Annotated in this window: 61 protein-coding genes (2 of these 61 cut by a window edge); 28 read left to right on the top strand and 33 right to left on the bottom strand. The window is 41.6% G+C overall.

What is annotated here, in order from left to right; all coding sequences use genetic code 11:
- The 5 genes in view from yfcE to IUZ65_RS04175 are tightly spaced (at most 17 nt apart) and all read right to left on the bottom strand, a layout consistent with a single transcriptional unit that may run on beyond the window.
- Positions 1-358 carry the 5' portion of a phosphodiesterase gene (gene yfcE, locus IUZ65_RS04195; protein ID WP_195702544.1) on the bottom strand. 188 nt of this gene lie to the left of the window's left edge, so only the first 358 of its 546 coding nucleotides appear in the window; its start codon is at positions 356-358; its stop codon lies off the left edge, out of view.
- A gap of 17 nt (positions 359-375) precedes the next feature.
- Complete coding sequence (locus IUZ65_RS04190) at positions 376-780, bottom strand: CBS domain-containing protein (protein ID WP_195702543.1); 405 nt, start codon at positions 778-780, stop codon at positions 376-378.
- Positions 777-1,127 carry a P-II family nitrogen regulator gene (locus IUZ65_RS04185; RefSeq protein ID WP_195702542.1) on the bottom strand — a complete coding sequence of 117 codons (351 nt, stop codon included), beginning with the start codon at positions 1,125-1,127 and terminating at the stop codon, positions 777-779. The genes IUZ65_RS04190 and IUZ65_RS04185 overlap by 4 nt, the downstream gene beginning before the upstream one ends.
- Entirely contained in the window at positions 1,117-1,911 is a 795-nt protein-coding gene (locus tag IUZ65_RS04180) for a DUF1538 domain-containing protein (RefSeq protein WP_195702541.1), read from the bottom strand. Before IUZ65_RS04180 ends, IUZ65_RS04185 begins: the two co-directional genes overlap by 11 nt.
- Positions 1,908-2,642, bottom strand: coding sequence for a DUF1538 domain-containing protein (locus tag IUZ65_RS04175; protein WP_195702540.1), 735 nt, complete (start codon positions 2,640-2,642; stop codon positions 1,908-1,910). The genes IUZ65_RS04180 and IUZ65_RS04175 overlap by 4 nt, the downstream gene beginning before the upstream one ends.
- Positions 2,643-2,870: 228 nt before the next feature.
- On the opposite strand from IUZ65_RS04175, the gene IUZ65_RS04170 reads away from it, so the two are divergent.
- The 5 genes from IUZ65_RS04170 (at position 2,871) to IUZ65_RS04150 (ending at position 7,523) form a co-directional block, all read left to right on the top strand.
- Positions 2,871-3,779, top strand: a complete 909-nt coding sequence (locus IUZ65_RS04170; protein WP_195702539.1) for a TIGR01777 family oxidoreductase — start codon at positions 2,871-2,873, stop codon at positions 3,777-3,779.
- Positions 3,780-3,829: 50 nt separating this feature from the next.
- Positions 3,830-4,657, top strand: coding sequence for an SDR family oxidoreductase (locus IUZ65_RS04165; protein ID WP_195702538.1), 828 nt, complete (start codon positions 3,830-3,832; stop codon positions 4,655-4,657).
- Between the two features lie 355 nt (positions 4,658-5,012).
- Positions 5,013-5,867: a co-chaperone YbbN gene (locus IUZ65_RS04160; protein WP_195702537.1), complete on the top strand. Its 855-nt coding sequence runs from the start codon at positions 5,013-5,015 to the stop codon at positions 5,865-5,867.
- Between the two features lie 276 nt (positions 5,868-6,143).
- Complete coding sequence (locus tag IUZ65_RS04155; protein ID WP_195702536.1) at positions 6,144-7,064, top strand: SPFH domain-containing protein; 921 nt, start codon at positions 6,144-6,146, stop codon at positions 7,062-7,064.
- A gap of 9 nt (positions 7,065-7,073) precedes the next feature.
- The gene (locus IUZ65_RS04150; protein WP_195704991.1) at positions 7,074-7,523 is read left to right on the top strand and encodes an NfeD family protein; all 450 of its coding nucleotides are present in this window, start codon (positions 7,074-7,076) and stop codon (positions 7,521-7,523) included.
- A gap of 96 nt (positions 7,524-7,619) precedes the next feature.
- On the opposite strand, the gene cueR is transcribed toward IUZ65_RS04150, so the two are convergent.
- From cueR to zipA, 4 genes are all read right to left on the bottom strand, one after another.
- On the bottom strand, positions 7,620-8,006 hold the full coding sequence (gene cueR / locus IUZ65_RS04145; protein ID WP_195704990.1) for a Cu(I)-responsive transcriptional regulator: 387 nt from the start codon (positions 8,004-8,006) through the stop codon (positions 7,620-7,622).
- A gap of 123 nt (positions 8,007-8,129) precedes the next feature.
- Positions 8,130-9,518, bottom strand: a complete 1,389-nt coding sequence (locus IUZ65_RS04140) for a multidrug transporter (protein WP_195702535.1) — start codon at positions 9,516-9,518, stop codon at positions 8,130-8,132.
- A gap of 451 nt (positions 9,519-9,969) precedes the next feature.
- The gene (gene ligA, locus IUZ65_RS04135) at positions 9,970-11,985 is read right to left on the bottom strand and encodes an NAD-dependent DNA ligase LigA (protein ID WP_195702534.1); all 2,016 of its coding nucleotides are present in this window, start codon (positions 11,983-11,985) and stop codon (positions 9,970-9,972) included.
- A gap of 70 nt (positions 11,986-12,055) precedes the next feature.
- Complete coding sequence (gene zipA, locus IUZ65_RS04130) at positions 12,056-12,988, bottom strand: cell division protein ZipA (protein WP_195702533.1); 933 nt, start codon at positions 12,986-12,988, stop codon at positions 12,056-12,058.
- 215 nt (positions 12,989-13,203) lie between these two features.
- On the opposite strand from zipA, the gene cysZ reads away from it, so the two are divergent.
- The 5 genes from cysZ to crr all read left to right on the top strand — a co-directional run bounded on the left by cysZ (position 13,204) and on the right by crr (position 18,011).
- A complete protein-coding gene (cysZ, locus tag IUZ65_RS04125; RefSeq protein WP_195702532.1) occupies positions 13,204-13,932 on the top strand; it encodes a sulfate transporter CysZ in 729 nt (242 codons plus the stop codon).
- 132 nt (positions 13,933-14,064) lie between these two features.
- Positions 14,065-15,030, top strand: a complete 966-nt coding sequence (gene cysK, locus IUZ65_RS04120; RefSeq protein ID WP_195702531.1) for a cysteine synthase A — start codon at positions 14,065-14,067, stop codon at positions 15,028-15,030.
- 302 nt (positions 15,031-15,332) lie between these two features.
- Positions 15,333-15,590 (top strand): HPr family phosphocarrier protein, encoded by a 258-nt coding sequence (locus tag IUZ65_RS04115; RefSeq protein WP_195702530.1) that lies wholly within the window; start codon positions 15,333-15,335, stop codon positions 15,588-15,590.
- A 137-nt stretch (positions 15,591-15,727) separates the two neighbouring features.
- Positions 15,728-17,455: a phosphoenolpyruvate-protein phosphotransferase PtsI gene (ptsI, locus tag IUZ65_RS04110; RefSeq protein ID WP_195702529.1), complete on the top strand. Its 1,728-nt coding sequence runs from the start codon at positions 15,728-15,730 to the stop codon at positions 17,453-17,455.
- Positions 17,456-17,501: 46 nt separating this feature from the next.
- Positions 17,502-18,011, top strand: a complete 510-nt coding sequence (gene crr, locus IUZ65_RS04105; protein ID WP_195702528.1) for a PTS glucose transporter subunit IIA — start codon at positions 17,502-17,504, stop codon at positions 18,009-18,011.
- A 232-nt stretch (positions 18,012-18,243) separates the two neighbouring features.
- Here crr and IUZ65_RS04100 read toward each other — a convergent pair whose 3' ends face one another.
- The 4 genes from IUZ65_RS04100 to IUZ65_RS04085 all read right to left on the bottom strand — a co-directional run bounded on the left by IUZ65_RS04100 (position 18,244) and on the right by IUZ65_RS04085 (position 22,298).
- Positions 18,244-19,374 carry a flagellin gene (locus tag IUZ65_RS04100; RefSeq protein WP_195702527.1) on the bottom strand — a complete coding sequence of 377 codons (1,131 nt, stop codon included), beginning with the start codon at positions 19,372-19,374 and terminating at the stop codon, positions 18,244-18,246.
- Between the two features lie 236 nt (positions 19,375-19,610).
- Positions 19,611-20,744 (bottom strand): flagellin, encoded by a 1,134-nt coding sequence (locus IUZ65_RS04095; RefSeq protein ID WP_195702526.1) that lies wholly within the window; start codon positions 20,742-20,744, stop codon positions 19,611-19,613.
- A 109-nt stretch (positions 20,745-20,853) separates the two neighbouring features.
- A complete protein-coding gene (locus IUZ65_RS04090) occupies positions 20,854-21,753 on the bottom strand; it encodes a Dyp-type peroxidase (protein ID WP_195702525.1) in 900 nt (299 codons plus the stop codon).
- An 86-nt stretch (positions 21,754-21,839) separates the two neighbouring features.
- Complete coding sequence (locus IUZ65_RS04085) at positions 21,840-22,298, bottom strand: DUF2919 domain-containing protein (protein ID WP_195702524.1); 459 nt, start codon at positions 22,296-22,298, stop codon at positions 21,840-21,842.
- A gap of 85 nt (positions 22,299-22,383) precedes the next feature.
- Here IUZ65_RS04085 and IUZ65_RS04080 point away from each other — a divergent pair, with 85 nt between their 5' ends.
- Positions 22,384-22,731, top strand: a complete 348-nt coding sequence (locus tag IUZ65_RS04080; protein WP_195702523.1) for a DUF2956 domain-containing protein — start codon at positions 22,384-22,386, stop codon at positions 22,729-22,731.
- 7 nt (positions 22,732-22,738) lie between these two features.
- Positions 22,739-23,122 carry a DUF4156 domain-containing protein gene (locus tag IUZ65_RS04075; RefSeq protein ID WP_195702522.1) on the top strand — a complete coding sequence of 128 codons (384 nt, stop codon included), beginning with the start codon at positions 22,739-22,741 and terminating at the stop codon, positions 23,120-23,122.
- 69 nt (positions 23,123-23,191) lie between these two features.
- Here the strand turns inward: IUZ65_RS04075 and IUZ65_RS04070 are convergent, their stop codons facing one another.
- On the bottom strand, positions 23,192-23,476 hold the full coding sequence (locus IUZ65_RS04070; protein ID WP_195702521.1) for a winged helix-turn-helix domain-containing protein: 285 nt from the start codon (positions 23,474-23,476) through the stop codon (positions 23,192-23,194).
- 301 nt (positions 23,477-23,777) lie between these two features.
- On the bottom strand, positions 23,778-25,691 hold the full coding sequence (locus IUZ65_RS04065; protein WP_195702520.1) for a methyl-accepting chemotaxis protein: 1,914 nt from the start codon (positions 25,689-25,691) through the stop codon (positions 23,778-23,780).
- 324 nt (positions 25,692-26,015) lie between these two features.
- Here IUZ65_RS04065 and IUZ65_RS04060 point away from each other — a divergent pair, with 324 nt between their 5' ends.
- From IUZ65_RS04060 to IUZ65_RS04045, 4 genes are read left to right on the top strand one after another with little or no spacing between them, the layout of a single operon-like run.
- Positions 26,016-26,363 carry an ArsC family reductase gene (locus IUZ65_RS04060; RefSeq protein WP_195702519.1) on the top strand — a complete coding sequence of 116 codons (348 nt, stop codon included), beginning with the start codon at positions 26,016-26,018 and terminating at the stop codon, positions 26,361-26,363.
- Between the two features lie 15 nt (positions 26,364-26,378).
- Positions 26,379-27,515, top strand: coding sequence for a succinyl-diaminopimelate desuccinylase (gene dapE, locus IUZ65_RS04055; RefSeq protein ID WP_195702518.1), 1,137 nt, complete (start codon positions 26,379-26,381; stop codon positions 27,513-27,515).
- 55 nt (positions 27,516-27,570) lie between these two features.
- The gene (locus tag IUZ65_RS04050) at positions 27,571-28,248 is read left to right on the top strand and encodes a M15 family metallopeptidase (RefSeq protein ID WP_195702517.1); all 678 of its coding nucleotides are present in this window, start codon (positions 27,571-27,573) and stop codon (positions 28,246-28,248) included.
- 4 nt (positions 28,249-28,252) lie between these two features.
- The gene (locus IUZ65_RS04045; RefSeq protein WP_195702516.1) at positions 28,253-28,444 is read left to right on the top strand and encodes a DUF2897 family protein; all 192 of its coding nucleotides are present in this window, start codon (positions 28,253-28,255) and stop codon (positions 28,442-28,444) included.
- 27 nt (positions 28,445-28,471) lie between these two features.
- Here the strand turns inward: IUZ65_RS04045 and bamC are convergent, their stop codons facing one another.
- Together bamC and dapA are read right to left on the bottom strand one after the other, a co-directional pair.
- Positions 28,472-29,494 carry an outer membrane protein assembly factor BamC gene (gene bamC, locus IUZ65_RS04040; RefSeq protein WP_195702515.1) on the bottom strand — a complete coding sequence of 341 codons (1,023 nt, stop codon included), beginning with the start codon at positions 29,492-29,494 and terminating at the stop codon, positions 28,472-28,474.
- Positions 29,495-29,552: 58 nt separating this feature from the next.
- Entirely contained in the window at positions 29,553-30,431 is an 879-nt protein-coding gene (dapA, locus tag IUZ65_RS04035; RefSeq protein ID WP_195702514.1) for a 4-hydroxy-tetrahydrodipicolinate synthase, read from the bottom strand.
- A 207-nt stretch (positions 30,432-30,638) separates the two neighbouring features.
- On the opposite strand from dapA, the gene IUZ65_RS04030 reads away from it, so the two are divergent.
- Both IUZ65_RS04030 and bcp read left to right on the top strand, forming a co-directional pair.
- Entirely contained in the window at positions 30,639-31,181 is a 543-nt protein-coding gene (locus IUZ65_RS04030; protein WP_195702513.1) for a glycine cleavage system protein R, read from the top strand.
- 13 nt (positions 31,182-31,194) lie between these two features.
- Positions 31,195-31,659: a thioredoxin-dependent thiol peroxidase gene (gene bcp, locus IUZ65_RS04025; RefSeq protein WP_195702512.1), complete on the top strand. Its 465-nt coding sequence runs from the start codon at positions 31,195-31,197 to the stop codon at positions 31,657-31,659.
- A 49-nt stretch (positions 31,660-31,708) separates the two neighbouring features.
- Here the strand turns inward: bcp and IUZ65_RS04020 are convergent, their stop codons facing one another.
- Complete coding sequence (locus IUZ65_RS04020) at positions 31,709-32,785, bottom strand: AI-2E family transporter (protein ID WP_195702511.1); 1,077 nt, start codon at positions 32,783-32,785, stop codon at positions 31,709-31,711.
- A complete protein-coding gene (locus tag IUZ65_RS04015) occupies positions 32,778-32,972 on the bottom strand; it encodes a sulfurtransferase TusA family protein (protein ID WP_231363600.1) in 195 nt (64 codons plus the stop codon). Before IUZ65_RS04015 ends, IUZ65_RS04020 begins: the two co-directional genes overlap by 8 nt.
- A 246-nt stretch (positions 32,973-33,218) precedes the next feature.
- On the opposite strand from IUZ65_RS04015, the gene IUZ65_RS04010 reads away from it, so the two are divergent.
- Genes IUZ65_RS04010 through IUZ65_RS04000 form a run of 3 tightly spaced genes read left to right on the top strand, consistent with a single transcriptional unit; the run spans position 33,219 to position 35,481 of the window.
- Positions 33,219-34,667, top strand: a complete 1,449-nt coding sequence (locus IUZ65_RS04010; protein ID WP_195702509.1) for a beta-barrel assembly-enhancing protease — start codon at positions 33,219-33,221, stop codon at positions 34,665-34,667.
- A 24-nt stretch (positions 34,668-34,691) separates the two neighbouring features.
- The gene (gene arsC / locus IUZ65_RS04005; protein ID WP_195702508.1) at positions 34,692-35,042 is read left to right on the top strand and encodes an arsenate reductase (glutaredoxin); all 351 of its coding nucleotides are present in this window, start codon (positions 34,692-34,694) and stop codon (positions 35,040-35,042) included.
- A gap of 10 nt (positions 35,043-35,052) precedes the next feature.
- Entirely contained in the window at positions 35,053-35,481 is a 429-nt protein-coding gene (locus IUZ65_RS04000) for a DUF2069 domain-containing protein (protein WP_195702507.1), read from the top strand.
- 212 nt (positions 35,482-35,693) lie between these two features.
- Here IUZ65_RS04000 and IUZ65_RS03995 read toward each other — a convergent pair whose 3' ends face one another.
- Entirely contained in the window at positions 35,694-36,920 is a 1,227-nt protein-coding gene (locus IUZ65_RS03995; RefSeq protein ID WP_195702506.1) for a DUF2066 domain-containing protein, read from the bottom strand.
- Between the two features lie 252 nt (positions 36,921-37,172).
- Here IUZ65_RS03995 and IUZ65_RS03990 point away from each other — a divergent pair, with 252 nt between their 5' ends.
- Complete coding sequence (locus IUZ65_RS03990; RefSeq protein ID WP_195702505.1) at positions 37,173-38,417, top strand: uracil-xanthine permease family protein; 1,245 nt, start codon at positions 37,173-37,175, stop codon at positions 38,415-38,417.
- 94 nt (positions 38,418-38,511) lie between these two features.
- Here the strand turns inward: IUZ65_RS03990 and trpB are convergent, their stop codons facing one another.
- Both trpB and upp read right to left on the bottom strand, forming a co-directional pair.
- Positions 38,512-39,735, bottom strand: a complete 1,224-nt coding sequence (gene trpB / locus IUZ65_RS03985) for a tryptophan synthase subunit beta (protein ID WP_195702504.1) — start codon at positions 39,733-39,735, stop codon at positions 38,512-38,514.
- Between the two features lie 174 nt (positions 39,736-39,909).
- Positions 39,910-40,536, bottom strand: a complete 627-nt coding sequence (gene upp / locus IUZ65_RS03980; RefSeq protein ID WP_195702503.1) for a uracil phosphoribosyltransferase — start codon at positions 40,534-40,536, stop codon at positions 39,910-39,912.
- Positions 40,537-40,706: 170 nt separating this feature from the next.
- Between upp and purM the strand changes: the two genes are divergently transcribed.
- Both purM and purN read left to right on the top strand, forming a co-directional pair.
- Positions 40,707-41,747 (top strand): phosphoribosylformylglycinamidine cyclo-ligase, encoded by a 1,041-nt coding sequence (gene purM, locus IUZ65_RS03975; RefSeq protein ID WP_195702502.1) that lies wholly within the window; start codon positions 40,707-40,709, stop codon positions 41,745-41,747.
- A gap of 17 nt (positions 41,748-41,764) precedes the next feature.
- Complete coding sequence (gene purN, locus IUZ65_RS03970; protein ID WP_195704989.1) at positions 41,765-42,403, top strand: phosphoribosylglycinamide formyltransferase; 639 nt, start codon at positions 41,765-41,767, stop codon at positions 42,401-42,403.
- A 155-nt stretch (positions 42,404-42,558) separates the two neighbouring features.
- Here purN and IUZ65_RS03965 read toward each other — a convergent pair whose 3' ends face one another.
- The 4 genes from IUZ65_RS03965 to dnaQ all read right to left on the bottom strand — a co-directional run bounded on the left by IUZ65_RS03965 (position 42,559) and on the right by dnaQ (position 46,196).
- Complete coding sequence (locus tag IUZ65_RS03965) at positions 42,559-43,377, bottom strand: class II glutamine amidotransferase (RefSeq protein ID WP_195702501.1); 819 nt, start codon at positions 43,375-43,377, stop codon at positions 42,559-42,561.
- A 75-nt stretch (positions 43,378-43,452) separates the two neighbouring features.
- Positions 43,453-44,037, bottom strand: coding sequence for a D-sedoheptulose 7-phosphate isomerase (lpcA, locus tag IUZ65_RS03960; protein WP_195702500.1), 585 nt, complete (start codon positions 44,035-44,037; stop codon positions 43,453-43,455).
- A 159-nt stretch (positions 44,038-44,196) separates the two neighbouring features.
- The gene (locus tag IUZ65_RS03955) at positions 44,197-45,450 is read right to left on the bottom strand and encodes a TIGR03503 family protein (protein WP_195702499.1); all 1,254 of its coding nucleotides are present in this window, start codon (positions 45,448-45,450) and stop codon (positions 44,197-44,199) included.
- A gap of 8 nt (positions 45,451-45,458) precedes the next feature.
- The gene (gene dnaQ / locus IUZ65_RS03950) at positions 45,459-46,196 is read right to left on the bottom strand and encodes a DNA polymerase III subunit epsilon (protein ID WP_195702498.1); all 738 of its coding nucleotides are present in this window, start codon (positions 46,194-46,196) and stop codon (positions 45,459-45,461) included.
- Between the two features lie 63 nt (positions 46,197-46,259).
- Here dnaQ and rnhA point away from each other — a divergent pair, with 63 nt between their 5' ends.
- Positions 46,260-46,721: a ribonuclease HI gene (gene rnhA / locus IUZ65_RS03945; RefSeq protein WP_195702497.1), complete on the top strand. Its 462-nt coding sequence runs from the start codon at positions 46,260-46,262 to the stop codon at positions 46,719-46,721.
- Between the two features lie 17 nt (positions 46,722-46,738).
- Here rnhA and IUZ65_RS03940 read toward each other — a convergent pair whose 3' ends face one another.
- On the bottom strand, positions 46,739-47,485 hold the full coding sequence (locus tag IUZ65_RS03940) for a class I SAM-dependent methyltransferase (protein ID WP_195702496.1): 747 nt from the start codon (positions 47,483-47,485) through the stop codon (positions 46,739-46,741).
- Positions 47,486-47,523: 38 nt separating this feature from the next.
- On the opposite strand from IUZ65_RS03940, the gene gloB reads away from it, so the two are divergent.
- The 3 genes from gloB to IUZ65_RS03925 all read left to right on the top strand — a co-directional run bounded on the left by gloB (position 47,524) and on the right by IUZ65_RS03925 (position 50,646).
- Complete coding sequence (gene gloB, locus IUZ65_RS03935; protein ID WP_195702495.1) at positions 47,524-48,282, top strand: hydroxyacylglutathione hydrolase; 759 nt, start codon at positions 47,524-47,526, stop codon at positions 48,280-48,282.
- A 70-nt stretch (positions 48,283-48,352) separates the two neighbouring features.
- Entirely contained in the window at positions 48,353-49,960 is a 1,608-nt protein-coding gene (locus IUZ65_RS03930) for a lytic transglycosylase (protein WP_195702494.1), read from the top strand.
- Complete coding sequence (locus IUZ65_RS03925; protein WP_195704988.1) at positions 49,960-50,646, top strand: YIP1 family protein; 687 nt, start codon at positions 49,960-49,962, stop codon at positions 50,644-50,646. The genes IUZ65_RS03930 and IUZ65_RS03925 overlap by 1 nt, the downstream gene beginning before the upstream one ends.
- On the opposite strand, the gene IUZ65_RS03920 is transcribed toward IUZ65_RS03925, so the two are convergent.
- The 6 genes from IUZ65_RS03920 to dnaE all read right to left on the bottom strand — a co-directional run.
- Positions 50,635-51,504 (bottom strand): endonuclease/exonuclease/phosphatase family protein, encoded by an 870-nt coding sequence (locus IUZ65_RS03920; protein ID WP_195702493.1) that lies wholly within the window; start codon positions 51,502-51,504, stop codon positions 50,635-50,637. The two genes, IUZ65_RS03925 and IUZ65_RS03920, sit on opposite strands and share 12 nt — an antisense overlap.
- 171 nt (positions 51,505-51,675) lie before the next feature.
- Positions 51,676-52,014: a nitrogen regulatory protein P-II gene (glnB, locus tag IUZ65_RS03915; protein WP_195702492.1), complete on the bottom strand. Its 339-nt coding sequence runs from the start codon at positions 52,012-52,014 to the stop codon at positions 51,676-51,678.
- A gap of 83 nt (positions 52,015-52,097) precedes the next feature.
- Positions 52,098-52,409 (bottom strand): c-type cytochrome, encoded by a 312-nt coding sequence (locus IUZ65_RS03910; RefSeq protein WP_195702491.1) that lies wholly within the window; start codon positions 52,407-52,409, stop codon positions 52,098-52,100.
- A 45-nt stretch (positions 52,410-52,454) separates the two neighbouring features.
- On the bottom strand, positions 52,455-53,768 hold the full coding sequence (gene tilS, locus IUZ65_RS03905; RefSeq protein ID WP_195702490.1) for a tRNA lysidine(34) synthetase TilS: 1,314 nt from the start codon (positions 53,766-53,768) through the stop codon (positions 52,455-52,457).
- 152 nt (positions 53,769-53,920) lie between these two features.
- Positions 53,921-54,880 (bottom strand): acetyl-CoA carboxylase carboxyl transferase subunit alpha, encoded by a 960-nt coding sequence (gene accA, locus IUZ65_RS03900; protein ID WP_195702489.1) that lies wholly within the window; start codon positions 54,878-54,880, stop codon positions 53,921-53,923.
- A 76-nt stretch (positions 54,881-54,956) separates the two neighbouring features.
- On the bottom strand, positions 54,957-57,671 hold the 3' portion of the coding sequence (gene dnaE / locus IUZ65_RS03895; protein WP_195702488.1) for a DNA polymerase III subunit alpha. The gene runs 765 nt beyond the window's last position; the window shows 2,715 of its 3,480 coding nt (coding positions 766-3,480); the start codon falls outside the window, past its right edge; the stop codon is at positions 54,957-54,959.

Genomic DNA, 57,671 nt, shown 5'->3' with positions numbered 1-57,671 from the left:
CTACCTTTAACGGTGGTCTATTTTCTCTATTGTAATTATGACCATGGGTTAAGAATATTCGAACGCCACCGTCAAGCAAGACCCATGCATTAGCCTCAAGCATTGGAAATTGAAGTAACATTTGATCTACCTCACTATCGCAATTGCCGCGTACCGCGATTATTTCACGGCTATATTCATTTAGTCGCTCAGCAACTTGTGCAGGTTGATACCCATCAGGGACAGGATTTCTTGGGCCATGATTTAAAACATCGCCTAAAATTATCAAATGGTCGGCACCAGACTGTCGGTATTTATTTAGCATAAGCTCTGTTGCAGGCAAGGCACCATGCAGGTCAGAAGCAAAAAACAATTTCATGACGTTTTATCTCTTATTTACGCGTCTAAAGCCATACCATTAACAACAATATTGTTGTAGCTCACCATGCCAATTACTTTACCATCCTCTATCACTGGTGCGCGACTTACGCCAAAACGCTCAAAGAGACGAGCACAATACTTCACATTCATATCCGGGTCGACAGAGAGAGCAGGTTTCGTCATGATTTCATAGATATTAGTCCGCTCAACTGACCTATTTTGCGCCAATACTTTTTTCGCTACATCGTTCATCAACACAATGCCGTATTCATCATCCTCATTCCGCTTATTTACAACAAGTGCTTTTACAACATGTAACCTCGCCAATCGAATACCTTCTTTGACCGTTGTTATTCCATCAACCATGACATAAGAATTTGCCATTACATCTCGAACTCTAACAACCTTGTGCTGATTCATAGCTCTTCCTCTACGACTTTCGTTAATGTCTCTATCTGATGAGCAACCCCCACGGCATCTTCAATATCAATCTGTATTGCGATGCCCTGCCCTGACTCTTGATCAAATTCGCCTACAGTATTAATGGTCTCCAGTATGTGTCTCGATAAATGTTCTTCCACCACGAACAAAAGAACATCTTTTTGAACCTCTAACGTAAGACCAAAGAAAGTGGTTTTTTGATTTAGCCCTTCCCCTCTAGCATTGTTAATAACGGTAGCACCAGTAGCGCCTGCTAAGCGCGCAGCATCTAAAACTGTATCTGTCTTTGTGTCTTCCACAAATGCGATTATTAGTTTAAAGCGCATTCTCATTCTCCTTAGAAACAGATCTTGCATTTAACCATTGAGTAATTTGGGCATAAGCCATGACTGAAATAATTGGGAATAAACTTGCAAACGCAATTAAGCCAAAACCATCTATAACAGGATTTCTTCCTGGAACAGTAGAAGCAAGGCCTAAACCCAATGCAGTAACCAATGGTACGGTCACTGTCGATGTTGTTACACCACCTGAATCATAGGCTAATGGCACTATCATTTTAGGGGCAAAATTTGTTTGTATAATCACCACGATATAACCGACCATGATGTAATAATGTATAGGATCACCAACGACGATTCGATAACTCCCCAAAGATATCCCGATGGCGACACCCAACGCCACCGCAATACGTAAGCCATTAACACTAATCGAACCACCTGAAACTTGATTTGCTTTGATAGCAACAGCAATCAAAGATGGTTCGGCAATGGTGGTACTAAATCCAATCGAAAACGCAAAAAGATATACCCAATAATAATCAATCCAGCTCAGTGACTCTGTGAGGTTGTCTTTAAAAGAGTAAAGAAACTCAGGCGCGGTTAATTGCTCAGCCATCGTTTCACCCAATGGAAATAGCGCCAACTCTAACCCTAACAAAAATAGGGATAGTCCCAAAATGACGTAAAAGAAGCCAAGAATGACACTGGTTAGATTAGCAATCGGCTTTCTAAGCACAACTAACTGGAACCCGAAAATAATGGTCGCGATTGGGATAACATCGAGTACCGTTCCAGTAAAAGTATCGACAAATTGAGAGACATTAATCATGCCAATACCATCCCATATACCATAACAAACATCATAGGAAGCAAAGAGGCAAAAGCTATCAATCCGAAGCCATCAAGCATTGGATTTCGTCCCTTGATAGACGACGCTAATCCAACCCCTAATGCCGTTACCAATGGTACTGTAATGGTAGACGTCGTTACTCCTCCGGAGTCATACGCGATGCCGATAATAGTTTCGGGTGCAAACCAAGTTAGAATAATTACTCCTATATAGCCACCTGTAATCATAATATGAATAGGCCAGCCTTTAAGAATACGAACGACACCGATGACAATCGCAAGTCCCACCGAAAGCGCAACGGTGATTCTAAGTCCATTCGCATAATCGTCCATTTCTTCTATGGTTTGTGCAATGACACCACCTTTCGCAGCAACTTCAGCGGCTTCTTGCGCAACCGCCGTCAAAGCGGGTTCCGCTATCGTGGTTCCAAAGCCTAAACAAAACGCGAATAAAATTAACCAAAAAACACTACCTTTACGGGCAAAAGATTGAGCCATACTTTCCCCGATGGGAAATAGCCCCATATTTAAACCAAAAATAAAGAAGGTGAGCCCGAGGACAACAAATAGTAAGCCCAAAAGAATAGACATTATGTTTGGAAGAGGCTCTTGCAGGACAACGAGTTGAAAAAAAGCGATAACGATGATGATAGGGAGAAGATCACGCAGGCTTCCAAGCATCGCTTTAAATAATGCTAACAATGCTTTCATGGCGCCTCCCTTTAGAATATTCTCTTATTCTTATGTTGGGCAAAAGTTAAAATCACGTCCACAACTATCTCTTTTATTTTACAAAAATGAGATATTTAACTAAAGCTCAGGGTATTTAGTTTGATCCAGATCTGTCGATCTCAAATAAAATTAACCACGAAAGATCAACAGACCTTGGCAACTTGGGTATATAATTAGAGCTCAAAAGTCATTCGCTAAGGAGGGCACATGCAAATATTGCTAACTGGTGGGACAGGTTTTATCGGTTCAGAATTGGTCAAACAACTATCGACACATCAAATTGTACTTCTCACTCGAAATATCGCCGCAGCAAAATCTAAACTCCAACATGCTGACTTAGGCAACATCACCTATATCGATAGCCTAGATGATTACAATAATTTTAATGATATTGACGCCGTAATTAATCTTGCTGGGGAACCCATTGCAGGAAAAAGGTGGAGTCACAAACAAAAAAAAGCGATATGCAACAGCCGCTGGTCTATCACAGAAAAGCTCGTTGAGCTCATTCACGCAAGCACCAATCCCCCCGCAACCTTTATCAGTGGGTCCGCGGTTGGTTATTACGGCGATCAACAAGGTCACTCTTTTGATGAATCCTTGAGTGCCTACCATGAGGGATTTACTCATCATGTTTGCTCTACATGGGAGTCCATTGCCAAACAAGCTAAGTCCGAATCTACCCGCGTATGTATCGTTCGAACTGGATTAGTTTTAGGCATCAAAGGAGGCGCACTCCCCTTGATGCTACCGGCGTTTAAGTTTGGTGCCGGAAGTCGCTTAGGTAATGGCAAACAATATATGCCTTGGATACATATATTGGACATGGTTAAAGGTCTTCTTTTTCTGTTAGACACTCCACATGCTAGTGGTTACTTTAATTTTAGCGCTCCTCATCCTATAGCCAACGCAGAATTTAGTAAGTGCTTAGCCTCAACAATACATCGACCACTATTACTCGCGACACCGAAATGGTTTTTTAACCTTGTCATGGGCGAATCATGCTGCCTTCTTTTCGATAGTATTCGAGCAAAACCCAAACGTCTAACTGAGCTAGGGTTTAACTTCACTTACTCTAGACTCGAGCCCGCAATGAAAGCGTTACTACAGCGTTGACGGTGCAACAAACATTCATCAAATTTATTCAGAGAAAATAGATTAACACTATGTCAAAAACAATTCTTATCACAGGGTGCTCTTCGGGCATTGGCTATGTTTGTGCCCACGCATTGAAGAAAGAAGGGTTTAATGTGATCGCTTCATGTCGAAATGAAGCTGATGTACAAAGACTTACCACAGAAGGCTTAACCTGCATCCAATTAGATCTCAATGATCCGGAGAGCATTTCAAGAGCGGTACTGAAAACAATGCGCCTATGTGATCACAAACTCTATGCGCTTTTTAACAATGGTGCCTATGGCCAGACAGGTGCACTTGAAGACCTACCTGTGCAAGCGCTCAAAGAACAATTCCAAAGTAATTTCTTTGGTTGGCACCAACTTGTGTGTGAAATATTACCTTATATGCGAAAGCAGGGAGTTGGGCGCATTGTTCAAAATAGCTCTGTACTTGGCTTCGCCGCCATGAAATATCGTGGCGCATACAATGCATCTAAATTTGCGGTTGAGGGATGGAGTGATACCTTACGTTTAGAGTTATTCGATACGGATATCAAAATAAGTATTATTGAACCCGGACCGATAGAGACACAATTTCGGGCAAATGCTTTATTAAAGTTTCAGCAATGGATCGATGTAGACAACAGTGCACATAAAAGTGCTTACCAAGTTCAACTGGCAAGGTTAGCCGATACAAAATCCAAAAACACATTCGCTCTACCTGCCGAATCAATAATAGAACCACTATTAGATGCGCTAAGATCGCGACAACCAAAGCTACGATATCGAATCACGACACCAACCAAAGTGTTTGCCATATTAAAACGAATAATGCCAGGACGATGGCTAGACGCAATACTTAGAAAAGCAGCGTGAAGATGATAAATCATACTAAATAAATAATTATTACCTTTTTTTGTTCAAAATACTCTCGAATTTGATAAGGCTGTCATGTTTCTGTAATACAATGTATATACCATTACTACGATGGTAAATACCATACAGACTTTTAAGCGTTACATTCGGTGAAGACAATGACATTGAACCAACTAAATTGGATTGGTGTGGGTGTTGCGCTACTGTTTATTTTAACGCTGTAGCGCCCTCCCCCAGAGTTTGAACAAAAAAACGTCCACATTGGACGTTTTTTTGTTTCTTAAGGATTGCCACTCTTGATATTAGACCTTCATACCCCTATTTAAAGAGAAACAATATTAATTAAGGACATCGCATGCAACCTGAGAATATCGTAGAGTTGAACGAACAAAATTTTCGACAAGTTTTAGAGCAATCTGTTCAACATCCTGTTCTCATCCACTTTTGGGCACCAATGAGCCCAGAAAGCACCGAGATAATCCCAGCGTTACAAACATTGACTCAACAGTATAAAGGCGCATTTACTCTCGCGCTGCTCAACTGTGAACAAGAACAAGCGATCTCAAGTCAATTTGGTGTGCAAGCACTTCCTACTATTGCCCTTTTTATGAATGGCCAGCCCGTAGACGGATTAGGTGGACCTCAAACCATTGAAGCCATAAAGGAAATGCTAAGTAAGCATTTGCCAAGCCAAGACGAATTAACATTAAAAGAAGCACAAGAAAAACTGCAAGCAGGTGAACACGAACTCGCGCTATCTTTAATCAATACCTTATCGGAAGATCTAAAAATAAGGGGAGATATAAAACTTGCCACCGTCGACTGCCTAATAGGAACCCTACAATTTGAACAAGCAAAAACATTGCTTGCTCATATCCCATTAGAATATCAAGACAATTACTATAAAGGTTTAGTCGCAAAATTAGAGTTACATGATCAAGCCGCTGATAGCCCAGAAATACAAGCTTTAGAAAATCGCCTTAGCCAAAATCCACTCGATGCAGCAGTGGCCATTGAGCTCGCATTACAATATCACCAAGTTGCTAGAAGTGAAGAGTCATTAGCGCTGCTGTGGTCATTTCTAGTAAAAGACCTAAATGTAGCGGATGGCGAAATGAAAAAGTCGTTTATGGATATACTTTCCGCTTTAGGTCAAGGAAACAGCACCGCAGCGAAATACCGTCGACAACTATACTCATTACTCTACTAAATCGGATTAAATAACTCACTCTTCTCAATGAAACTTGTTGGCTATCTCTGAAGCGAATTTTCACATTCGCGAAGAATAGCCCGCAAGATGCCTTAATCGAGGTCTATACTTTGATATTCTGGCAAAATAATAATACCAAAGCAGCTTAATACTTGAAGTTGTGGCGCAAGCAGGCATATTTTAAGGCTGAATAATTTTATTATTGTTCAACAGACTATGGGTTGTTGAACTTTCGTGGTTAAATTTTCTTCGAAATAAAAATAAAAAGGATATAACATGGCTTTAGATGTACTTATTACCATTGCGGTCTTAATCGTGGTCACCGTTGCTTTTATAGCCGCTGGTGTTAAAACGGTTTCTCAGGGGAGTAACTGGACGATTGAACGATTTGGACGTTACACCCACACGTTGAAGCCAGGCCTGAACTTAATCATCCCGTTTGTTGACAGTGTAGGATCAAAAATCAGCATGATGGAACGAGTACTTGATATTCCGGCGCAAGAGGTGATTTCTAAAGATAACGCCAATGTCACCATTGATGCCGTTTGTTTTGTACAAGTCGTCGATGCAGCAAAAGCGGCCTATGAAGTCAACGATCTCGAACATGCTATCAGAAACCTAACCCTCACCAATATTCGTACTGTTCTCGGCTCTATGGAGCTAGATGAAATGTTGAGTCAAAGAGACATGATCAACATTAAACTTCTCTCGATCGTCGATGAGGCAACCAACCCTTGGGGCGTAAAAGTCACCCGCATCGAGATAAAAGACGTACAGCCACCAGCGGATCTCACTGCCGCGATGAATGCTCAAATGAAAGCGGAACGAAATAAGCGCGCAGATGTTCTTTCAGCTGAAGGTGTCCGTCAGGCTGAAATTCTCAAGGCTGAAGGTCATAAGCAGTCTGCTATTTTAAGAGCTGAGGGTGAAAAACAAGCGGCTATTTTGCAGGCTGAAGCGCGTGAACGTTCTGCTGAAGCCGAAGCTAAGGCAACCGAAATGGTATCGAACGCTATTGCGCAAGGCGATATGCAAGCGGTAAATTACTTTATTGCACAAGGTTATACCGACGCTCTTAAATCGATTGGGCAAGCAGAAAATAGTAAGATAATCATGTTACCTCTAGAGGCATCGGGCTTAATGGGCTCTATTGCAGGCATTACTGAGATGTTCAAGCATCAAAAAGATGAGAAGTAAGAATACATGTTGATAGAACTACTCAGCCAAGTTAACCACTGGCATTGGATAGCGTTTGGGCTTGTGTTGCTTTCAGGTGAACTCATTGGTACTGCTGGATATTTCTTATGGTTAGGCATATCCGCTATATTGGTCGGCATCTTATTTGCGTTATTGCCGATGAGCTGGCAGTTACAATGGATTACGTTCGCAAGTTTTTCATTAGTAACAACTTGGGGATGGTGGCGGTATCAGTTTAAAAAGGATGTGCAGTCAGAGGCCAATAGTTCACTTAATCAAAGAGAAAAGCAGTTAGTTGGCAAGATAACAAGGCTTGAAGAAGACGTACAAGAAGGAAACTGTCGTATCCGACTGGGTGATACCACCTGGTCGGCTCGAACCCATAAAGACATCGCCGCTGGGACGCTAGTCAAGGTCGTTGATGTGGATGGTATTGTCGTTACCATCGAGCCAGTCTAAAACGTTAAACCATGGGCTTTAATGAGCAAATTAAAGCCCATCATACAGGTTCAGCTTCAAACTGTATGATGTGGTTGAAAATAACTCAACAACTGATTACGATTTTAAATCGTCCATGATTGGACATGCATTACCAGAATCTCCAGGGCACTCCGCTACCCACTTTTCTAACTGGTTTTTTATCACCGTCAGCTCATCCAATTTTGCGTTCACTTCTAACAATTTTTCTTCTGCACGCATTTTTACTTCAGCGCTCGTCGTTTCTGAATTGCTCGCTAAATGAACTAAAGCTTTGCATTCTTCTAGTGTAAAGCCGACTCTTTTTGCTCTCGCGACAATCAATAACTCCTCGATATGAGAGTCACTGTATTGACGGTATCCATTAACTGAACGTACTGGAGCCGAGATCAACCCTTTGTCTTCATACAATCGAATAGATTTTGAAGATAACTGAGTCGCTTTCGAAACTTGACTAATATTCATCATATTTAACAACTCCAATGAAAAGTAATAGAGACTGTAGTTTATCTCTTACTGGTTCATATATGAATACTAAAAAAGCCAGGAGTAAAATCCCTCCTAGCTTTTTTGATAAATTAACGATTTTTATTTAACTGAAAATGGTATCGTCAACAATAATTTATAGTCTGTTTCATCGTTAAACGCGTTACTGTAAGGAGCCCAATCACCTGCATCAGAATCATTATAATACTGGGTATAATGCATACTAATATTCGCATCTTTTAATGCACCCTGTTGGATTGCGTAATTAGCAAATAAACTAAAAGAGTATTCAACTAATTCATCGTAGCCTTCGGCTTTCGAACCCGCTCCTGCCGCAGTGCTTATTCCAGCATCAAATCCTTTACCTCCGATATCAGAAAAATCACGAGATACAGATAGAAATCCTGCAAGTTCGCCATCATGATTAAAATCTGAACGATTATTCCACCATACGTCATAAGCACCGTTTGACCCACCATACTCGCTGGTTAAACGATAACTCATATTGCCCACGCTGTTTTTATCTTTCGATTCAGCGTCAGTATAAATCATGTCAGCACGAAAAGAATATTGACCAAACGTTTGAGATGAAATGAGAGCAAGTTGAAATGCAGTGTCGTTGTATTGTTCACTATCATCGACAATATACAATTGCGGCGACAGGTACAGACCATTATCAGTCGTATTTTTAACTTTAATATGTAGGTTCTTACGATCACCATCGGTTAAACCACCATAACCAAAATCTAGTATAGTCCCACTGTCTAAGACATAGTTTGCACCAACAGAGTATACCGTGCCAGCATCTTCACCATCCGTAGTACGAAAGCCATAGGTGTTTTTAAACCAAGGCGCTTTATATTCATCGGCGATTACTAGCCCCACATTTAATGCACCAAACTCATACCCAATTTCACCACCAAGATAAGTACCAGGGGCAAAAGTCCAATTAACACCTAGACTAGTAGGCACCGAAGGCTGAAAATAGCCTAACTTTGCGCTCCCTGTTTCTCCAAACTTAAATTTAAGATTTGCTGTAGAAAAAGAAGCTCCGTTGTCAGTACAATCGCTCCATACAGCCTCGCACGAGTCGTTACTAGGTTCTTTATCGTAAGGGTTATTGACACCCCAAAAGTTCATTTCATGATCGGCACCGCCGTTCTGCCACATATCAAAAGTACTGTAGATAACGGCATCTAGTCCGACTGTTTCACCGATATAGCCAGAATGAAAACCTAAGTTCGCAAATATGGATCCATGATCTAAATTAGTTTGTTTTTTTGTATCTTCTCGATCAGTTTCGTCGTATCCAGCTCGGTCACGGGCGCGCATCCAAAACGCAACACTGCCACTAATAGTTGAGTCAGCAAAGAACTTTGAAGCTTGTTTAGCGTACTCAGGACCGAGCGGGTCATTAGCAGATACCGGTGTAGAAGCAATAAAACCCATAATTGTGAGAGTTATAGCAGATACTTTAAATATTTTTTCCATAGGAAACTCCTAAAAACATAGCTGTATTTGTATTTTTTTGTCTTTAGTTTGCTGCCGAAAACCAGAAAAAACGATCCGTCAACTGAACGTGTTATGACAGCGTTAAAGTCAAAAACTTCGTAATGAGGATAAATCACACTCACGGAGCTGAGACTAACTTCGCGACGAGAATTATCAAATCAAAACACGCTATTTAATTACAATTATACGAGCAATACCCAACTTTTAAAAGTTACGTGACTTTGCTTCAAAAGCAAAAATATATAAAATTAAATCGAAAATAAACAGACAGTTAGGCATATAACAACAAAAACAAAAAGCAAGATGCTAACTTTATTCATACTTGTCGAATATTTTAAATTGAGTAAATTACCACTAGATTTTAATGAGTTAATTTTTATTAAAAAAAAAGCACCTATTGCAGGTGCTTATATGATTAATCAGTTTTCAATTACACGTTAAGTAAATCCACAAGCGCCTGCTCATCAAGAATCTCTATCCCTAGTTCTTGTGCTTTTGTTAATTTAGAGCCTGCGGCTTCACCGGCAAATAGAATATCCGTTTTTTTCGATACGCTACCCGTAACCTTGGCTCCGAGTGCCTGTAGTGCTGCTTTTGCGTCATTTCGATTCAGCTGCGAGAGTGACCCGGTTAACACGACGACTTTACCTGCAAGAGGTTGAGGCACATCCTCTGATAGTTCTTCAATCTCGGTCCAATGGACACCTTGTTTGAGTAGATCAGCAATGACTAACTGGTTTTTTTCTTGCTTGAAAAAGTAAACAACATGTTTGGCAACGATGTCTCCAACATCTGAAACTTCGATCAACTGCTCCAATGTGGCATCTTGGACTGCTGGTAAGGTTTTAAAATGCGCCGCTAGGTTTGCTGCCGTTGCTTCCCCGACCTCCCTAATACCTAATGAGTAAAGAAACCTTGCTAAGGTTGTTTCTTTTGAGGCTTGTAATGCATTAACCACATTTTGAGCGGACTTTGGCCCCATACGTTCAAGAACCGTCAATAACCCTGCTGAGAGCTTAAAAAGATCCGCTGGAGAGTCGACCATTTCTTTGTCAACAAGCTGCTCGATCACTTTCACCCCTAGCCCATCAACATCAAGCGCCTTACGAGACACAAAGTGTTTTAATGCCTCTTTACGCTGTGCCTGACAAACCAACCCACCGCTACAACGAGCAACGGCTTCTCCCTCTATTCTCTCCACGGAAGAATGACAGACAGGACAAGCCGTTGGAAAAATAATTTCGCTGGCATCATCCGGTCTCCGATCTAAAACCACGCTGGTGATCTGTGGTATGACATCCCCTGCCCGACGAATAATAACCGTGTCACCGATCTTGATACCTAATCGTTCTATCTCATCTGCATTATGTAATGTTGCATTACTAACGGTCACACCACCAACGAATACGGGTTCAAGTTTCGCCACAGGTGTTATTGCCCCAGTTCGTCCAACCTGGAACTCAACATCATTAAGCTTAGTGAGCTCTTCTTGCGCTGGAAACTTATACGCGATAGCCCAACGAGGCGCTCTTGCGACAAAACCAAGTTGCTCTTGAGTCTCAATATCATCGACTTTGATAACCACACCGTCGATTTCATAAGCTAGCGCTTCTCTTCGTTGCAAAATATCTAGGTAATAGGCCTTTACCGCATCGAGAGTGTCCAACTGACTGGTTTCAGGGCACATAGGCAGCCCCCAGCCTTTCAGTTGAAGAAAACGGTCGTAGTGACTGCCTTCAAGCTCACCACCTTCTATAACACCAACGCTGTAAGCATAAAAGTTTAAGGGTCTCTTCGCTGTGATACGAGAATCCAATTGTCTTAGGCTTCCTGCGGCCGCATTTCTCGGGTTGACGAAAGGTTTGGTGCCAAATTTAAGTGCGTCTTGATTAAGTTTTTCAAATCCCGCTTTAGGCATAAACACTTCACCGCGAACCTCTATTCGAGTAGGCCAACCTTCCCCCTGAAGTATCAAAGGAATCGCCGTTATAGTTCGAACATTTTCGGTGATATTTTCCCCGGTATTTCCATCTCCCCGAGTAGCAGCCTGAACCAACACACCGTTTTCATATAATAGGCTAACCGCTAACCCATCGAGTTTCGGTTCACAACAAAAGGTTTTGATTTCATGGCCGGTTACTCGGTCATCCATTCTTTTTTTAAACGCATCTAACTCATCATCGCTGAACGCATTGTCGAGCGATAGCATGGGGATTTCATGCTTAACTTGGGTAAAACCTTCTAGCGGCGATCCACCCACACGTTGGCTTGGTGAATCGATTGAAACTAATTCGGGATGCTGCGCTTCTATATCCAGAAGCTCTCTCATCAAGCGGTCATATTCAGCGTCTGGCACCTGAGGATCATCCTCAACATAATATTTTACGCCGTGATAATGCAATTCTTGTTTAAGTTGAAAGAGTCTTTCTTCGACCGACTGAGGCATGTTTTTTTTCCTAATCCCGTTTTTTCTTCTCAATAGTATAAAAAAGGGCCCCATCCGGAACCCTGTTTTATCACACTTCTTTCTGGGCACTACGAGCCTTAAATGCTCTTATTTGATTATGAAAACTCAATAGCTTATCCGGTGTCATGAGGTTTCGTTGTTCATCGAGAACATTGCCACCTAAATCGTCCGCGATCTGTTGGGCGGTTCTTAACATCACTTTAAAATTCTGATCCGCTTCACCAAAACCAGGTAAGGTCATAAAAAACGAGATGCCTTTAGTGGTAAAGGTTGCTGGGTTATCGTGTTTTAGCGTACCTGGGTGCATCATATTCGCAACACTGAAAAGTACTTTCCCTGTTCCCGAAATATCATTATGGCGGTGGAAGATATCCATTTCTCCATAAAGCAATCCATTTTGTTGCATACTATCAAACAGCTTTGTCCCAACAAACGGTTCGTCACCCGAGCAATGAACATTGATAACGATAACCTGCATTTTATCGTCTTCTTCACTTTCTTCTGCTAATTCTGGGGAGTCGTCCACTTCATTTTTCGTCGGCGTGAGCTTAGGTTCACTTTGTTCATAAAGCGATTTTTTAGGTTTAAAAATAACCTCATCTTCACCATCGGTAAATATGACTTTTTCCTCTAACGGAGCATCAATATCATCATTTAAGATGACGTGAGGAAAATCATCAGCCTCGACGCTTCTATTTTGTGCCGAAAGTTCTTCTTCGACGTCAAGAGGGTCATCAACACCGAGTGGATCATGAGAAAATCGTCTATCAACACCAAAAGCCGCTTCTTTTTTATCTACTAAGACGACGTCAAAATCATCATCAGAAACCACCGGAGACGTTTCTAAACGATCGCTATCAATGACAGATTTTTCTGCGAATTTGCTTTTTCTCTCTTTCTTACTCGTCCAAAGCCCATGAAAAAGAAGTGCGGCTATGGCTAGCGCACCAACTATAATGAGTACTAATCGCAATTCCTGCATTGTTCACTCTCTGCTGTATCTGATGAAAAAATCAACATCAAATTGAATATAATTCGGTTAATCTACCTACTTTACCAAAAGTGTATGAAGTTTTTGAATAAATTAATACGTGTAGTTGCCAAGACCATGTGACAGCTACCACGATTTTCTCATTTTGAAAGTTTCATAACCCATAGGTACAATACCTTTCTAACATTTCACAAAGAGAAATAAAAATGAAACAGAGTGGCTTTGGCTATTTTTCCCAAGGAATGAAACTAGCTTTAACTCCCGGTATTCGCAGATTTGTTCTTTTCCCCTTGCTGGCTAACATACTTTTAGTCGGTAGCGCCCTTTTTTACCTGTTCACCCATCTTAACGATTGGATAACAGGATGGATATCCTATATACCAGATTGGCTATCCTGGCTATCGTATCTATTATGGCCAGTACTGACCATTACTATTTTAGGTACTTTTTCCTATATCTTTAGTACGTTAGCAAACTTAATTGCTGCGCCTTTTAATGGATTACTGGCGGAAAAAGTCGAAGAAAAACTTTGTGGCAAGTTAGACAGTGACCAAAACCTCATTAGTATTATTAAAGATACCCCGCGTATTATTGCTCGTGAACTACAAAAAATCGTCTATTTCCTACCTAAAGCGATTGGACTATTTATCTTATTATTTATACCTGCTTTAGGCCAAACAATAGGCCCGATACTCTGGTTTATCTTCTCTGCATGGGTAATGGCTATTCAATATTGTGATTATCCTTTTGATAACCACAAAGTATCATTTCACGAAATGCGCCAAGATCTTAAGCAGAATCAATCCAAAGCGTATGGTTTTGGCGTTTGTGTCGCATTCTTTACCGCTATACCTATATTAAACTTGTTCGTTATGCCAATTGCAGTATGCGGCGCGACGGTGATGTGGGTAGAAGAGTTTAAAGATAAGCACTAAAAATTATGACGATAATTCGAACGTTCATTAATATGTTATAACTTTTGGGTCTTTTTGGTTTTTTTAATAGGGCTTATTATTCTTAACAACAACACAACATATGAAATCGCGTGTAGAAAAGGACAACTATAAATGAGCAAAATTTTTGAAGATAACTCTCTAACAATTGGTAACACTCCTCTTGTTCGTCTTAACAGAGTAAGTGGTGGCAATGTTTTAGCCAAAATAGAGTCTCGCAATCCAAGCTTTAGTGTTAAAGACCGAATCGGTGCAAACATGATTTGGGAAGCAGAACAGTCTGGCAAATTGAAAGCGGGAGTGGAACTTGTCGAACCAACAAGTGGTAACACAGGTATTGCTCTAGCATTTGTTGCTGCAGCACGCGGATATAAAATAACCTTAACAATGCCAGAATCAATGAGCCTTGAGCGTCGTAAGCTTCTAAGAGCACTCGGTGCAAAACTAGAGTTAACTGAAGCAGCCAAAGGTATGAAAGGCGCGATAGCCAAAGCAGAAGAAATTGTTGCAAGCGACCCTGCAAAGTACCTTCTCCTTCAACAATTCAATAATCCAGCAAACCCAGCCGTTCACGAACAGACGACTGGACCTGAACTTTGGGACGCCACTGACGGTGAAATAGATGTATTTGTAGCTGGCGTTGGGACGGGCGGTACCATCACCGGCACCGCACGCTACTTCAAAGGCAAAGACAAGGCGGTTACTTCGATTGCTGTTGAACCTGCAGAATCTCCAGTGATTGCCCAAGCGTTAGCCGGTGATGATATCCAACCTTCCCCACATAAGATTCAGGGTATCGGTGCGGGTTTTATCCCTGAAAACCTAGATCTGTCGTTGATTGACCGCGTTGAGTCCGTCACATCTGATGAAGCGATTGAAATGGCTCGCCGATTGATGGAAGAAGAAGGCATTCTTGCTGGTATTTCATCGGGTGCAGCCGTTGTAGCAGCGAACCGCATTGCCGCATTACCTGAATTCAAAGGTAAGACGATTGTGACCGTATTACCGAGTTCTGGTGAACGCTACCTTAGTACGGCTCTATTTTCCGGATTGTTTACAGAAAAAGAAAACGCGCAGTAAATTTGTAATAAAAGTGTGCTTAAATCAAATTTTGCGTTAAAAAAGCCCCTTTATGGGGCTTTTTTGTTGATCCCTGTAAATCGTTTGGTACTATCGGGATATGTTTTATTTTGAAGCTAGAAATAAAACAATATAGATAGAAAATTAAGAGATAAGGTACATTTTAAATACAAATATCTTATTTTACTGGTAAATGGTTTTAAATATGTCTTATTTTTACTCTGTATTTATGAGCAAGACATATCGTTAAGTCAAACTAGTACTTAAACAATAAATAAATAAATCGATTGGGGTAATATCACATGTATCAAAAACAAGTAGAAATCACTGCGGAAAACGGTCTTCACACTCGTCCAGCGGCTCAGTTTGTTAAAGAAGCTAAATCATTCGACGCAGATATCACTGTGACTTCTAACGGTAAAAGCGCTAGCGCAAAAAGCTTATTCAAGCTTCAAACTCTAGGCCTAGTTAAAGGTACTGTTGTTACTCTATCTGCTGAAGGCCCACAAGCTCAAGCTGCTGTAGACCACCTAGTAGCACTTATGGATACACTTGAGTAACAGCCAAGCACTCCAAAACACAAGGCCATTTTGTTAAAAGCAAAATGGCTTTGTTGGACTTAGCGGCAAAACTCTACTACATATACTTAGTTAACCACTCTACTCTCTTTTACAGTTGACCAAATTAAGGTAAGGCTATGATTTCCGGCATTCTAGCATCTCCTGGTATTGCTTTTGGTAAAGCACTACTTCTTCAAGAAGATGAAATTGTTCTAAATACTCACTCAATTTCTGACGACCAAGTTGAAGCTGAAGTTAAACGCTTCTACGAAGCACGTGATAAGTCCGCGCATCAACTTGATATTGTCAAACAAAAAGCTCTAGAAACATTTGGCGAAGAAAAAGAAGCCATTTTCGAAGGCCACATCATGTTGCTTGAAGACGAAGAGTTAGAGGCAGAAATTTTAACACTCGTAAAACATGACAAGATGCATGTAGATAATGCAATCTATACGGTTATTGAAGAGCAAGCGGTAGCACTAGAATCTTTAGATGATGAGTACCTAAAAGAACGCGCCACAGATATCCGTGATATCGGTTCACGTTTTGTAAAAAATGCACTTGGCATTAACCTCGTCTCTCTTAGCAATATCGACGAAGAAGTCATTCTTGTCGCTTACGACCTAACGCCTTCTGAAACTGCACAAATCAACCTAGACTACGTATTGGGTTTTGCATGTGACATCGGTGGTCGTACATCACACACCTCCATTATGGCTCGCTCTTTAGAGCTTCCTGCTATTGTTGGTACAAACAATATCACGGCTCAAGTTAAGAACGGTGACATGTTGATTCTAGATGCAATCAACAACAACATTATCGTTAACCCGTCTGAAGCAGAGCTTACTGAAGCTCGACGTATCCGTGATACTTTCATCGCAGAAAAAGAAGAACTAGCAAAACTAAAAGATCTTACTGCTATTACTACCGATGGCCACAGAGTTGAAGTATGCGGTAACATCGGCACGGTTAAAGATTGTGATGGTATTCTTCGCAACGGTGGTGAAGGTGTGGGTCTGTACCGTACTGAATTCCTGTTTATGGACCGTACTTCTCTACCTACAGAAGAAGAACAATACCAAGCCTATAAAGAAGTTGCTGAGGCAATGGAAGGCGAAGCCGTTATTATCCGTACTATGGATATTGGTGGCGACAAAGACCTTCCTTATTTAGACCTACCCCAAGAAATGAACCCATTCCTTGGTTGGCGTGCCATTCGAATCAGCTTAGATCGTCGTGAAATTCTTCGTGACCAACTTCGCGGTATTCTACGCGCCTCCGCGCACGGCAAACTTCGTATCATGTTCCCAATGATCATTTCTGTTGAAGAGATTCGTGAGCTTAAACAAGCAATTGAAGAGTATAAAGCCGAACTTCGTGCTGAAGACTTAGCATTTGACGAAGAAGTTGAGATCGGTGTTATGGTCGAAACTCCAGCAGCAGCGGCAATTGCACACCATTTAGCGAAAGAAGTTTCTTTCTTTAGTATTGGTACTAACGACTTAACCCAGTATACTCTAGCTGTAGACCGTGGTAATGAACTGATTTCTCACCTATACAATCCACTATCACCTGCTGTATTAACTGTTATCAAGCAAGTGATTGATGCCTCTCACAAAGAAGGTAAGTGGACTGGTATGTGTGGTGAGTTGGCTGGTGATGAACGCGCAACTCTACTTCTTCTGGGTATGGGCCTAGACGAATTTAGTATGAGTGGTATTTCAATTCCTAGCGTTAAGAAAATAATCCGTGGTGCGGATTACGCAGAAGTAAAAGCTATGGCTGATGAAGCTTTAGAAATGGCGACTGCGGCAGAAATTGAAGCTCATGTTGAAAAATTTATCGCAGAAAAATCCATCTGCTAATATAATCCAATAGAATAGAATAAAATTAAACGTTTAGGAGCACGACATGGGTCTGTTTGACAAGCTTAAAAAGCTAGTATCTGATGATAGCGCTGATGCGGGGGCAATCGAAATCATCGCACCAATATCTGGTGAAATTGTTAACATCGAAGATGTGCCAGATGTTGTTTTTGCAGAAAAAATTGTTGGCGATGGCATCGCGATCAAACCTTCTGGTGACAAGATGGTAGCTCCAGTAAACGGAACTATTGGTAAAATCTTTGAAACAAACCACGCTTTCTCTATTGAGTCGGATGACGGTGTTGAGTTGTTTGTTCACTTCGGTATTGATACTGTTGAGCTGAAAGGTCAAGGTTTTACGCGTATCGCTGAAGAAGGTCAATCAGTGAAAGTAGGCGACACAGTAATTGAATTTGATCTTGCCTTCCTAGAAGAAAATGCAAAATCAACTTTAACGCCAGTGGTTATATCTAACATGGACGAAATCAAAGAGTTAAATAAACTTTCTGGTTCTGTTGTAGTTGGTGAGAACCCAGTTCTACGTGTAACGAAGTAATTCATTCGATTAGCGCTTAGTAACGAAATAGAAACCGTTGATGTTTACATCAGCGGTTTTTTTATATCTATTAAAGCTAGAGCGGCACAAACTTTGCCCTTTCTCATTCCTCACGTTGTTCGATTCTCGGTTTAAAACATCTGAATGCGGTTGGAAGTCGCTTCCTTAAAACAAAAAAACCCAGCCATATAGACTGGGTTCGAAGAGGTGACAACGGATGTTGCTGTCAAAATTAACCGAGTAGGCTAAGTGCTGTATTCGGTGCTTGCTTCGCTTGAGCAAGTATAGACGTTGACGCCTGTTGCAAAATTTGAGACTTAGTCATCGCAGTGGTTTCTTTCGCGAAGTCCGTGTCCTTGATTCGGCTGTTAGACGCGTTAACATTCTCGTTAATGTTGTCTAGGTTATTGATTGCGTGGTCGAAACGGTTTTGGAATGCACCAAGCTCACTTCGATGGCTGTCCACATACTTCATCGCAGCATCAACAACGGCGACCGCTTCTTGCGCTCCACCGACAGAAGTTACGTCAAGAGTATCAACTGTTACCGCTGTTGCTGGGCCCATACCAAGCTCACCCGCTAAGGTTCCACTGAATGACACTGCGCCTTCAACATTGTTGTTACCAGCAAAAACTTGTAGACGACCTTCTTCATCAACAGAAGCGCTCACGGCATCTTGCTGACCATTGATGTACGTGGCTAGTTCTTCAATATCATCGCCAGCTTTCGCATTAACAGTAAATTCTTGTACATCGCCAGATTTGTTCGTCAAGCCTATAACCATCGTTGCATCTTTAGATACAGCCCAGTCTTTACCTTGACCATTCTCTGCTTTGTAGGCGCTACCGCCCATCATCGCATTGTCTGAACGCATGTCTTTTAGGCTAAGCATGACCGCTTCACCATTATCCGAACCGATTTGGAAAGATTTCGTTCCGTGCGTGCCGTTAAGCAGTTTGTTACCACCAAATGATGTGGTTTCCGCTATTCGGTTTAATTCGTCGTTCAGTGCCGTTACTTCTTCTTGAATCGCAACACGCTCTTGTTTTGAGTTAGAGCCGTTGGCAGATTGAAGTGACAAGTCACGAACACGTTGAAGGATGTTCGATGTTTCTTTCATCGCGCCTTCAGCGGTTTGGGCAATCGAAATACCGTCGTTTGCATTTCGTACTGCTACGTCTAAGCCACGGCTTTGTGCATTCAAACGATTCGAGATTTGTAGACCCGCTGCATCGTCTTTTGCGTTGTTAATTTTAAAGCCAGAAGATAGGCGTTCCATTGAGCTGTTTAGGTCGCTCGCGGCGCCAGACAAGTGACGTTGTGCTGTCATTGCGGCTACGTTTGTATTTACATTTACTGCCATGGTGATTCTCCAATTGATTTTCCGTTAAAGCGGTTTCCGACGTCTCGGAAAACCAAGTAGTTCTCTCAAAGTTACTTTTTATAACGGCTTATATTGGGAATTCTTTAGAAAAAATTTTAGCAAAATCAGAAAAAAATGCTTTTCAAGAGGAAAACGTGAAGAGAGTAATAAAATAGGCGTTTTTTTAAAGTAAAGATTAAAGTTCTTGAATTTACGGCCGAGAGCCGTCATTGAATTTAGCCCAGCAGGGTTAATGCTAAATTAGGCGTTTGTTTCGCCTGTGCTAGAACAGTCGTGCTCACCTGCTGAAGTATTTGCTGTTTTATCATCTGTGTGGTTTCTTTAGCAAAGTCGGTGTCTTTGATTCGGCTCTTAGAACTGGCTATATTCTCGTGAATATTATCGAGATTATTTATCGCATGGCTAAATCTATTTTGATAAGCACCAAGCTCTGAACGATGGCTATCAACAAACTTCATCGCGCTATCTATAACGGCAACGGCTCTTTGAGAGCCTCCCACAGTGGTAAGGTCTAAATCATGCACAGTTTCGATAATTGGACCAGACATATCAAGTTCATTGGCAAGATTACCTCCAAAACTTATTTTACCGCCTGCTTTATCACCTGCTATATATACCTGTAACTGCCCATCGTCATTCACTGACGCCGATACCGTATCTGTCTGTCCATTAATATAAGTGGCTAGCTCCTCAATATCGTCGCCATGCTTCGCTTTTATATGAATCATTTCATTTTGACCATGATTATTGGTGAATTGCATAACCAAATGATTCTGGCTGGGCTTAACTTGCCACTCTTTATCAGCCAATCCGTTAGCAATGTAGCTAAATCCACCCATATTCTTCGTATCAGAACGCATGTTTTCTAAATTTACTTGAACAGCTTCCCCTGACGATGCACCTATTTGAAAGGACGCACTCGCAAAATTACCATTCAGTAATTTATTACCACCAAAGGATGTCGTTTCAGCAATACGATTGAGTTCATCATCTAGCGCCAACATCTCTTCTTGAATTGCAATTCGCTCAGACTTACTATTCGAACCATTCGATGACTGAAGAGAAAGATCTCGCATTCGTTGGAGAATGTTAGTGGTCTCTTTCATGGCGCCTTCTGCTGTCTGCATAATAGAAATGCCATCATTTGCATTACGAACGGCAACATCTAAACCACGCATCTGAGAATTGAGGCGATTGGAGATTTGTAGGCCTGCGGCATCATCTTTGGCGCTATTAATACGGTTTCCTGAAGACAAGCGTTCTAAAGACTGATTCAACATATTCGTTGACAGACTTAGATTTCGTTGTGCAATCAATGCAGAAACATTGGTATTAACAGTAACAGCCATAACGCCTTCTTAAATAGGGAACTCAGGCTATTATCGGCGCTTCAACGAAAAACTTTAGAAAATAGAGAGCCTAGAATAGGCTCTCTTTATGGGCAGAATACAAGGTCGATTAGACCTCTAATATTTGTAACATTTCACTTGATGGCGCAAAGAAATAAGCACCCGTTACTGCTTGAGTAAAGCGCAACATTTGGTCACTTTTTCCATCACTAACACCATACATACTCTCTAACATAACTTTGATGTTATGTAGGGTGTTACAGTAAGAGAGGAATAATAAACCATGGTCGCCCGTAACCGAGCCGTAAGGCAAACTGTGTCGGACAATTTTCAGCCCCTGCCCTTCTTCTTTTATGTCTACGCGTCCAACATGCGAAGCTGCAGGAACATCATCAAGCTCAATGGAGTCTGGCTTGGTGCGTCCAATGATCTTTTCTTGTGCTGTTACCGATAATCTATTCCATGCTGGCAAATTATGAATAAACCGTTGAGCCATAACGTAACTGCCACCGGAGAATATACCATCAGAAATAATGGCAACGTCTCTTCTTTCGTCACCAACTGGGTTTTCTGTTCCGTCTATGAAATCCGTCATATCTCTGGCATCCATAAAACGATAACCATAAGTTTCATCCACAATGTCCACATACTCTGAAATTTCTGTCATTAATTTCCGAAGCAGATAAAAGTGCAAATCATGACGATTAGAATGACAATGAATGAGCACATCAACATCCGTTGCTGGTGCAACAATCGTCCCTTCACCAAGAGGAGTGAAATCGATTAACTCATCAGGGACAGGTTGATTAGTTTGGCTCCAAAACGATTTGCTAAACGCAATGCAAGAAGTCAAATCGGCATTCACTTGGCTTCTATTCAATTCTTCCACCAATGCCGGTATCAATTTTAACTGCTGCACTACTTTTTTTGGCTGTGATTTAACCTTAATTTGGACATAAAGTGCGAATGGTCCCGCCCCAGGAACGATAGCAGTTTGATATTTTGCCATAACGTGTCTCCAAAAAATTCATCTAACGAGTTAATTTATATTATATATAATTGAATGTACTGAATTAACACTATCAGTACATTCAATTAGCTTAATAACGGTGACCGAAAACAATCTTTTACCCTTTTACTTCTCGAAATATAAATCATCAACCAAATGAGGCCTAACAGCGTAACTGCATTCGCCCAACCAAATTGAATATTATCAAGATAGATTTGATAGATAACGAGCCCCATCTGGGTCAATATCGTTAGTATCGTTGTGATCTTTCCATATGAAACCACTCTACAAATTTTTTTTCTATCCGGTTTACGAAGACCAAGCAGCCAAATTAGGACCAACACAGGAAACCCCATAATCAAGCCAAGATATAACGCGGCATGTACGGGGTATATGATTTCTAGAAGCTTCGCTCCCATATCCCTACTCGCTCCCGCAACGATAAAGATGATCCAAGCCTTTGCTAAGAATAACCAGCCTACCCACAGTAATTTGGGCGCTTTTAAGAATCCATCACTGTCATACTCTTCTATTGAATAACGCACTTATCACTAACTAGATCAATTTATTTATCTAAGAGGATATATCATATAATCTATGTAGGTTACTCATTTTTCTGTAAGAACCTCTATGACAGTCCATAAAAACCAGATCTCACCTGAATCACAAGCGGAAGCAATGAAAATAGCCAAAGCAACACAAAAGCCAGGGCAAACTAAAGACCAAACAAAATTAATTGCTCAGGGTATAGAAAAGGGCATAGCTCTATATAAAAAACAGCAAAAAGAGAAAAGTCGACAAGCCGATCGAGCACGGAAAAAGCATCAAAAAGAGAAACAAACTACATCCAATGATCAAAACGATACTCAGACGGGACAAATCGAGCCCGTACCCTCAAAAAAAAGCAGCCAATTAATACCATGGCTACTACTATTAGTAAGCTGGATTGTATTTATTGCTTATCTGTCTCTAGGTTAGGATTGTCATGATAAAATGGTTCTCTTTTTTTTGTGTCAGCTTCTTGGTCGGGTGTAGCATACCTAGCAAGGTTTTGCTCTCTGAAGCTTCTCAAGTACATATTCGTACGGATAGCGTTTACCGATTTCAGTATTGTGAATGGAGAGGCGAAGTAACCGGCAATGAAGGCCATTGGTATAGCTACCTGTTCTTTGCTAACGACACCATGATTCGAGGGGCGTTAAACGAGATGAAAAACCATGCCCATGAGATAGGTGCAAATACTGTCTTTTTACTCAGTCCGATTGATTTTGCAACATCAGTCACATTCGTTGGCACCGCTTATCTGTGCAATTACCCCGATGGTGACTTGTCTCTTCCGATTAACATCATAAATAACGACCTTAATTAAACAAAAAGCGCCTACATCTATTGTAAGGCGCTTCTTTCATGAGAAAAGTAATCTATTATAATTTTGAGTTCAACGAAAACCGAGTGTAGATGCTATTTCGACTTTGCGTTCCAGAACCCATTGGCTATCAAAAGGCCCCCAATCAGATAGCTGATAGTACCCATCATTATGTCTTCGGCCATCTTGAACAAACATAAGTTCAATCCCTATGCCCGGCAATGCTTTCAGCACATCTTGAATAGTCCTACGCGGCCACCCAGTTTTTTCGATCAATTTAGGCACATTCGGCCTATCTAAATTTTCTACTAAAAGCGCCAAATACAGCCTTCTCGCAAAAACAGGACTCAACTCCATCGATATCTCCATTACTACTTTGTCTAGAGGACTATTGATTTCAATAAATAAAATTGACAACGTGTGCCATTATTTCTTTTTCCCTATGATTGTTTTTGCGTTTGATCAATAAGTGCACATTCTTAATTCCATTTAGGGAAATATGTGCAATAGATTACATTTAATTGTTATTTTATCTGATCGGAAGGTTCTGACAGGGTTTACGTTAAAGCGATAATAAAGGGAATAAAAGGTCAGAACGAAAAACTTCTGACCTTTATTTATAACCGCCAATCGACTATACGACGGACCAATATAATAATTACTGAAGCTTGAAGCGTCCGACAATACTTGTCAGTTGACTATTTGCCGTCGCGAGAGCCGAGGCTTCATTGTCAGCATCGACTCCACTCGCGGAAATAAGCTGAACCATTTCCTGAATCTTCGCCATATTACGAGTAATCTCTTCAGCAACTGAATTCTGCTGCTCTGCAGCTGTGGCAATCTGCAAGTTTAGATTATTGATCCCTCCAACTGAATCACTGATTTTGTCAAGATCAGTGACAACCAGAGATGTCTGAGTGGAAGCCTCTTCACAGCTGGATTTCGTGCTGATCATGGTACTAATCACCTTTTCTGAGCTACTGGTTAATCGATTGATGGTACCTTGAATTTCAGAAGTACTTTGTTGAGTGCGAGATGCCAATGCGCGAACTTCATCTGCTACAACGGCAAATCCACGTCCTTGCTCTCCTGCTCGTGCCGCTTCAATCGCCGCGTTTAGCGCAAGTAGATTGGTCTGATCCGCGATATCACCAATGACCTTAAGCACATCAGCAATTTCAGAAATCTCATTACCCATTTGATTAATATGGCCAGAGGCTTCCTCAACTCGCTCAACCAGCTCACTTACTGTCTGAGTTGCTCCGGTCACTACCCGTTTTGACTCTTCCGCTTGGGTATTTGTTTTACCTGTAAATTCAACTGCATCAGCGGTATTTTTAGCGACATCATTTGATGTAGCACTCATTTCATCCAGAGCGACAACCACTTGATCCGTTTCACTTTTATGCTGACCTAATACAGAGGCATTGTTTTTTGTTAGTTCCTGCAAACCGGAAATGCTACCGCTAATGTGGGTCGACGCCTGCGAAATATCCAGCATCATGTTCTGTAAGTTTTCCACAAAGATATTGATATGTTCTGATATTTGACCAAGGTCATCAGATCTCGTTATTGGTAGGCGTTTGGTAAGATCACCATTTCCACTGGAAAGATCCTGCACGGTCTTCTTTAGCGCCAATACTGGCTTGTAGGCTTGAGCAAGCACCAGTGAAAGTAGTATCGCGGAAACAATAACAAGTATTGTTGTAGTGATAACGGAAGAAGTTAATGATTCATCCAGAACCTTGTAGACAACCGATTTATCCAATCCTACCAATATGTGCCATTTAGTATCATCCGTTAACTGAATGGTCTGGAAAAATGCGACTTTGTCCGCACCAAGCAGTGAGAATTCAAACACGCCGTTATCTTTAGTCAGCATCGCGTTTTCAACCCCAACCAATTCAGCAAAATCTGAAAGGCGCGATTGACCAGGAACATCAACTTCGCCCGTCGATGCGATAGTCAATCCAGTATTGTCATATAACGCCGCAATGGCACCATTGAACACAGATTTTTCAATAATCCTCGTCAGTGCGGTCAACTCTACATCCGCAAGAAGTACGCCATCAAGTTTACTATTTGAGTAAAAAGGAGTGGCAATACTGACCATTAGCGTACCCGTTGATTTTCCTGTATAGATATCCGTTATGATGGTTTTGCGGCTATTTTTTGCAGCGGTATACCAGCCTCTTACTCTCGGGTCGTATTTACTTGCGTCGTACCGACCTTTATTACTATTCAAGGCACTACCGTCTTCATAGCCCACAACAATAGCCGTAGCATTTGACAGTTTATCTATGTTAGTTAACAGCGACATCACTTCATCATCGCCTTTCAAACCAATAAATAGATTAGCTGCAACCTCAATATCTTGCTTTATACCTCTAATAAAATCTGATGTTTGCTCTGCACCGTGTTGAATACGTAACATCGAATAACTATCGGCGCCTTGTGTCGCGACAGTAGCCAGCCGGTTAAATGACACATAAGATAAAATACCCATCGATAAAATCAGGAAAGTGATTGCCGCAGTAATAATGCGACCTTTAAAATTGAGAATATTATTCATAGACAACTCTTTGTGTAATAGACGTTAATTTATTGTTAATTATAATTTATTTCTTCAATCGTAAGACTAATACAATCCCGATTTCTTGGGAACACTGAACCGTATAAAAAACGGTTTAATGTTGATATGTGGGGGTTTATACATATTCAATCGCTCTCTTATCAATACATATTCCATCTCTATCTTGATGGTAGACCTACTCGTATTTCCAGAAGTTTACTGCCTATATGAAGAAATGTGCCATCGATTAGATTTCGTTGTTATTTTGTCTGACAGGCAGGTTCCTGATAGGATTCACCTTAAAGCGACAATAAAGGAATAGAGATGACTATTACCATGTACGGTATTCCAAACTGCGACACCATAAAGAAAGCAAAAAAATGGTTACAAGAGGCAGATATCAGTTTTGATTTTCACGATTACCGTAAAAACGGGGTAGATAATAACCTCGTCGAGAGTTTTTGCCATCAACTAGGCTGGGAACAAGTACTGAATAAAAGAGGGACAACTTATCGTCAATTGACTCAAGAGCAAAAAGAGAGCGTAGATCAACAATCTGTCGTTCCATTATTGGTAGAACATCCAGCGATGATTAAGCGACCTATACTTAACGTAGACGGTCAGTTTCATATTGGCTTTAAGGCCCCTCAATATTCAGATATTTTCAAGTAAAAGGATTTTTCTAACATGAATGACAGCCCAGTATTGGCTTTAGCTAAAGATTTGATCAGTCGACAATCCGTCACACCTGAAGATGCCGGATGCCAAGTAGTCATGATAGACAGACTGAAAGCATTGGGGTTCAACATTGAGGTAATGGTATTTAACGATACCACCAACTTTTGGGCTCGTCGCGGTACTGAAGCACCTTTATTCGCCTTTGCTGGGCATACAGACGTTGTGCCGTCTGGTCCTTTAGAGCAGTGGCATACCCCACCTTTTGAACCGACTATAATCGATGACCATTTGCATGGTCGTGGTGCTGCGGATATGAAAGGCTCTCTGGCTTGTATGATTGTCGCTGTGGAGCGCTTTATTGCTCAACACCCCGATCATAAGGGGTCGATAGGTTTTCTCATCACATCGGATGAAGAAGGGCCATTCATTAACGGCACGGTCAAAGTGATTGAAACACTGATGGCTCGCAATGAAAATATTGATATGTGTATTGTAGGTGAACCTTCAAGCACTCATTTCACGGGTGATATTATCAAAAATGGTCGTCGAGGTTCAATCACCGGTGACATTAAGATTAAGGGTATTCAAGGCCATGTTGCCTACCCTCATTTGGCAAATAACCCCATACACCAAGCGCTACCAGCACTATCCGAGTTAGTAACAACAAAATGGGATGACGGCAATGCTTACTTCCCACCCACTAGCTTTCAAATCCCAAACCTGCACGCAGGAACGGGGGCATCAAATGTGATCCCTGGAGAATTTAACGTACAGTTTAATATGCGCTTTAGTACTGAGCTAAATAACGATGAGATAAAACGTCGAATTCACTCTACACTTGATTCATATGGGTTAGATTATGATGTAGATTGGACACTTAATGGTGATCCATTTTTGACCGACCATGGCGCGTTGTTAGAAGCCGTTGTTGAAGCCGTTGAAGAAATCAATCATACCAAACCACAACTCCTCACCACAGGAGGAACGTCAGATGGTCGTTTTATCGCTCGTATGAATTGTCAGGTAATCGAGCTTGGACCCGTAAATGCTACCATTCACAAAGTAAATGAATGCGTCAACATCGCTGATCTAGAAAAACTGACAGACATGTATGAGAAAACGCTTCAAAAGCTGTTAGCTCTATGACACTAGATATGAGTAGCCTGAGGACGGCAACACGCCTCTGCGACGAAGTGATCGAATGAATAAACAGCAATTAACAGGGTTAACAGAATCTCACTTAAAGGTTATTCAGACTGAATATCAATCTATCAAGGTCAACTATTTGATAGAACAAGATATACAGCGTCTTGTTATTGCTGCCAGTAAGGCTGGGTTCCAACTAGAGGTAGCAAGTGGGTTTCGAGATTTCCAACGACAAAAGTCAATCTGGAACAGAAAGTGTTCGGGTCAAACCGTCATTTTAGACGATCAAAGCCAACCCATTGTTTTTAGCTCTCTCACGGAACAACAGCGTCTCTTTGCTATCTTGCGATGGTCAGCCTTACCGGGCGCGAGTCGGCACCATTGGGGCACTGATCTTGACGTTTATGCTAAAAACCTATTGCCTCATGACAGTAGGTTACAATTGGAACCGTGGGAATATTTAGAGGGCCATCAGGCACCTTTTTATAAGTGGCTGTGTGAACACCTTTCGCTCTTTGGCTTTTTCTTTCCGTACAAAAGAGATCTCGGAGGTGTTGCCGCAGAACCTTGGCATATAAGCCATCGGGAAAGCAGCGAATCATGTTTAACTGAATTGTCAGCCTCATTAATATTAGACACACTAGCAATTGAAGGGGTGTCGGATTTACAAACCATTACAGCCAATTTTGATGCTATCTACTCACAATACATCACCAATATTTGCAAGGATTAATAACATGATTGATTTTCTTTTAAACCCTTGGGTGATCAGCATTATTATACTCAGTGTCGTAGTGGGTAACATTGCGGCACTTAAGTACACCGCCAACATGAAGTTTGGCCAACCAGACAAGAAAAAAAGTGATTTAGACAAACTAAACCAACTCGACAAAGAACGTCAAAAGCAAACAAAAAAGGACACAAAATAGTGTCCTTTTTATTATTTAGTTTTAACGCTACTCTTGTTTTGCGATCACAGCAGCAAGGGTAGGAACAATCGACTCTAGTACTTCGGCAGTAACAGGTTTACCCGCACTATCGGTAACGTTAATCGAGGTTCGGTTCCCCATATCCCCCAAAAGGAAGGTATACGTTTTGCTTTCTAGACTAAGCGGCTTAGTACCGATAGAAGTCCAGAACTCATCATCTGGTTCAGAGTACTTGGCTTTGACCAAACCTTCTGACTGATTACGTTCTTCAAGCTGAAAACCAACCTCAGGTAGTACGCTGACTACACGCTGCCAAAAAACATTGTATGGCGCACGTGCAATAATAACAGGCAAGCCACTTCTATCCTTGCCCATGCTTATCGGAATTTGCTTAACAAGTTGAAGCGCTTTTCGGTTTGCTTCTGCTCTCAATTTTTGATCGTAGGTCGAGGTAATAACATTCGTCATGAATGTATTGTACCTTTCTTTATTGGTACGACTTACTTCTTCAGCAACACCATTCTCTCGCCAATCAATGAGGCTAACACGGAACCCATAGCGACTATTCGCGTTAAATTGTTCAAATAGATAGCGAGCCTCTATCAGCTTCTCTTCATCTTCTGAACGCCATGAAATCCAATCCGTTTCGAGGTGTTTTTCGTTATTAACCCTAAGTTTAATATCTCTCTCGACAATCATCTCTTGAACCGTTGTCCATACGCTGTTCATTTCATCCTCTCGGATAAGCCACATCGTTACAACGCCGTCTTTGAGCTCAGAGCGAGCACCAGGTATGAGTTCCAATATCTGTTGAGGGGGACGGATATCGACACTACGGCCAATATTTCCATCAAAGTCTCCCGTAGGAATCTCATAATTGGGATAAAACTCGCCTTTCGCTCCTTCTTGAACTGTCCAACCTTCAAAAGGAACGGTTTCAAGATATCCGAAATCATCTTTAGCTTGGCGTCTTTGTTCTGGACTACCTGAACACGCACTTAAAACAAGAACAGCCAGTGAACCAATCACTAGCTGATGAGAAAACTTCATTAGCACTCCTAATAAAATTCGAGATAAAAATGAATCCATCTCGAATTTATTTTCTAACTTATAATATTCCAGCTTCGATTAACGCTTGCTTCACAACAGGCTGTGCTTCTTCAGAAAGCACCGTAAGCGGCAAACGCATACTGCCATCATCAATAAGGCCCATCTGATGAACAGCCCACTTAACTGGGATTGGATTTGCTTCAACAAATAAATTTTTATGTAGTGATGTCAAACGTTTATCAATCTCAGCGGCTTCTTCGTACTTGCCTTCTTTCATGAGATTGAACAGCTCTGCCATCGGTTTCGCCGCGACATTGTTGCTAACTGAAATAACACCTTGACCACCTAATCGGACAAATTCTACTCCGGTAGCATCATCACCACTTAGTAAGACGAAATCTTCGCCACAAAGTTCACGGTGAATGGCAACTCTTTCTAAATCACCGGTTGCATCTTTAAGCGCAACGATGTTTTCAAGCTTCGACAAGCGAGCGACCGTTTCTGGCAACAAGTCTACCGCAGTACGTCCTGGTACATTATAAAGAATGACTGGCACTTCACTTACATCATTCACCGCTTTGAAATGTTGATATAAACCTTCTTGCGTTGGCTTGTTGTAATAGGGCGTAACACTGAGGACACCAACAATACCAGAATCATTTAGTAAACGACTAAACGTTACGGCTTCGTGAGTCGCATTCGCCCCTGTACCGGCTATTACAGGGATACGGCCATCAGCACATTCAACTATTTTATTCACCACCTTAACATGCTCTTCAATAGTTAACGTAGCTGATTCACCAGAGGTACCAACGGCTACAATACCATCGGTGCCTGACTCCACATGGAAATCAACCAATTTTTTTAGGCCGTCGTAGTCAACTTCACCATCACTTTTAAATGGGGTAACTAACGCAACAATACTTCCTGAAAACATGTCTATCTCCCTTTAATTTCACTACTTGCATAATAATGCATGAAACTCAGGTAACACAAGGGATTAAAGTGTGATGTTTTACACTAAACGGTGGAATAACTGCACATTTATCCATTAATCTAACAACCTGTCGAAAACTCGTTTGTTATTTATCCAAATACCAACTGTGCTAGTATTTATAAATAACACATTTAAAAATTAGATATTATGTCTCAACATCTAGTAATTACAGCTGTAGGAACAGACCGCCCAGGTATATGCAACCAAGTTGTTCATCTTGTTACCCGCTCAGGATGTAACATAGTAGATAGCAGAATCGCACTATTTGGCAGTGAGTTCACTTTGTTAATGTTGGTTTCAGGAAATGCCAACCATATTACTCGCGTGGAGACCACTCTCCCCGTTCTTGGTCAAGAACACGGGCTCATCACCATGATGAAGCGAACCTCTCCTCATCAAGACCTTTCTCGCTGCTATACTATTGAGGTTTTTATTGAATCAGATGATAAGAAAGGATTAACCGAACAATTTACCCAATTTTTTGCCGATCGGAATATTGGCTTAGCATCGCTGAGTGCCCAAACTATTGATAAACATAAATTAAGCAGTGACAACAATTTATTCCAAATCGCGATGAGTGCCACGGTTGAGGCAGAATATAATTTGATGCAATTACAAGAAGAATTCAATCAACTTTGTGCAACATTAACGGTGCAAGGTTCTCTAAATTTTATAAAAAACAGCCAATAAAAGGAAGTCTGTAATGGATACATTAACGGCAGGGACGCGTGCGCCTAATGTCACTTTGCTCGACCAAGATGGGAAAGAGACCTCTATATCCGATTTTACAGGACAGAAAGTACTGTTCTATTTTTATCCAAAAGCGATGACTCCTGGATGTACAGTCCAAGCTCAAGGACTTAGAGACATAAAGAAACAGTTAGATGATCACAACGTGGTTGTCCTAGGTGTAAGTATCGACCCGGTAATACGCCTAGGCAAATTTATCGAAAGAGATAAGCTTAACTTCACGCTTCTTTCAGATGAAGACCATGCAGCAGCAGACCAGTTTGGTGTATGGGGAGAGAAGAAGTTTATGGGCAGGATTTATGACGGCCTTCATCGGATATCATTTTTAATTGACGAAGACGGTGTCATTGAGCAGGTATTCAATAAATTTAAAACCAAAACCCATCATGAAGTCATTCTAGATTACTTGAATAAATAGTACCGTTAATATAACCGTCATTCCCGTTAAAGCAGGAATGACGGAATTTTTATTCTTCAATCGTTAATGCACCAGAGGTTTCCTGATTCTTAATCGCATTCCATACCGCTTTCACCAACGTGGCAAGAGGAATAGCAAAGAATACGCCCCAGAACCCCCACATTCCACCAAAAACAAGTACTGCACCTATAATCGCAACGGGGTGTAGATTGACCGCTTCTGAAAATAATACTGGCACCAGCACATTTCCATCTAGCGCCTGAATAATACCGTAAGCGGCAAGTAACCAATAGAATTCTGGAGTTACGCCCCACTGGAACAGACCAACAATGGCAACAGGAACGGTCACCGCCGCCGCGCCAATGTAAGGAATGAGAACCGATAGGCCAACCGCAACACCAAGTAATGCTGAGTATCTTAGATCCAACAAAACAAAGGTTATGTAGCTAGCAGAGCCAACGATCAGTATCTCCACCACTTTACCGCGAATATAGTTCGCTATTTGTAGATTCATCTCTTGCCAAACCTTCGTGGCTAGACGGCGGTTCTGCGGTAACAAGCCACTCAAAATAGACAACATTTCTTCTTTGTCTTTGAGCAAGAAAAAAATCAATAACGGCACAAGAATCATATAAACAGCCAGCGCCGCCAAGTTAATCAACGATGCCAAAGAACCTTTTACTACTGTTTCACCTAACCCCAACACCTGGGTTTTGGTGTTCTCAAAGATAGACTCAACAATTTGAAGGTTAGCAAGTTCTGGGTATTGCTCTGGTATAGTATTCAAAAATTCTTGGAAGCCATTATACATAGTCGGTATGTCATTGATTAGATTACCAACCTGATTCCAAATGGTCGGTACTAACCCGAAAACGGCTAGAATCATAACCCCAACAAAAATAAGCAGTACCATCATAACGGAGATAACACGCGGAAGACCAAAACGAACCAATTGACTCGCTGGCCACTCTAACAAATACGCAAGCACTATTGCCACTAGCAAAGGGGCAAGTAAGTGCCCGAAGAAATAGATGGTAATAAATCCAACGAGTAGAATGGCGATTAAGCTCGCTGCATGTGGATCCGAAAAACGTCTTTTATACCAACGACTAACCATATCAAACATCTAGATAGCTTCTCTTATTATTTACTGTCAATACATAATGATCTTGTCTTTCTTCAACATGCACTACAATGTCGTGCTTTTCAAAGAAACGAACAATATCACTCATAGAACTCAAATCACGAATCAGAATAATAAATACTCTACCACCTGAATTGGCATACTCTCTTTTGGCTCTTAATAGCGCCATAGGACAACGCTCTTCACGTAAATTAAGAATATAGGGTTTCATTCTATTGTGTGATGCTTATTATAAAGAGAATATTGTAAAGGGTTTTGATAAAAAGGGCTTCTCTTTTCAACTTAACTTTTTATCTCATAAAAATAAATCTACAACTAACGCGCTTTATTTCGCTATATTTGCTAAAGCAAAGACGAACCAAGGCAATTTTTTGCTGTCTTAAGTCGAAACGATCTCGGAGTTCATATAATAAAAATGCTTAAAAAAACACGGTCCTTAATCGCTTTAGTAATGGCAACCACGCTGACTCTACCTGCTATTGCCAATAACAACGAATTACCTGATATTGGTACGGCAGCAGCTGGCACCCTCACTATTGATCAAGAATTGATCTACGGTGATGCCTATATGCGTATGCTTCGAGCCAGTCGCCCGATTATTAATGACCCAGTCCTAAACGAATATATTACCAACCTTGGCCATAAACTGGTTGCCAACTCTGAAGATGTCAAAACCCCATTTCGATTCTTTATGATTAGAGATCGCAACATTAACGCATTTGCATTTTTTGGTGGTTACGTCGCCTTACATTCCGGTCTATTTTTGCACGCAAGTAGCGAAAGTGAACTCGCCTCGGTAATGGCACACGAAATCGCCCATGTAACGCAACGCCATTTAGCGAGAAGCATGGAAGATCAAGCAAGGCGATCCCCGGCAACAATGGCCGCGTTAGTTGGTTCATTATTGCTTGCCATCGCCTCTCCTGAAGCCGGAATTGCTGCTTTGACCGCGACCACTGCTGGTAATATGCAGAGTCAAATTAACTACACTCGCAGTAACGAAAAAGAGGCAGACCGATTTGGGATTAGCACATTGGCCAAAGCCGGTTTTGATGTCTACGCAATGCCAACATTTTTTGGTCGCTTAGCAGATGAATATCGCTACGCGAGTACGCCTCCGCCAATGTTACTGACTCACCCATTACCACAGGATCGTATTACTGACTCAAGGGCAAGAGCACAAAAATACGCGCCTATGAAATTAGGGCCGTCAATAGAATATCATCTTGCTAAAGCAAGAATCGTCGCTAGATACGCCAACATTGAGTCAGCGGCTTCGCTTGATTGGTTTGAAAGAAGATTAAAGAAAAACAATCCAACACTAGAACCTACGTATAAATACGGGCAAGCGCTCGTTTATCTGGACAACAAACAGTTAGAAAAAGCCGAACCTATTTTGTCGGCTTTACTCAAAAAAGACGCTCTGAACGAATTCTATCTTGATGCATTATCTGATCTATATATCTATCAAGATAATCCAAAAAAATCGATTCAAATGCTTGAAAATGCCTTGAGTAAAAAACCGAATAACCCCGTATTGATGGTTAACTACGCTAATGCTCTAATTAAAAGCGACGAAAATCAGAAAGCCGTGAGCGTATTGCAAAAATACACCCATGAACTTCCCAATGATATGAATGGTTGGCAGCTCCTTGCCGATGCCTATGGTAAATTAGGAAAATCAGACGAAAACCTCGCGGCTCTTGGCGAAATTCTTGCCCTTCAAGGGAATTGGAATAAAGCATTGCAAAACTTCACTCAGGCGAGTCAATTAGCGAAACTTGGTAGCCTAGAGCAAGCAAGGTATGATGCGAGAGTCGACCAACTTATGGTTCAGCGCGATCGGTTTTTATCACTACAATAATTCTTAAAAAAAAGGAGAAACTCCATGACAGTCGTGATTTATCACAACCCTAGGTGTTCAAAAAGCAGACAAACCTTACAGCTTCTAGAAGAAAACGGTATTACACCTGAAATAGTAACGTATCTAGATAACAGTCCATCAATTGAAACCCTTAAGGCACTTTATTCACAGCTAGAACTGTCTAGTGTACGCGGTATGATGAGAACCAAAGAGGCGTTGTATAAAGAGCTCCATTTAGCCGATGACGGTTTATCCGATGACGAGCTATTTCAAGCAATGACAAAGAACCCAAAACTCATTGAGCGCCCTATTGTTGTTGCTAACGGCAAAGCAAGGCATGGTCGCCCACCAGAACAAGTCTTGGATATAGTTTAGAGAGCGAATAATGGAAGAAAATCCGGTTCTACCTAAAACCCAACAATACCGTTATCTCGCGCTATGTGGATACCTTTCACTATTATGCTGGGTAGCATTATGGCAGATATTTATTTCGCCACATCCTCATATTAACCCTTTCACGGCCGCTATTGGTTGGTGCATTCCACTATTATTTCCATTGAGAGGAATATTAACAGGTAAAGCCTATACCCACGCCTGGGCGAACTTTGTTTTGATGCTCTACTTCCTGCATTCACTTACTATACTATATGTTGACCAAGGTGAACGATGGATTGCAGCAGTAGAACTACTGTTAGTTTGCTGTGCCTTTACAGGAAACGTACTTTATGCAAGAAACAGAGGCAGAGAACTGGGACTGAAGTTACCAAGGCTGTCGGAAGTAGAAAAACAAGAAAAAGAGAGATTTGATAAATAGCCATTTAATCAAGTTAAGAAGGCTCTATCGGGTAATGCTGTTAACTTAAGACATCAAACTCCGTCATCCTCACGAAAGTAGGGATCTAAAACCACCCAGATTCCCGTTTTCACGGGAATGACGACGAATACTTTGTTCTTAAATGATCGGCATTGGCCCTATCGGGCCTTTTTTATTTGGAATGGACATACTCTGTTCAGTCGTGCGTGTGTTTATTTTATCCATTCAAAAAACAATGGTTTCACTTCCGCAATCTTAGGTTCTTGAGGGATGTTAACGGCGACTTCTTCAATTACGGGAGCAGCAGCACTGCCTGTTTCTTGCTCAGCCAATACTTCCTCCGTGTTATTCTCCAATGACCCCACATTATTCATAACGGCATCAATTTCAGGTACTACGTCGTTTTCATTAGGCTTAGGTATAAATAGCACCTCTGGTTCGAACCTACGAATATGGTTGTTCTGAATAACTTCCGATTCAAAATCAATTTCAGAACCCAACAAATGAATAGTAAACGTCACTTCATTGCCTACAATTTTGTCAACATCAACACTGGCGACAGAATTTAGCCCCTTTAGGATTTGTTCTAATGCAAAAAAACTCTGTACAGATGCGACGTCAACAAATCGCGCGGTAAGCATACTTTCTGATATTCCACTCGACTTAATTGAACTTCTACGTGCGTAGTAATTACTTACTTCATCGATAGCTATTTCCAGTGCTTTGAAGGTATCTCCACTCGCACTTCCAACGATTGGTTCACGCTTAGACTCAACAATATACTCTGGTTTTTCATCATACAAAGTCCAACGAACATAACTGCCGTCAGCCGCTTTCTGAATGCGAATAACAAGCACAGCATCTGACGCGTAACGCTGACTTGCTTTACTTATCGGTGCCGTAAACCCACCCCATAAATCAGGTCCCGCGATACTAGTGACATCTTCAATATCCCCAACAGGAACGGTAATCGGTAAACCACGTAGATCTGAAAAGAATTTAATCTGATTTAAAGCGCTACTGCCCGTATGTTCCCACAAAATTTCGCGACCGTACTGCCCCTCTTGGATAACCCAAACAACAAGGCTAGAGCGAATGTTCGACCAATAAGGCAGATCGGCTTGACTAAGCAAGGACTGGATCTGAGGTGGATTAAAAATCATCTTTAGACTTTTCTGCCCAAATTGATCTCCATAACCAATTTGAGAAAGATATATGCCGCTTTTGTTTAGCGCTTTTTTAACCACTGGGCTGTTGATCGCATTCTTATCACCAGATGCTTTAATGATTACCTGTTTCAATCCTTGCGATTTGGCGCTTTTTTCCGCATCCGATTGATTATCATCTAAAACAACTTCTGAGCTAAAGACATCGACTTTTACAGATGCTTGAATAGGTAAAGCGAGTAATCCAATAAACAAAACAACTAAATAGCGCATGCTGCCCCTAAGTAAAATGAGTGGTAAATAAAACAAGTTAAGCAGTTCTAGTATAACGAGAAAGAGGAACACTACCAAGTTAACTCGTGAGAACTTGCTCATTCGCAATCTCAGTGATTCGTCATTCAACATTATCTCGGCAAAACTATCCTAACTTTCGTGCTTTTTTTTGATCTAAACCGCAAGGCAAACGTTTGCATAAATGATAGAATCCTGCGAATTTTATTTAACTAACTATTTTGGATGGGAATCATGACTAACGTACTTATGGGCGCACAAATGCTATTCGTTGCATTTGGAGCACTTGTTCTTGTACCTCTATTAACTGGATTAGATCCCAACGTAGCACTATTTGGTGCGGGTGTGGGTACGCTTCTTTTTCAAATTGTCACTAAACGCTCTGTTCCAATTTTCTTAGCCTCTTCTTTTGCGTTTATTGCTCCAATAATGTACGGCGTACAGACTTGGGGTATAGCGGGTACAATGAGTGGCCTTATGGCCGCTGGCTTTATGTATATTGTGCTTGGTGCGGTAATCAAAGCCAAAGGCGTAGAAGTTATTCATAAACTGCTTCCCCCTGTTGTTGTAGGTCCAGTGATAATGGTCATTGGCCTAGGGCTAGCGCCTGTTGCCGTCAATATGGCTCTGGGTAGAACACCTGATGGGACCCAACTTGTTGACGCTAACGCTGCACTATGGATTTCCAGTTTATCTCTATTGTCCGTTATTTCTATTAGCGTATTTGCAAAAGGCTTTATGAGATTACTGCCTATTTTTGGCGGTATATTTGTTGGTTACGCAGTGAGCTTAATGTTTGGTGTCGTAGATTTCACCCCAGTGACGGAAGCCGCTTGGATAGCGCTACCTAATTTTGTTGCACCAGAATTCAACATAAACGCGATCCTATTTATGATCCCTGTTGCTATTGCTCCCGCGGTTGAACACGTTGGTGACATGCTTGCAATCTCAAATGTCACCGGTAAGGACTATCTTAAGAAACCGGGCCTTCACCGTACCATTATGGGCGACGGTATCGCAACGATGGCTGCATCTATGTTTGGTGCACCACCAAATACAACCTATAGCGAAGTAACTGGCGCTGTTATGCTAACCAAATCCTACAACCCTGCAATTATGACTTGGGCAGCAGTTACCGCTATTGTGCTTGCGCTAGTCGGTAAGCTGGGGGCCATTCTACAAACTATTCCTATGCCAGTCATGGGAGGCATCATGATTCTTCTGTTTGGTTCCATCGCAACGGTTGGTTTGAATACACTTATTAAAAATAACGTAGATCTACACAAGTCTCGTAACCTTGCGATTGTCGCGGTAACATTAGTGTTCGGTATTGGTGGTATGGCTTTTGGTATCGGCGAATTCAGCCTACAGGGTGTGAGCCTATGCGGTATCGTGGCAATAATTCTAAACTTAGTGCTACCTCATGACTTAGGAGAGAACCACGTTGTCGATAATGCCCAGATAGATGACGACGCTTAGCTTTTCAACTGTCGCCTCTTTTAGGTTACATAATTGAGTTCGAATATAAAATGAAAAGGTTGCGTAACAGTCGCAACCTTTTCATTTATCCTAACTATAACGTCGACGTAATGCCGTAATCTTGACCATAATTTTCAACCACAAAGTCGATGTCTTTATCACCACGACCAGAAAGGTTGATTAAAACACTGCCTTTTAATCCTTGTTTTGCCAATTTAAAGACATAAGCAACCGCATGAGACGATTCTATTGCAGGAATGATACCTTCCAATCGGGAGAGTTCGAAAAATGCATCGATCGCTTCTTTATCATCTACCGTACCATACTGTACACGTCCGATATCTTTAAGATAGCTGTGTTGAGGGCCTACAGATGGATAGTCTAATCCACTTGCAACGGAATACACCTCTTGTGGTTCACCATCTTTATCTTTAAGCATATAAGATTTAAAGCCGTGCATGACTCCTGGCTCACCCAACGTTAACGTTGCTGCATGTTCACCAGCGACTTCCAGACCTCGGCCTGCGGGTTCTACACCATGAATTGCGATTTTTTCGTTGTCCAAGAAAGCGGTGAAAAGTCCCATTGCGTTAGAACCACCACCTACACATGCGACAAGATTGTCGGGTTGCTTCCCTGTCATCTCTTCAAATTGGATTTTTGCCTCATTACCGATGATTGATTGAAAATCTCGTACCATCATAGGGAATGGATGTGGACCGACAACCGAACCAATCGCATAAAGTTGAGTAATAGGATCTTGCAGATACGCTTCAAATGCCGAATCTACTGCTTCTTTTAAGGTTTTTCTTCCATGAGAGACAGGTATAACTTTCGCGCCCAAAATATGCATTCTGACCACGTTAGGATGCTCTTTTGCAATATCCACTTCACCCATGTATATATCGCATTCAAGTCCCACAAGTGCGGCAGCAGTCGCCAATGCAACGCCGTGTTGGCCGGCACCTGTCTCTGCAATGATTTTTTTCTTACCCATTTTTTTAGCGAGTAACGCCTCGCCAAGACAATGGTTAATTTTATGAGCGCCAGTGTGATTGAGATCTTCTCTTTTTAGGTATATATCTACACCATATTTTTTCGACAGATTCTGAGCATGAAAAATAGGACTTGGGCGGCCAACAAAATGTTTATAAAGCCTAGCAAGTTCATCTTGAAATAGCGGGTCTTGACGACAACTCTGATAAGCCTCATTGATTTCCTTCATGATCACTTCAAGCTGTGGTGGGATAAAACTGCCGCCATATTCGCCAAAATACCCTTCTGCGTTGGGTAATGTATGTTCAAAACTATTTTTCATTGATAAACCCCTTACTGACATTGTGTGTTTCTAGATTACAACGAGGCCAAGTTAGAAGGTAGATGCTTTAGAGGCTATTTATTCACTTCGTGATAGCGCTCTCGCAAACTAGTACATAAGATCAAAAAAGGGTCACTGTAAAACAGCAACCCTTTTCATTCTTAAACTAAATGACTACTTAGTTCCGAAGATCTTATCACCAGCATCGCCAAGACCTGGAACGATATAACCTTTATCGTTTAGCTTCTCATCGATTGCAGCCGTATAAAGCTCTACATCTGGATGCGCTTTCTTAAGCGCTTCAATCCCTTCAGGTGCAGAAACTAAAACCAAGACTTTTATATGCTTACAACCCTTATCTTTTAATAAGTCGATTGTTGCTATCATTGAGCCGCCAGTTGCAAGCATTGGATCAACGACAAGTGCAATACGCTCATCAATATTCGAAGCAAGCTTATTGAAATACGGAATAGGTTCTAACGTCTCTTCATCACGATAGATACCAACAACACTGATACGTGCACTAGGTACATGCTCTAATACTCCATCCATCATGCCTAACCCGGCACGTAGGATTGGAACAACAGTAACCTTTTTACCTTTAATTTGGTCTACTTCTACTGGGCCATTCCAGCCTTCAATTGTTACCTTTTCTGTCTCGAAATCTGCAGTCGCTTCATAAGTTAACAGGCTACCCACTTCTGTAGCCAACTCACGAAAACGCTTCGTGCTGATATCCCCTTCGCGCATTAAACCAACTTTGTGTTTAACTAAAGGGTGTTTTACTTCAACAACTTTCATTTCCATCTCCGACGATTTTCTAATAAACCTTGTGATTATACATGTTTTCTTAAGTTTTTTCCGAATCAATGTAACGAAAAAAAACCTTACGCAATCGTTTTCCTTATTGCGGTAACTCGGTTAGAATAACGCCGATTTTCACATCCAAACTATCATGACGAGGACTTCCCGTGAGTGGCAATAACACTTCTCTTAGTTATAAAGACGCTGGTGTAGATATTGATGCAGGTAATGCTCTAGTAGACCGAATTAAAGGTGTTGTAAAACGCACCCGCCGCCCAGAAGTAATGGGTGGCATCGGCGGTTTTGGTGCCCTTTGCGAGCTACCAACCAAATATAAAGAACCACTACTTGTATCAGGTACAGATGGCGTAGGTACAAAGCTTCGTCTCGCTTTGGATATGAACAAACACGACACAATAGGTATCGACCTTGTTGCTATGTGTGTCAATGACCTGATAGTTCAAGGAGGCGAACCTCTATTTTTCCTTGATTACTATGCAACCGGTAAGCTTGATATTGATACAGCAGCAGCGGTTGTCACCGGAATTGGTGAAGGGTGTATCCAAGCAGGTTGCGCACTTATTGGTGGTGAAACCGCTGAAATGCCGGGCATGTACGAAGGTGACGATTACGACGTAGCCGGTTTCTGTGTTGGTGTTGTAGAAAAAGCCGACGTTATCGATGGTTCAAAAGTAGCCGCTGGCGATACGCTTATCGCCGTTGGTTCTAGTGGTCCCCATTCAAATGGCTACTCCTTAGTGCGTAAAATCATCGAAGTTTCCAATGCTGACCTTTCAGAAGAGCTCAATGGCCGCTCTATTGGCGATCAACTTTTGGAACCCACCAAGATCTACATCAAGTCCGCGCTTAAGATGATTGCTGAGCACGATATTCATGCCATATCACATATTACCGGTGGCGGTTTTTGGGAGAATATCCCTCGTGTACTACCCGCAGGTACAAAAGCCATTATTGATGGAAAAAGCTGGCAATGGCCTTCTATCTTTACCTGGTTACAAGAAAAAGGTAACGTAGAAACCTTTGAAATGTACAGAACATTTAACTGTGGTGTTGGCCTTATCGCCGCCTTGCCTAAAGAACAAGCCAATGCAGCGGTTAAGTTACTGCAATCTGAGGGTGAAAACGCTTGGATTATCGGTGAAATAGCGGATGCATCTGAAGGCGAAGAACAGGTAGAAATAAACTAAGGATTAATTCAAACATGATGAAACGGATCGTCGTACTCATTTCAGGAAACGGTAGCAATCTACAAGCAATTACTGATGCTTGTGGAACACAAATAGTCAATGGTGAAGTCGTTGCTGTTTTTTCCAATAAAGCAGATGCGTATGGCCTTGAAAGGGCTAAACAGTCAAATATTGACGCCAGTTTTATCGATCCTAAAGCGTTTGAATCCAGAGACTTATTTGATATTGAGTTAATGACGCAAATAGATAAATACCAGCCAGATCTAATTGTTTTGGCTGGGTATATGCGCATTCTTAGCCGCGAATTTGTTTCTCACTACCTTGGTAAAATGATCAATATCCACCCTTCTCTACTGCCAAAATATACGGGACTAAACACCTACCAAAGAGCAATAGATGCCGGTGATACGGAACACGGTACCAGCGTACATTTTGTCACTGACAAACTCGATGGCGGCCCAGTCATTTTACAAGCTAAAGTCCCTGTGTTTTCTGAAGATACCCCGGAAACGCTTACCGAAAGAGTCCAAACCCAAGAGCACGACATCTATCCATTGACGGTGAACTGGTTTGTACAAGGTCGACTTTCAATGGTCGATAATAACGCAGTTCTTGATGGTGAAGTTCTGGGTAAGTTGGGATACGCAGCAGACTAACCGTTGTGTTGATTCAATCATAAAAATCTGTGTATCACATATAAAAAAACAGCGAGTGCCAAATAGGCAATCGCTGTTTTTTTTATTCTTAAGTACACCCTGTTTATTCTCTACCCAACGAACTGTCCAAAAATTCAACTCGCATGCGAGTGTTATTACTTTTGCTTAGGTGGAGCGAACGGGATATCAACCAGACTCTCTGAATTACAGCCTATGATTTCACCAAAATGAAATAGGTTGAACTCTCCTGGTTTCATTCTATTCCACGTTTCATTATCTGTTAATGGCTGTGTCGCAACGACGGTCACAACATCATTTGGCGTTGTCTCTTCTTGAAAGTTAACCGTCATATCCTCATCAATAAGGCTCGCTTTACCAAACGGTGCTCGACGAGTTATCCAGTAAAGATGATTCGTACAATAAGTCATTACATAGTCGCCATCACTGAGCAACATGTTAAATATACCAAACTCTTTTAATTCGTCGCAACATTCGGCGATATACCGGAACATCTCAACAAGATCTTGTGGTGGTTCTGGATATTTTGAGCTCAACTTATTTAGTATCCAACAAAACGACAGCTCACTGTCTGTTTTTCCAACCGGTCTAAATCGATCCATTTCTAATGATTCGTAGCCAGATAACTGCCCATTATGAGCAAATGTCCAGTACTTCCCCCACAATTCACGAGTAAATGGGTGGGTATTTTCTAAGTTCACACCGCCTCTGTTAGCCTGTCGAATATGGCTAATGACAGCACAACTCTTAATCGGATAGTTCTGTACCAATTCGGCTATTTTTGAGCTATAGCTTGGGTTAGGATCTTTAAATGTTCTAAACCCTTTACCTTCATAGAAGGTAATGCCCCATCCATCGCTGTGAGGCCCTGTTTTACCACCTCGCTGCATCAATCCAGCAAAACTAAAGCAGATATCTGTTGGCACGTTAGCGCTCATTCCGAGCAATTCACACATTTGAAAACCTTTAACAACTAAACTATCGAGGGAGCATTAGCGCTCTACTATTTAAAGACCCGTCCGAACGGTTCTTTAGAAATCTTTCGCCATCTCTTTTTCTATTAATTGAATGACAATATGAATAATCTTTATATGAATCTCTTGAATTCGATCTGCATAACCAAAATGGGGCACGCGTATTTCAATATCCGCACATCCAGCCATCTTACCGCCATCTTTACCTGTCAAAGCGATCGTTTTCATCCCTTTCTTCTTCGCGGCTTCTATTGCTTTAAGAATGTTACTTGAATTGCCTGAAGTCGAAAGCCCCCATAGCACATCACCTGAAGAACCAACCGCTTCGATATAACGTGAGAAGACATAATCATAACCAAAGTCGTTGCTCACGCAAGACATGTGGCTTGGGTCAGAGATAGCGATGCCCGCGTATCCCGGGCGGTCCTCTCTATATCGACCTGTTAATTCTTCGGCAAAATGCATCGCATCACAGTGTGAGCCACCATTGCCACAAGAAAGAACTTTACCACCAAGCTTGAAAGAATCTGCAATCATCTTGGCTGCTGCTTCTATCTGTTGAATATTGTGCTCATCACTTAAAAATTTATTTAGTACTTCTGCCGCTTCATTTAATTCTGAACGAATTAGATCTTGATACATGATGACTCTCACTGTTTCGAGGGAATAAGATTACTCAGAGTTTACCTAGTTTTGATTTCGAGTGTCGAGTAATAAGAGAAAAGAATTAAGGATTAACATAAAAAAAGAGAGGCTATATAACAAAATAGAAGAGCCTTAAGCTCTTCTATTTTTCGTCACTCACCGTTTAGGTGGAGCGTCCAGTTGCATCTCTGGTGCTGACACTCTGCGCGTTCTCAGCTTTCTAATCACAAACCAGATGATAAGGCCAAGAATAATAACCACCAAATTCCCTACCAGGATGGTCAACATGCCAGTCATTCTTGCTTCTTCTCTGTCACGCCTAATTCTTTCTATTTCAAATGCTCTGCGCTTCTCTTCCTGTATACGCTGATATTCTTGGGTTGATTGTTCAATATCAAGCTTTTTCATCACGCTGAATGCTTTCTCTTTCAGTTGAATGATGAGTTCTCTTTTCGCCGCGCCTTCTGTTGCGTATACCGTACCTCTCCAAGTATGTTTGCCTGGGTGCGGATCATTGGTCATAGTGAATTCAGTCGTAAAGCCTTCTGAGTCGACACGACTTTGAGTAAGGATCGTTCGTTTGTCTGGTGTCGTTTGCTCTATGCTTGCTGCAATAGTACCTGGCAACACCATTCCTTGCTCGCCGGTAATCGTCACCAGATGCCCTTCATTATCATCCCTTGATTGAATAAATCCAACCGTGATGGGAGAAGGATACACAAGTACTGTTTGCTCAACCGCTCTTAAAAAAACGCCATTTCCAGAGGTAATTCTGGCTTTGTATTTACCCGGGGCAACCGTGATGGGCAATGACACAGTAAAGACGCCATCACCAGAGATTTCATCCAAGCCTTGCCCGTCATCTTGAAAGGTGCCAAGAATGGTTGACTCTGGTTCAGAGACGATCTCTGGGTTCTCTTCATCTTCAACGAAATGAATAAAATTGACGCGAAGCCGTACTCGATCTAAAAAATCTTTGAGCACCAGTGGATTGCCATCTTGAGTAAGACGAGCGGTGAATTTTATTGTCTCTTGTTGATATAAACGATTAGGAAATTTATCGACGTGCAGCAGTAAATCAGATAATAGCTTTATATTATTTCTTGGTGTCACCTTACCAACGGCTTGCCATGGCCCCGGCATTGGATCCTCAATGGAAATAATATCCATACCATTTTCTTCATACCAAGATACGGTTTCCGGATGATCCCATGAATAGTACTTTTTACCATCAGGACGCACCAATACAACGGATCGAGACCGGGATTTTCTATAAATAACAAAAGATATTTGTTCGATTGTTGGATCAACTCTAAACCGGTTGTCCAATAAAGAAACAGATGATTCTGTTTGTGACCAACTAAAGGAACTGGTCAAGATGCAGGTTAAAAAGAACAGAATCCTAAACATAGTTTCCTCTATTGTCGCCAGAGACAGCTTCCGCCTTCCTCGACGATATTCAAACGTTTTTGGTGTGCTTCTATTTCATCGGCAGATGCACGTAAAACCTTAAGAGATTTTCTTTCAGATACCGATCGTCTAATCGATTCGCCATCGCTATTTGATTGTTGATCACCAGTAAATGCCAAGGAAGTTTGTCCACCCGTCATGAGTAGATAAACATCGGCTAGAATTTCAGCATCGAGTAAAGCCCCGTGTAGTGTTCGATGCGAGTTATCTATTCCATAGCGCTCACATAGAATATCGAGGTTGTTCCTCTTGCCTGGGAATATTTTTTTTGCCATGGCAAGCGTATCGGTGATGTTACAATACTGACTTGTTTTACCAATGCTACGATCAAGCTTCTCGAATTCAGAATCCATAAAGCCGACATCAAAGGGCGCATTATGCGCGACAAGTTCCGCACCTTTAATAAACTCTAAAAACTCATGATGGACTTCTCGATACATGGGCTTATCGCGAAGAAATTCATCGGTAATACCGTGAACACCGATGGCCTCTTCTTGAATCAACCTGTCCGGTTTTATATAAACATGAAAGTGCTTACCAGTGAGCTTCCTATCAATGATCTCTACAGCACCAATCTCAATGATTCGGTGCCCCAAATAGGTGGGTCCACCTTCTTGGTTCATACCTGTTGTTTCGGTATCAAGTACCACGATTCGTTGTTGGTTCGAATTGTTACTAGTATTCATAATGATATGTATGTCAGACTATATTTATATTGAAGTTGGCTTATCGAGTAATAGTATCAAATCATGACGAAACAAGTTGAAGTTTTCACCGATGGATCATGTTTAGGTAACCCCGGGCCCGGCGGTTATGGCATTGTGCTTAGATATAAAAAGACAGAAAAGAAGCTATCCAACGGTTATACGTTAACGACAAATAATCGAATGGAAATGCTCGCAGCAGTCGTCGCATTAAAAGCACTGAAAGAACCTTGTCATGTCATCCTGACTACGGACAGCCAATACGTTCGTCAAGGCATCACTAAATGGATCCACAACTGGAAAAAGCGCGAATGGAAGACATCCGACAAAAAACCAGTGAAAAATGCGGACCTTTGGAAAGCGCTTGATCTTGAAGCGTCCCGTCATATTGTCGACTGGCGATGGGTTAAGGGGCATGCAGGGCATAGAGAAAATGAGATATGCGATGAGATAGCAAGAGCGGCTGCGGAAGCGCCGTCAGATATTGATGAAGGTTATGAAGGTTAATTTCACGCTTTGAATTGCTAATCAGTACTCTTCGTCGATTCAGCGCGGCTTCCAACTCTCATATTCACCCCTACTGGCGATAATTTTCGTTTTAATCGCCAATGAGGCTTAATCAATTTAAGTGGGTAGGTTCTCTTTCTCGCGACAATAAAATAGAGACTGCCACAAGGTACTAATCGATCGCCCATGCTATTTTCCAACCAAGTCCAAAATGGATGTTTCATTGGAAATACTGCATACCTATCAATGTGCACAACTTGATAGTTCAATAAGCCTAACCAATCTTTAATTCGGTTTGGAGTAAACATACGTCCACTCCATGGCAGATTGTTTTTCCTCCACGGCATTAAGCTAGAGAGTCCCATCAAGCTAATAGGGTTAAAACCGGTAATAATTAGATATCCATCGTCTACCATCACTCTATCCACTTCACGCAACAGACGATGAGGATCACTGCAGTAATCTAACTGATGGGCAAGAAGCACTACATCGATACTTTTTTCTAAGAAGGGAAGGTCGTAATGTTCTGCAATGACAGTATGCTGTGAGTTTTTGATATCAAGGTTGACTTGATGCTGAATATTACACATCCTACTTGCTATCTCACAACTAAGTCCACCAAGCTTTAGCATGTGATAACCGAATAATTTAGGGCACCACTCGTCTAGCCTCATCTGGATGGATTCGGATACCCAAGCACCATTTTTTAGATGCTGCCATGAGTGAGGTTGTTCGATTTTTTTTGCAGTACGAGCTGGTTTCATCGATACCTTAAACTTACAATTCATTGCTGGAGAATAAAATGTTAACCATCAAGAGCATACCCGCATTCAATGACAATTACATCTGGCTAATTCAAAATAGCGATAAACGTTGTGCGATTGTTGACCCCGGTGACGCAACGCCAGTCTTGGAGTATCTCAATCAACACAGCCTTACATTGGAAGCAATACTCATTACCCATCATCATAGCGATCACATTGGTGGTGTTTCCGCTCTGTTAGATGCCTTTCCAAACATAAAAATTGTTGGCCCTGAAAAAGAAAATATTTCATACCTTACTCACCACTTAAATGGTGGAGCGCAATTCTCACTGTTTGATGAAACATTCTTAGTGCTTGATCTACCTGGGCATACTAATGGACACCTTGGCTATGTCGGCGATGGTAAACTCTTTAGTGGCGACGTTTTATTCTCAGCAGGGTGTGGTCGCATTTTTGAGGGGACGCCTGAACAGATGTTTGAATCTTTAAATAAGATACTCGCCCTCCCTGATGAAACGGAGGTCTACCCAGCGCACGAATATACCAGCTCGAATGTTTCTTTTGCGTTGGCTGTAGAACCTGATAATCAAAACTTACTCGCCTATCGTGAAGACGTTTTTCGATTAAGAGCAGAAGGAAAGCCAACGCTACCTACAACGTTGCAAAAAGAGAAACTTATTAATCCTTTCTTACGAGTTGATCAACCTAGCATCATTAATTCCATTGCGAATAGAACCAAAGAAACATCTGCAATTGGAGTCTTTACTGCTTTAAGAGAGTGGAAGAACGCATTTTAACGTTTTCTAGCTTGTCACTGTATATGAGCGCAAGTATCATCAGCAGTCAATTTTTAACAAGGTTAGATAAATGAGAACGCTGTTTAGTTGGATCGTGGTGCTTCTGTTGGCAGGTTGCCAAACGACTCAACAAATTGACTCTTCTTCTGAGACAAATTCGACCACAGGCACCAACCATCAATCAGACTCTAATTCCAGTGCTGTAAATACTGGCAATACTGATACGATAGAGTCTGCTAACGGTGGTACGACACCGTCACAAAGTGATATCAATAAACCGGACATTACACCTTGGAATCGCGATGACGTTTGGGAACGTATTGCAATTCAGTTACGACTAGAGGTTCCCGACCACAAAAGTGTCGACTACTATCGTAATTGGTTTATTAGCCATCCGAATCATTTAGCTGCCGTATCTAGCCGAGCGGAGCCTTTCCTCTATTTAATAGTAGAGAAAATAGAACAACGTCACTTGCCACTAGAGCTTGCACTTTTGCCCGTGGTAGAAAGCTCATTTGACCCCTTTGCTTATTCACATGGTAGCGCCGCAGGACTATGGCAATTTATACCAGGTACAGGAAAGATGTATGGTTTAGAACAGAACTATTGGTATGACGGTAGACGTGATGTATCAGCGGCTACGGATGCAGCGCTAGACTACTTAACCTATTTGAACAAACGATTTGATGGTAATTGGAATCATGCCATCGCAGCCTACAATAGCGGCGGTGGACGTGTATCTCGAGCGATAACTAAAAATAATAAAGCGGGTAAGCCGATAGATTTTTTCTCTCTTGAATTGCCTAAAGAGACCAGCAGTTATGTTCCAAAATTACTTGCTTTAGCGGATGTTGTTGCTAACCAAGAAAAGTATGGTATCAGCATCCCTGCTATTGCAAACAAACCGGTATTACAAAGCGTTGATCCAAAAGAGCAACTTGATCTCGCGATAGCGGCTAACTACGCCGGGCTTTCTGTCACTGAACTGCAAAGCTACAATCCAGCCTATAACCAATGGGCCACTGCACCTGAAGGACCCTTTCACTTTTTATTACCACTCGACGCTGTCGAACCATTTAGTCAATCGGTAGAAGAAAACCGTGGTAAAGGTGTGAAACTTATTCGCTATAAGGTGAAATCTGGCGATACACTGAGTGTCATCGCAAGAGACCATGAAACAACAAGTAAGATAATCAGAACAGCGAATAACCTTTCCGGAAATATGATTCGTGTTGGACAGCATTTGATGATTCCAACATCGACAAAAGGTGACGAGGCTTATGCGTTGAGTGCCAAAAATCGTTTGGCCAAAACACAGTCCACAGCCAGAGGGAAGTTTAAGGTTACTCACACCGTTTCAAGTGGCGACAGCCTATGGACAATTTCTAGAAGACATAAAGTTTCATATCAATCTTTAGCTAAATGGAATGGTATGGGCCCGAAAGACACATTAAAAATTGGTCAACGACTCGTCATCTGGAAAAATAATAGTGACGGCGCAGTTATGCGTACCGTTCATTACAAAGTTCGCACAGGAGACACCATTAGTGGTATTGCGAATAAATTTAATGTTAAGAGCTCAGATATTGTAAAATGGAACAATCTGGCTAAGAAAAAGTACATCAAGCCGGGCCAGAGCCTTAAGCTTTATGTCGATGTCACTAAGGTCAGCGTATGATAGTTCCTTCTAGTAACCCATTATCCATGGTTGTTGATATATTTCGAGCTCCAACCTCATGCTTCGCAGCGCTCTATAAAAGAGGCGCTTGGGGCTGGCAAACCTATGTACTTCTAATGTTAACTCCATTCCTATTTTGGGGGTATTATTTCGATATTGTTGATTTTGAATGGTTAAAATTCAACTTAGTCGAACAACTTCAAGCAACATCCCCAGATAAAATAGTCTTACTTGAGCCTAATACTCTCATGGCAAGTGAGATTCTAAATGCTGTATTTAATAGAACCCTAAATATTGGTTTACTTGCATTTTGGTTTTTCTTGGCTGCAAAACCTAGCCGTCATCAGCACGGTTATTGGAAATGGTTTGCGGCCTCCAGTGTCGTCATATTTCCAGCCGTTCTCGGTGACTTTGCAAGCTATGTGAGTCTTTTGATCAATCATGGCAATGTGATGAGTTATGCAGCGGATTTGAACAGTTTGAATGGTTTACTAAAACTACCGCTAACGAATGAATGGTCTTCTTTCACTCGTGCCTTGCCGTTGTTACTACCGTGGTACATTGTGCTCGGCTATGCGGCTATTGGGGCTTGGACTGAGTTCACCAAAGGTCAGGCTTTTGCTATTTCGGCCCTTCCTTGGCTTGGATATTACCTCATCTGGGCTTTATACCTGTTAATTTTTTAGTCGTGAGTCACTGAACTTAAAATTGACTATTAAAGGGTTATGATCCGAAGCGTCCGTTACGGGCGCTTTTGCATTTATCAATGTTAACCCTTTATAAAAAACATGATCCAGAGGCAAACCATTGACGAAAAGCTTTCGGTTATCTGGGTCAAATGCCACCTCATGAAGTGCCAGTTTTACAACCTGTTCATTTAGTTCTGCAAGTCGGCCCTCACTCCATGTATTAAAATCTCCAGCCATAATGATTGGTCCAGCATGCTGCATGAGTTCCTCTCTCAGTAGAGAGAGCTGTTGCCGGTACTCTGTTGTCCCCAAGGAAAAATTAATGGCGTGTACATTTACAACGGCAAGTTGCTGACCATTAGACAATAGATACAAAGCGTATAATCCTGACTTGGGTAATCTTAACCATGGTTCTTTGGCGCTAAATGCACAAGCTGTTATAGGGAAATTAGAGGCGAGATTAACCACACCAGCGCTAATATCAAAAGCCGAAAATGCTTTTACGTAATTGCTTCCCCACGATTGCTTTTCAATCCACATCTTAAATGCGTCTGTAAGGCTCGCCTCTTGAAGCAAAAGTAGCTGTGCGTCATGACTAAATTGGTTAAGTGCAGGTTCCCAATCATCTCGATTCTGTTTGTATATATTCCACACCAAAAGGTTAATATGGCCATTTTTATCAATCGGTTTCGGTGATGGGTTTTGGTAACAGATAGGCGTAACTTGCGTTTGATCGTGACTTAGCAAGAGTTGTTGAGGCTGTTCGGGTACATCAAAAACAACCTGAAAAGAGAATAGTGCCAATACAACAAGAGATGCACACAGTATTAGAATCGATTTGATGACTTTCTTCATGCCCTATTATTACCACTAACTAAAAAATCATTTATACAATGAAATTATAAAGATGAGGTGAAAACCCACCGACAAAGAAGGCCGATTTGAAAGGTAACCACCGCCTTAGAAGTTGGTGTTTAAGGATAGAAAACAAAAAAGGAGCCTTAGCCCCTTTTTATTCAACCACGCTTAGATAGCATCTTCATCTTCTTCGCCAGTACGAATTCGTACCACACGATCAACATTCGTAACGAATATCTTACCGTCTCCGATTTTACCCGTTTGAGCTGTTTCAATTATCGTATCTATGCATTGATCAACGACATCGCTAGTAACAACGATTTCAAGTTTCACTTTTGGCAGAAAATCAACCACATATTCAGCGCCTCTGTACAATTCTGTATGGCCTTTCTGACGGCCAAAACCCTTGACCTCAGATACTGTCATACCTGTAATACCAACTTCTGCTAGCGCTTCACGAACATCATCCAATTTAAACGGCTTGATGATTGCCTCAATTTTTTTCATATTAGTCCCTTAATCCTACTTACATCTATGACAGCATTACTATTGAAATCAACGAAATAACCAATACTGACAATCTAACAAGCTTACTTCATTTGCGAGTAATATGCCGCCAAGTTTTCGATATCTTGATCGCTAAGTATTCCGGCTTGTGGTTGCATAATTGCTGCATTACCGCCATTTCGTTCTTTGCTACGATAAGCTTTAATTGAAGAAATAATATACTTTTCATTTTGACCAGCTAGGTTTGGATAGCCGTCAATGGCAGATATACCTGCAACACCGTGGCAAGCCCCACATACCATTGATTTCGCTTTTCCTGCCACTGGGTCACCAGCTAACACAGACCCACTAAACAACACCGTACCCATTACTAATCCAGTTACTAACTTATTCATAACGCTTCCTTTAATTTATATATTCTAATTATTGAGCTTACACTCTTATACTTTATCCCATAGAATTTCACAATCATCACCGTGAAATTCTTTGCACACAAAAAGATCTGCAACCATAGCGAGCTGATCACCATACATAATAATAGGTGTTCGCGTACGTAACCAACTTGGCATTCCATATTCTTGAAACAGTTTTTTCAACTTTCTACTATGTACTCGCTCAACAGGATGAGCGGTCAAACCTTGTGGATTAAAATGAACCCATACTCGTTCATTTTCTCTAGGTAAACGCAGCGACAGCGATGTTCCTACACATTTATTAATAAGTTGAATATGACCCAGTTTCTCAGGTAACGCCAGTCGTTGTTGGAAAGGTAACGAATCAGACCATGCGGTAACATCTGGTATTTTGTCCACAAAATAGAGTCGACCTTTGAAGCGTCTCACTTCTCCAGACGTGATATTTATTTTAGGATTACCATCCTTTTTCGCTAACGCCACCTCTTTCCAAATCAGGCTTAATTGCGCTAAAGACGGCATCATACTGTGTCTAGCGCTTAGCCAGAGCCTTAGTAATTGATTTCTAGCAAGTTCACTCTGTTGACCCAGTTGCAGGATAGACAAACTGCCATCAACGTCAGTCAACTGTATTAGCCTTTCATTTAGTAATTCATTAATGAGCGATTCTTGATTCGCACACAACTTGCTGCTTCTTAATACGGATTGTTCTATGTTTGGCCATCGCACTTTCAGTTTGGGAATGACCTCTTGTCGCAAGAAGTTTCGATCATATTGAGTATTTTGATTACTCTCATCTTCATTCCAGTCTAGTTGTTTAGAATGCGCATATTCAACTATCGCGACTTGGTTAGTGGTTAAGAGAGGACGAATCAATAAACCGTCGGAAAAATGAGCGCATTCAGGCATTGCAGATAGACCTTTTGGACCGCTACCTCTTTTCAGAGCCAATAAAAACGTTTCCATCTGATCCGCATTATGTTGGCCAGTTATCAGTATATCGTCTTTCTTGACATGTTTTTCTAAGGCTTGATATCGCTTGTTGCGGGCTTCTTGTTCTGTGCTCACCTGGCGAGCTAAATTGAGTTCAACGTGCTCGACGAACAGCTCAATACCGTCGTTATCACACCAAGTCTGGCAACAGGAAACCCATTCATCCGCATTATCACTTAATCCATGATGAACATGAACCGCTAAGCAGGTTACCTCTTTATGTATTGCCTGATAACGCGCAAGCAGATCCAACAATACTCTTGAATCAACACCACCGCTTAATGCCAGAACAACACGGCTGTGAGGTTGTCGGTATTTTTCAAGACATGAAGTAAGAGTATCTAACAAAGCCGGGCCTCAATTGTTTACGTAATTAATCACAGCCGAGGAAAATAGTCTTAAACTGCATGCTGATTAGCTTACGTTTACGGTTAAAAACAATAAAACGGACCCAAGGGTCCGTTTTATTCTAACTTAATCCGTTTTCATTTGCTTCTATCTTAACAATAACCATAGTTCATCAAACGCTGGTATCGGCGCTCAAGCAAAGTATCACTATCGTACTCAACGAGTTCATCGAGTTGTTTAATTAAATTGGCTTTCATATTCTTAGCCATCTGAATAGGGTCTCGATGCGCACCACCCAATGGCTCTTCAATGATTTCGTCAATAAGCTCTAATTCTTTTAAACGTGGCGCAACAAGTCCCATCGCTTCAGCCGCTTGTGGCGCCTTATCTGAATCACGCCAAAGAATAGAAGCACACCCTTCAGGAGAAATCACCGCATAGGTTGAATATTGAAGCATATTGACGTAATCACCAACTCCAATAGCTAATGCACCACCACTACCACCTTCACCGACCACATTACAAATTATAGGCACTTTCAGACCCGACATCACTTTTAGATTTCTAGCAATAGCTTCAGATTGCCCGCGCTCTTCCGCACCGACACCTGGATAAGCACCAGCCGTATCAATAAAGGTAATAACAGGCATATTAAAACGCTCAGCCATCTGCATTAATCGAAGCGCTTTACGGTATCCTTCTGGTTTTGGCATACCAAAGTTGCGTATCACTTTTTCTTTCGTCTCACGCCCTTTTTGGTGACCAATAACCATAACTGGCCGTCCATCTAGACGAGCCATACCACCAACAATGGCTTTATCATCGCCATAAGCACGGTCACCTGCTAATAGTTCAAACTCAGTAAATACATGTTCAAGATAATCTAATGTATAAGGACGCTGAGGATGACGAGCAAGCTGTGCAACTTGCCATGCACCTAAATCGTTAAATATTTTCTTTTTAAGCTCTAAGCTTTTCTCTTCTAATTGAGAAATCTCTTTATCTAGATCCACCGTTGTATCACCACCGTGGCGAGACATATCTCGAAGTGCTTCGATTTTTGCTTCTAGTTCAGCAATAGGCTTTTCAAATTCTAGAAAGTTCAGGCTCATCATGAATCCTTTGTTAAACAGCTGCGATTAACCACTATAAACAATATAGTTAATGATTAGGTTATCACAACTGAATTTAGTTAAATTCGAGTTCTACTTGTTTTTTCCCAAGTAACTGTTTTAATTCGTCTATCAATGTGTCGTTTGGCGTTACTCGCCATTCAGTTCCCAATGCGAGCTTTGCTCTAGCATCTTCCCTTTGATAATACACATTTACTGGAACGGTTCCCGCTTTGTGTGGCTCCAATATTGCACTAAATCGTTCAAAAAACTGAGCATTTATTTGCGACTGCATGATCGACACCGATAATCCACGAGCATATTTCTCACGGGCTTCACCAATATCCATCACTTCTCGCGCAGACATTTTAAGGCCACCATTGAAGTCATCAAAGCTGACCTGTCCAGAAATCACTAATATTCTGTCTTTTTCTAGTAATTCTGCGTACCTATCCAACACATCGGAGAACATCATTACCTCAATTCGACCCGATCTGTCATCTAATGTCATAAGACCAATACGAGATCCACGCTTAGTTGTCATCACTCTTGCCGCAATAACTAAGCCAGACAAAGTCACACTTTGATCACGCCTTGTTACCGTTGCATCTTTTAGTCGACAACTAGTGTACTTCGCAAGTTCCTTTAAATATGCATTAACTGGATGTCCGGTCAAATAAAGCCCTAAGGTTTCACGTTCTCCTTCCAACCATATTTTTTCTGGCCATTCAGGCACCTGTGCGTAAGCTTGCTCTACCGCTTCTGGTGCATCCGTTAACACACCAAACATATCAGACTGACCAAATGATTCAGCTTGATGATATTGACCAGCTGCTTTAACTGCCGCATTGACTGACGCCATCATGGCTGCCCTATGCGGCCCTAAACGGTCCAACGCACCAGCTTGGATTAATTTTTCGATGACGCGTTTGTTGGCTTTTTTCAAGTCTATACGAGCACAGAAATCGAAGAGATCCTTGAAATGACCTCCGCTATTTCTCGCTTCAATGATATTTTCAATGGGCCCTTCACCAACACCTTTAATCGCTCCGATACCGTAAACAACCGCACCAGATTCATCCACATTGAATCGATAATCTCCAGCATTAATATCTGGGGGTAAAACCTTTAACTTCATTCGGTTACATTCGTCCACCAACCCAATGATCTTTTCGGTGTTATCCATATCAGCCGTCATAACCGCAGCCATAAACTCAGCAGGATAATGGGTTTTAAGCCACAGGGTTTGATAAGAAACGAGTGCATAAGCCGCTGAATGCGATTTATTAAATCCATACCCTGCAAATTTTTCTACAAGGTCAAATATTTTCATCGACAATTCACCGTCGACACCGTTATCAATAGCCCCTTGTTCAAATATCGAACGCTGCTTTGCCATCTCTTCCGGTTTTTTCTTACCCATCGCACGCCGCAACATATCGGCACCGCCTAGCGTATATCCCGCGAGGATCTGCGCAATCTGCATTACCTGTTCTTGATACAAGATAATGCCGTAGGTCGGTTCTAATGTCTCTTGAAGCGAATCATGCTGCCATGTTTCATCTGGGTAAGATACCGCTTCACGACCGTGCTTACGGTCAATAAAGTTATCGACCATTCCGGACTGTAATGGTCCCGGACGAAAAAGCGCCACCAATGCGATAATATCTTCAAAGCAGTCTGGTTGAAGTCGTTTGATAAGCTCTTTCATACCGCGGGATTCTAACTGGAATACGGCAGTGGTTTCAGAATCTTGTAGCTTTCTAAATGAACGAGGGTCTTCAAGTGGAATCGATTCGATTCGAACCGGATCTTTCCCTTCTTTTTTCAAACGGGGATTAATTAGGCCAAGCGCCCAATCGATAATGGTCAGTGTACGCAAACCAAGAAAGTCAAACTTCACCAATCCAGCGGTTTCTACGTCATTTTTATCAAATTGAGTAACAGGAAAATTCCCATCAGCATCACAATAAATTGGCGCAAAATCCGTAATCGTAGTGGGAGAAATAACAACACCACCGGCGTGTTTACCCGCGTTACGTGTTACGCCTTCTAAGATTCGGCACTTATCAATAAGTTCTTTTACATCTTCATCAGCCGCATAAATTTCTGGAAGCTGAGGCTCTGCTTTAAATGCCTTTTCAAGGGTCATACCGGGATCGGGGGGGATTAACTTAGAGATGCGGTCAACAAAGCCATATGGGTGGCCAAGGACTCTACCAACATCCCGTATTACCGCTTTAGCGGCCATGGTTCCAAAGGTAATAATCTGTGATACGGCATCACGCCCATATATTTCTGCCACATGATCAATCACTTGATCTCGTTTATCCATGCAAAAATCGATATCGAAATCGGGCATAGATACACGTTCGGGATTTAAGAAGCGTTCAAACAGGAGATCGTATTCTAATGGATCTAAATCCGTAATACTTAGCGCATAAGCTACCAAAGAACCAGCACCAGACCCTCGGCCAGGGCCAACGGGCACATCGTTATCTTTCGACCACTGAATAAACTCCATAACTATCAAGAAGTAACCAGGAAATCCCATCTGGTTAATCACTTTAAGTTCTATTTTAAGACGTTCGTCATAATCTGCTCGTTTATCCAATCTAACTTGTTCGTCAGGGAACAAAAACTCAAGGCGGTCTTCTAGACCTTCTTCTGATTTTTTAACCAGATAATCTTCAATTTCCATCCCTTCTGTTGGGAAATTTGGCAAGAAAATTTCACCCAATCGAACCGTAGCATTACATCGTTTCGCAATCTCGACACTATTTTCAAGGGC

The sequence above is a fragment of the Vibrio sp. VB16 genome (assembly GCF_015594925.2).
Lineage (GTDB): Bacteria > Pseudomonadota > Gammaproteobacteria > Enterobacterales > Vibrionaceae > Vibrio.
The sequence above is the reverse complement of the archived record's forward strand: the minus strand, read 5'-3'. Positions and strand labels throughout refer to the sequence as shown.

Coding starts and splice junctions, on each gene's coding strand:
- IUZ65_RS04190 (WP_195702543.1), bottom strand. CDS start 780: ATGAATCAGCACAAGGTTGTTAGAGTTCGAGATGTAATGGCAAATTCT.
- IUZ65_RS04185 (WP_195702542.1), bottom strand. CDS start 1,127: ATGCGCTTTAAACTAATAATCGCATTTGTGGAAGACACAAAGACAGAT.
- IUZ65_RS04180 (WP_195702541.1), bottom strand. CDS start 1,911: ATGATTAATGTCTCTCAATTTGTCGATACTTTTACTGGAACGGTACTC.
- IUZ65_RS04175 (WP_195702540.1), bottom strand. CDS start 2,642: ATGAAAGCATTGTTAGCATTATTTAAAGCGATGCTTGGAAGCCTGCGT.
- IUZ65_RS04170 (WP_195702539.1), top strand. CDS start 2,871: ATGCAAATATTGCTAACTGGTGGGACAGGTTTTATCGGTTCAGAATTG.
- IUZ65_RS04165 (WP_195702538.1), top strand. CDS start 3,830: ATGTCAAAAACAATTCTTATCACAGGGTGCTCTTCGGGCATTGGCTAT.
- IUZ65_RS04160 (WP_195702537.1), top strand. CDS start 5,013: ATGCAACCTGAGAATATCGTAGAGTTGAACGAACAAAATTTTCGACAA.
- IUZ65_RS04155 (WP_195702536.1), top strand. CDS start 6,144: ATGGCTTTAGATGTACTTATTACCATTGCGGTCTTAATCGTGGTCACC.
- cueR (WP_195704990.1), bottom strand. CDS start 8,006: ATGAATATTAGTCAAGTTTCGAAAGCGACTCAGTTATCTTCAAAATCT.
- IUZ65_RS04140 (WP_195702535.1), bottom strand. CDS start 9,518: ATGGAAAAAATATTTAAAGTATCTGCTATAACTCTCACAATTATGGGT.
- ligA (WP_195702534.1), bottom strand. CDS start 11,985: ATGCCTCAGTCGGTCGAAGAAAGACTCTTTCAACTTAAACAAGAATTG.
- zipA (WP_195702533.1), bottom strand. CDS start 12,988: ATGCAGGAATTGCGATTAGTACTCATTATAGTTGGTGCGCTAGCCATA.
- cysZ (WP_195702532.1), top strand. CDS start 13,204: ATGAAACAGAGTGGCTTTGGCTATTTTTCCCAAGGAATGAAACTAGCT.
- cysK (WP_195702531.1), top strand. CDS start 14,065: ATGAGCAAAATTTTTGAAGATAACTCTCTAACAATTGGTAACACTCCT.
- IUZ65_RS04115 (WP_195702530.1), top strand. CDS start 15,333: ATGTATCAAAAACAAGTAGAAATCACTGCGGAAAACGGTCTTCACACT.
- ptsI (WP_195702529.1), top strand. CDS start 15,728: ATGATTTCCGGCATTCTAGCATCTCCTGGTATTGCTTTTGGTAAAGCA.
- crr (WP_195702528.1), top strand. CDS start 17,502: ATGGGTCTGTTTGACAAGCTTAAAAAGCTAGTATCTGATGATAGCGCT.
- IUZ65_RS04100 (WP_195702527.1), bottom strand. CDS start 19,374: ATGGCAGTAAATGTAAATACAAACGTAGCCGCAATGACAGCACAACGT.
- IUZ65_RS04095 (WP_195702526.1), bottom strand. CDS start 20,744: ATGGCTGTTACTGTTAATACCAATGTTTCTGCATTGATTGCACAACGA.
- IUZ65_RS04090 (WP_195702525.1), bottom strand. CDS start 21,753: ATGGCAAAATATCAAACTGCTATCGTTCCTGGGGCGGGACCATTCGCA.
- IUZ65_RS04080 (WP_195702523.1), top strand. CDS start 22,384: ATGACAGTCCATAAAAACCAGATCTCACCTGAATCACAAGCGGAAGCA.
- IUZ65_RS04075 (WP_195702522.1), top strand. CDS start 22,739: ATGATAAAATGGTTCTCTTTTTTTTGTGTCAGCTTCTTGGTCGGGTGT.
- IUZ65_RS04070 (WP_195702521.1), bottom strand. CDS start 23,476: ATGGAGTTGAGTCCTGTTTTTGCGAGAAGGCTGTATTTGGCGCTTTTA.
- IUZ65_RS04065 (WP_195702520.1), bottom strand. CDS start 25,691: ATGAATAATATTCTCAATTTTAAAGGTCGCATTATTACTGCGGCAATC.
- IUZ65_RS04060 (WP_195702519.1), top strand. CDS start 26,016: ATGACTATTACCATGTACGGTATTCCAAACTGCGACACCATAAAGAAA.
- dapE (WP_195702518.1), top strand. CDS start 26,379: ATGAATGACAGCCCAGTATTGGCTTTAGCTAAAGATTTGATCAGTCGA.
- IUZ65_RS04050 (WP_195702517.1), top strand. CDS start 27,571: ATGAATAAACAGCAATTAACAGGGTTAACAGAATCTCACTTAAAGGTT.
- IUZ65_RS04045 (WP_195702516.1), top strand. CDS start 28,253: ATGATTGATTTTCTTTTAAACCCTTGGGTGATCAGCATTATTATACTC.
- bamC (WP_195702515.1), bottom strand. CDS start 29,494: ATGAAGTTTTCTCATCAGCTAGTGATTGGTTCACTGGCTGTTCTTGTT.
- dapA (WP_195702514.1), bottom strand. CDS start 30,431: ATGTTTTCAGGAAGTATTGTTGCGTTAGTTACCCCATTTAAAAGTGAT.
- IUZ65_RS04030 (WP_195702513.1), top strand. CDS start 30,639: ATGTCTCAACATCTAGTAATTACAGCTGTAGGAACAGACCGCCCAGGT.
- bcp (WP_195702512.1), top strand. CDS start 31,195: ATGGATACATTAACGGCAGGGACGCGTGCGCCTAATGTCACTTTGCTC.
- IUZ65_RS04020 (WP_195702511.1), bottom strand. CDS start 32,785: ATGTTTGATATGGTTAGTCGTTGGTATAAAAGACGTTTTTCGGATCCA.
- IUZ65_RS04015 (WP_231363600.1), bottom strand. CDS start 32,972: ATGGCGCTATTAAGAGCCAAAAGAGAGTATGCCAATTCAGGTGGTAGA.
- IUZ65_RS04010 (WP_195702509.1), top strand. CDS start 33,219: ATGCTTAAAAAAACACGGTCCTTAATCGCTTTAGTAATGGCAACCACG.
- arsC (WP_195702508.1), top strand. CDS start 34,692: ATGACAGTCGTGATTTATCACAACCCTAGGTGTTCAAAAAGCAGACAA.
- IUZ65_RS04000 (WP_195702507.1), top strand. CDS start 35,053: ATGGAAGAAAATCCGGTTCTACCTAAAACCCAACAATACCGTTATCTC.
- IUZ65_RS03995 (WP_195702506.1), bottom strand. CDS start 36,920: ATGCGCTATTTAGTTGTTTTGTTTATTGGATTACTCGCTTTACCTATT.
- IUZ65_RS03990 (WP_195702505.1), top strand. CDS start 37,173: ATGACTAACGTACTTATGGGCGCACAAATGCTATTCGTTGCATTTGGA.
- trpB (WP_195702504.1), bottom strand. CDS start 39,735: ATGAAAAATAGTTTTGAACATACATTACCCAACGCAGAAGGGTATTTT.
- upp (WP_195702503.1), bottom strand. CDS start 40,536: ATGAAAGTTGTTGAAGTAAAACACCCTTTAGTTAAACACAAAGTTGGT.
- purN (WP_195704989.1), top strand. CDS start 41,765: ATGAAACGGATCGTCGTACTCATTTCAGGAAACGGTAGCAATCTACAA.
- IUZ65_RS03965 (WP_195702501.1), bottom strand. CDS start 43,377: ATGTGTGAATTGCTCGGAATGAGCGCTAACGTGCCAACAGATATCTGC.
- lpcA (WP_195702500.1), bottom strand. CDS start 44,037: ATGTATCAAGATCTAATTCGTTCAGAATTAAATGAAGCGGCAGAAGTA.
- IUZ65_RS03955 (WP_195702499.1), bottom strand. CDS start 45,450: ATGTTTAGGATTCTGTTCTTTTTAACCTGCATCTTGACCAGTTCCTTT.
- dnaQ (WP_195702498.1), bottom strand. CDS start 46,196: ATGAATACTAGTAACAATTCGAACCAACAACGAATCGTGGTACTTGAT.
- rnhA (WP_195702497.1), top strand. CDS start 46,260: ATGACGAAACAAGTTGAAGTTTTCACCGATGGATCATGTTTAGGTAAC.
- IUZ65_RS03940 (WP_195702496.1), bottom strand. CDS start 47,485: ATGAAACCAGCTCGTACTGCAAAAAAAATCGAACAACCTCACTCATGG.
- gloB (WP_195702495.1), top strand. CDS start 47,524: ATGTTAACCATCAAGAGCATACCCGCATTCAATGACAATTACATCTGG.
- IUZ65_RS03930 (WP_195702494.1), top strand. CDS start 48,353: ATGAGAACGCTGTTTAGTTGGATCGTGGTGCTTCTGTTGGCAGGTTGC.
- IUZ65_RS03920 (WP_195702493.1), bottom strand. CDS start 51,504: ATGAAGAAAGTCATCAAATCGATTCTAATACTGTGTGCATCTCTTGTT.
- glnB (WP_195702492.1), bottom strand. CDS start 52,014: ATGAAAAAAATTGAGGCAATCATCAAGCCGTTTAAATTGGATGATGTT.
- IUZ65_RS03910 (WP_195702491.1), bottom strand. CDS start 52,409: ATGAATAAGTTAGTAACTGGATTAGTAATGGGTACGGTGTTGTTTAGT.
- accA (WP_195702489.1), bottom strand. CDS start 54,880: ATGAGCCTGAACTTTCTAGAATTTGAAAAGCCTATTGCTGAACTAGAA.